Consider the following 53,803-nt stretch of genomic DNA (forward strand, 5'->3'; position numbering starts at 1 on the left):
GATCGCTTCCCGGTGTCGCTGCCCGAGACCGTGCTGGGCCTGCCCGTCGCCTCGTTCTGGATCCTCACCCTGTTCCTGTACGCCGGCATCGCGTCGATGCTGCCCGTGTGGGTCCTGCTCCAGCCGCGCGACTACATCAACGGCGTCCAGCTGTTCATCGGGCTGGGCATCCTCTACGCGTCCGTGCTGATCGCGACGCCCACCGTCGTGGCCCCCGCGTTCAACTCCGCGGTGCCCGAGGGCACCCCGTCCATCGTGCCGCTGCTGTTCGTGACCATCGCCTGCGGCGCCATCTCCGGCTTCCACGGCACCGTCGCCTCGGGCACCACGGCCAAGCAGCTGAACAAGGACACCGACGCCCGCTTCGTCGGCTACTTCGGCGCCATCGGCGAGGGCCTCCTCGCCCTCGGCGCGATCATCGCCACCACCGCCGGCTTCCAGACCCTCGCGGACTGGGAGGCGATCTACTCGGCGTTCAACGCGGGCGGCATCGGCGCCTTCGTCCAGGGCGGCGCGTCGATCGTCAACGCGGGCCTGGGCATCCCGGCCGGCCTCGCGGCCACCATCCTCGCGACCATGGCGGTGCTGTTCGCCGCGACCACCATGGACACCGGCGTGCGCCTCCAGCGCTTCGTGGTCCAGGAGGCCGGCGACCTGCTCGGGTTCAAGATCGGCAAGGTGGTCGCCACGGTCATCGCGCTCGCGGTGGCGCTGGGCCTGTCCTTCGGCGCCTCGGGCGACGGCTCGGGCGGCATGATCATCTGGCCGCTGTTCGGCACCACCAACCAGCTGCTGGCCGGCCTCACCCTGTCGGTGATCACGGTCATCCTGCTGAAGAAGGGCCGCCCCGTCTGGCCGGTCCTGGTGCCGCTCGTGTTCCTGCTCACCATGTCCACGTACGCGCTCATCGTGCAGCTCGGCACGTTCTTCACGGCGCAGAACTGGCTGCTGTTCACCCTCGACCTCGTGATCCTCGTCGCGGCCCTGTGGGTCATCGTCGAGGCCGTCGCGGCCATGGCTGGCGCGTACCGCGCCCGCAAGGCCGGCGAGATCGACCCCGACGAGGAGCCCGTCCTCGACCCGGTGCATGGCGCCTGACGTCTCCCGCCTACGGTCAGGGTGGCGTTCGCTGAACGCCACCCTGACCAGCGCGTACGCCCTGCCCTACCGCACCACCCTCGCGCGCGCCCAGCGCGACGAAGACGACCTGTTCCGCCTCCTCGTCGCGTCCGAGGCGCTCGGCATCCCCAGCCCCGCCGCGTACGAGTCCGCGGAGCTCCTCCCGCTCCTGCTCGAGGACATGCATGCGTGGCACACGCGCATGGGGCTCGAGCGCTCCCCCATGGATCACCTCTCATGCTGCTAGACCTGGCCCGCGAGCGCCGCGTCATCGTCGTCGGCGGGAAGGGCGGCGTGGGCAAGACCGCCGTCAGCTCCGCGCTCGCCCTGGCCCGCGCCCGGGAGGGCGCGCGCGTCCTGCTCGTCTCCTCCGACCCGGCCCACAACCTCGGGCACCTCTGGCTCGCCGACATCGGCGACCGCGGCGCCCAGATCGAGGCCGGGCTCACGGCCATCGAGATCGACCCGGCCGCGACGACCGAGCGGCACCTGTCCCGCGTGGGCGCGACGCTCCGCCGGATGATGCCCGAGCACCTCCACGGCCAGGTGGAACGCCACCTGGACCTGGTGCGCCAGGCCCCGGGCACCCACGAGTCCGCGATCCTCGAGCGCCTCACCGAGGTGGTCCTCGACGACGCCTACGACCTCGTCGTGCTCGACACGGCACCCTCCGGCCACACCACCCGGCTGCTGTCCCTCCCCGAGACCATGACGGCGTGGACCGATGCGCTGCTCGAGCGCCGCGACGCCTCCGCTCGGCTGGGGGCCGCGGCGCAGGCGCTCGACCCCGCGGCCGCGTTGGCGCGCGAGTCGGGCCGGGCGGGCCGGTCCGAACCCGATCCGCAGGACGGTCGCGCCGCGCGCGATCGCGAGCTGCGCGACCTGCTGGTCGCCCGCGCCTCCCGCCTGGCCCGGCTGCGCGACCGGCTCACGGATGCCCGCCACACGTCCTTCGTCGCGGTCCTCGCCGCCGAGCGCCTGCCCGTGCTCGAGACCATCGAACTGGCCGAGCAGCTCTCCGCCACGGGAGTCGACCTCGCCGCGCTCGTGGTGAACCGACGCTCCCCGGCCGATGCGGGGGACCTCCTGGCCGCGAAGCGCGCCTCGGAGGAGGCGCACCTGGGCACCCTCCGGGAGCGCCTGCCGGGACTGCCCGTCACCCAGGTGCCCCTGCTGGGAGGCGACGTGGTCGGCGCGGAGGGTCTCGAGCGCATCGGCCGCCACCTCGGGGCGGGCGTGTAGCGCGTCCCGCCCCCATCACGCCGCCCCTCAGATCACCCCTCCACCGGGTTTCTACGCCTCTCCACACAGGTCCCGGCGTGTCGGCGGCGTGTCGCGCCGATATCAGCAATTTCGCGCCCGGATTCGGGGTGGCTGTGTGGACAGGTGACGTCGAGTGTCCGCGGGAGCGGGGCCCGACTAAAATCGCCGGGTGGCTCATCTTCTTGGCGCCGAGGCGCTGCACCTCGACTTCGGCACCGGCACCGTCCTGGGCTCCATCTCCGTCGGGCTCGACGACGGCGACCGCATCGGCATCGTCGGCGCGAACGGCGCGGGCAAGTCGAGCCTCATGAAGATCCTCGCCGGGCGGCTGACGCCCCACGACGGCCGCGTGACCATCGCGCGGGGCACGCGCATCGGCGTCCTCGACCAGTCCGACCACGTCGACACGGCGCTCACCGTCGCGCAGGCGATCGTGGGTGACCTCGACGAGCACGAGTGGGCCGCCGACCCCCGTATCCGCGACATCATGTCCGGCCTGGTCCCGGACCTGCCCGCGGAGGCGATCGTGGGCGACCTGTCCGGAGGCCAGCAGCGCCGCGTCGCGCTCGCGCACGTGCTCGTGGGCGACCACGACGCGATCTTCCTCGACGAGCCGACCAACCACCTCGACGTCGAGGGAGTCACCTGGCTCGCCGAGCACCTCAAGCGCCGCTGGCCCGCCAAGCAGGGCGCGCTGCTCGTCGTGACCCACGACCGCTGGTTCCTCGACGAGGTCACCACCCGCACGTGGGAGGTCCACGACGGCGAGGTCGACATGTACGAGGGCGGATACGCCGCGTACGTGCTCCAGCGCGTCGAGCGCGACCGGATCGCGGCGGCCACCGAGAGCAAGAGGCAGAACCTCATGCGCAAGGAGCTGGCCTGGCTGCGCCGCGGCGCGCCGGCCCGCACCTCGAAGCCCAAGTTCCGCATCGACGCGGCCAACGCGCTCATCGCGGACGTGCCGCCCATCCGCGACTCCGTGAAGCTCCACCGCATGGCCGCCGCCCGCCTGGGCAAGGACGTGGTCGAGCTGGTCCGGGTGGGTGTGACGTACGGCGAGCACGAGGTGCTGCGCGACCTGGACTGGAACATCGGGCCGGGCGACCGCATCGGCCTGCTGGGCGAGAACGGCGCCGGCAAGTCGACGCTCCTGCGCCTGGTGACGGGCGAGCAGGAGCCCACGTCCGGCCGGGTCAAGACCGGCATCACGGTGCGCGTCGCGCAGCTGAGCCAGCAGCTCGCGGAGCTCGAGGAGCATGCCGACGAGCGCGTCTCCGCGGTCGTCAAGAACTTCTCCTCGATCACGCTCTCCGACGGCCAGGAGATGACGCCGGGGCAGCTGCTCGAGCGCATGGGCTTCACGTCCGCCCAGCTCAAGACCCCCGTGGGGCGCCTGTCCGGCGGGCAGCGGCGCCGCCTGCAGCTGCTCGTGGTGCTGCTGAGCGAGCCGAACGTGCTGGTCCTGGACGAGCCCACCAACGACCTCGACACGGATATGCTCGCCGCGCTCGAGGACCTGCTGGATGCGTGGCCGGGCACGCTGATCGTGGTCAGCCACGACCGCTACCTCATGGAGCGCATCACGGACACCCAGTTCGCGGTGATGGACGGAGGCCTGCGCCACCTGCCCGGCGGCGTCGACGAGTACGTCGAGATCTCGCGGGCCCGGCGCGCGGCCCGGGCCGGGATCGGCACGTTCGGCGCCGGGGCGGTTTCGAGCGCGGGCGCCACCACGGGCGCCGGAACTAGCGACGATGCCGCGGCCACCGTCCGTGCCGCATTCCCTGGCGCGATGGAGGCACCGGCCGCCGCGCCCGCGCTGTCCGGCGCCGAGCGGCGCGAGGCCGAGAAGGAGCTCAAGGCGGTCGAGCGCCGCATGGCCAAGCTCACCGAGCTGACCGAGGGCACGCACAACGAGATGGTCATGCACGACCAGTCGGACTTCGCCGGCCTCGCCACCTTCATGAAGACGCTCAAGGAGTACGAGGCCGAGACCGACGAGCTCGAGGAGCGCTGGCTGGACCTGTCCGAACGCCTCGGCTGAGCGGCGCCGCCCCTAGACAGGGCTCAACGACAACCACCGACCCCTCACGCGCATGGACCTGCCGAAAGCGACCACCACCTACCCGCAACGCGGTGGTGCGCCGCAACGGCGCAGGCGCCCCTGCCAAGCAGCGGACCGAGGCCAGGCGGAGACCCGCTGAATCAGCCCGCCTGGTACGGGCTCACCACCAGGTCGACGCGCTGGAACTCCTTGAGGTCCGAGTAGCCGGTGGTGGCCATCGACCGACGCAGCGCGCCCATGAGGTTCGACGTGCCGTCCGCGTGCGTGCCGGGCCCGAAGAGCACCTCCTGCAGCGGCCCCACCGAGCCCACCTGGACGCGCTCGCCGCGCGGCAGCTCGTGGTGGTAGGCCTCGGCACCCCAGTGGACGCCGCGACCCGGGGCCTCCTGCGCGCGCGCGAGCGCCGCGCCCAGCATGATCGCGTCCGCACCGCAGGCGAACGCCTTGACGATGTCGCCCGAGCGGCCCAGGCCGCCGTCGGCGATGACGTGCACGTACCGGCCGCCCGACTCGTCGAGGTAGTCGCGGCGCGCGGCCGCCACGTCCGACACCGCGGTCGCCATCGGCGCGTGGATCCCCAGCGTGGTGCGCGTCGTCTGCGCCGCGCCGCCGCCGAAGCCCACGAGCACGCCCGCCGCGCCCGTGCGCATGAGGTGCAGGGCCGCCTGGTAGGTCGACGCACCGCCCACGATCACGGGGACGTCGAGGTCGTAGATGAACTTCTTGAGGTTGAGCGGCTCGGCGCCGTCGGAGACGTGCTCGGCGCTCACGGTGGTGCCGCGGATCACGAACAGGTCCACGCCCGCCTTGAGCACCGTCTCGTAGAACTCCTGGGTGCGCTGCGGGGACAGCGCGCCGGCGACCACCACGCCCGCGGCGCGGATCTCCTGCAGTCGCGCCGTGATGAGCTCCGCCTTGATGGGCTCGCGGTAGATCTCCTGCATGCGCGCGGTCGCGACCGCGGGCTCCAGGCCCGCGATCTCCTCGAACAGCGCCGTCGGGTCCTCGTAGCGGGTCCACAGGCCCTCGAGGTCGAGCACGCCCAGGCCGCCGGCCTCGCCGAGCGCGATCGCCGTCGCCGGGCTCATCACCGAGTCCATGGGCGCGCCGATCACGGGGATGTCGAAACGGAATGCGTCGATCTGCCACGCGAGGCTCACGACCTTCGGGTCGCGCGTGCGCCGCGAGGGCACCACCGCGATGTCGTCGAAGGAGTAGGCCCGGCGGCCGCGCTTGTTGCGGCCGATCTCGATCTCGTTGCTCACGGGCCAACCCTATCCCCCACCCCCGACATCGACCGGGGACGATGCGCCGGGGCCTCCGTGCATCGGCCCACCTGGTCGGGGATGTCGGAGGCGCGTGCGAGGGTAGGACCATGAGCTGGCTCGACGAGACCATGGTGGGCTTCGACACGGAGACGACCGGCGTGCGCACGGCGCACGACCGCATCGTCACGGCGGCGATCATCACGCGCCGGGGCAAGGAGGTGAGCACGCGCACGTGGCTCATCGACCCGGGCGTGGAGATCCCCGAGGCGGCCGCGGCGGTGCACGGCATCACCACGGAGCACGCCCGCGCGCACGGCGCCGCACCGGCGCAGGCGCTCGAGGAGATCGCCGCCGTGCTCGCCGCGACCCTCGCCGAGGGCAGCCCCCTCGTCGCGTTCAACGCTCAGTTCGACATCACCATCCTCGAGACCGAGCTCGCGCGCCACGGGCTGCCGTCGCTCGCCTCGCGCCTGCCCGCCCGGGAAATCCGCCCCGTCATCGACCCGCTGGTCCTGGACCGCAAGCTCGACCGCTACCGCAAGGGCAAGCGCAAGCTCATCGACCTGTGCACGCTGTACGCGGTGCCGGTCGTGGCCGACGACCTGCACGCCGCGGACGCGGACGTCCTCGCCACGCTCGAACTGGTCCACGCCCTCGCGGCCGCCTATCCGGTCATGACCCAGACGCCGCTGGATTCGATCCACGACCTGCAGGTCGCGGCCTACCGAGACTGGGCCGTGAAATTCGGCGCCTGGCTGAAGTCCAAAGGCACCACCGACGACCTGCCCGACCCGCGCTGGCCGCTCGCGCTCGCCCAGGCACCGGGCGGCTCCGACGACGCCCCCGACGCCCAGGGCACCCTGCTCGGCTGAGCCCGTCGGGCGTGCCGGTCCGCAGCAACCCGCACCCCCGATAGGGTCGAGGCCAGAATCGACTCGGAGGTCACGATGACGTGGTCCACCCCGCCGGGCTCCGGCCCGCTCGCCGACGCGCACGCCCAGCTCTCCGCCGCGGTCGCCCACCTGGGCTACACCGACGGCATCCACCAGATGCTCGCCACCCCGCGCCGCGAGATGCTCGTGAGCGTCCCGCTGCGCCGGGACGACGGCTCCATCGCCGTGTACTCGGGCTTCCGCGTCCAGCACAACTTCTCGCGCGGGCCCGCGAAGGGCGGCCTGCGCTACTCGACCGCGGTCGACCTCGACGAGGTGCGCGCGCTCGCCATGTGGATGACCTGGAAGTGCGCGCTGGTCGACGTGCCCTACGGAGGCGCCAAGGGCGGCGTGGCGATCGACCCGCGCGCGCACTCCCACGCGGAGCTCGAGCGCGTCACGCGGCGGTACACCTCGGAGATCCTGCCCATCATCGGGCCGGAGATGGACATCCCCGCACCCGACTTCGGCACCAGCGAGCGGGAGATGGCGTGGATCATGGACACGTACTCCGCGTCCGTGGGCCACACGGTGCCCGGCTGCGTCACCGGCAAGCCCGTGAGCCTGGGTGGCTCGTACGGCCGTGCCGGCGCCACCTCCCGCGGCGTCGCACACATCGCGGCGCTCGCGATGGCGTCGCGCGGCATCGACCCCAAGGCCGCCAGCGCGGCCATCCAGGGCTTCGGCAAGGTGGGCCTGGGCGCGGCGCGCTACCTGGCCGGCATGGGCGTGACCATCCGCGCCGTCAGCGACGTCGACGGCGCGGTCTTCGCCCACGAGGGCCTCGACATCGCGCGGCTCGTGGCCCACGTCGAGCGCACGGGTAGCGTGGTCGGGTTTGACGGCGGCGACCCGTTCGAGCCGCGCGGGGTCCTCACCTGCGACGTCGACGTGGTGGTGCCGGCCGCGGTCGAGGGCGTCCTCACCGCCGACAACGCGGGCGACGTGCGGGCGTCGATCGTGGTCGAGGGCGCCAACGGCCCCACCACGGAGGCGGCCGATGCGATCCTCGCCCAGAGCGGGGTCCTGGTGGTTCCGGACATCCTCGCCAACGCGGGCGGCGTGGTGGTCTCCTACTTCGAGTGGGCTCAGGCCAACCAGGCGTACCAGTGGAGCGAGCGGGACGTGAACGACCGGCTCGAGGAGCGCATGGAGCGCGCGTGGCGGGACGTGAGCGAGTACGCCGCGGTGCACGAGCTCAGCCTGCGCGCCGCCGCCACGGCCCTCGCGGTGCGCCGGGTCTCGGAGGCGCACCAGCTCCGCGGGCTCTACCCCTGACGGACGGAACGCCCGCCCGAACGGTCAGGAGAGCACGTCACCCCATGAGGTAGCGCGCCAGCATGCCCACGCTCATCACCACGATGAGCACGCGCAGCACGATGGGCTTGACCCGGAACAGCACGTGCGAGCCCGCGTAGGCGCCGACGAGCTGCCCCGCGATCATCACCGCGCCTACCGCCCACACCATCTTCCCCGCGAGCGCGAACACCAGCAGCGAGGCCACGTTGGTGGCGAAGTTCAGCGTCTTGGCCGCGGCGGTCGAGCGCACCAGGTCGTAGTTGCGCAGCGTCACGCCGGCCACCGCGAACAGCGAGCCCGTGCCCGGCCCGAAGGCCCCGTCGTACGCGCCGATCGCCGGCACCACGGAGGCCTCGTACGGCGCCGCGGTGAGCCGCTCGTGCCCCGGCGGCTCGTGCGCCTTGGGCACGAAGGCGAAGTACGCGGCGATGCACGCGAGCACCACGGGGATGATGACGCGCAGGTCGTCGGCGTGCACGAACTGGATGAGAACCGACCCGGCCGCCGACCCCAGGAAGGCCCAGAGCATCGGCCACCGTGCATCGGCCCATCTCACCCGGCGGCGCCGCAGGACCTGCCACGTCGCCATGCCCGTGCCGAACGACCCCTGCAGCTTGTTGGTGCCCAGCGCGGCGAGCGGCGGGACGCCCGCGAGCAGCAGGGCGGGCAGCGTGAGCAGCCCTCCCCCGCCGGCGAGCGTGTCGAGGAACCCGGCGACCAGCGCGACGACCGCGAGCAGCGCGAGCGCGTGCCAGGTGAGTTCCAACGACTATCCGCGGCCGGAGTAGTTGGGCGCCTCGACGGTGATCTGGACGTCGTGGGGGTGGGACTCCTTGAGGCCCGCGGGCGTGATGCGGACGAACTTGCCCTTTGCTTGCAGCTCGGGGATCGATCGGGCGCCCACGTAGAACATCGACTGGCCCAGGCCGCCCACCAGCTGGCGGACCACGGAGGACAGCGGGCCCTTGTAGGGCACGCGCCCCTCGATGCCCTCGGGGATGAGGTCGTCGTCGCTGGGCGCGTCGGCCTGGAAGTAGCGGTCCTTGGAGTAGGAGACGCGGCCGCGCGAGGCCATGGCGCCCATCGAGCCCATGCCGCGGTAGGTCTTGAACTGCTTGCCGTTGACCAGCACCAGGTCGCCGGGGGTCTCGGCGCAGCCGGCGAACAGCGAGCCGAGCATGACGGACGATGCGCCGGCCACCATGGCCTTGGCGATGTCGCCGGAGTACTGGAGGCCGCCGTCGGCGATGACGGGCACGCCGGCGGGGCCGGCGGCCTTCCACGCCTCGTGGACGGCGGTGACCTGGGGCACGCCCACGCCCGCGACCACGCGGGTGGTGCAGATGGAGCCAGGCCCCACGCCCACCTTGACGGCGTCGACGCCAGCGTCGACGAGCGCCTGTGCGCCCTCGCGGGTGGCGACGTTGCCGCCGATCACCTGCACGTGCGCCGTCGCCGGGTCGGACTTGAGGCGCTGGATCATCTCGATCATCTTGCGCGCGTGGCCGTGGGCGGTGTCGACCACGAGCGCGTCGACCTCGGCGTCGACCAGGGCGGTCGCGCGCTCCCAGGCGTCGCCGTAGAAGCCCACCGCGGCGGCGACGCGCAGGCGCGCCTCCGCGTCCTTGGAGGCCTGCGGGTACTTCTCGGTCTTGACGAAGTCCTTGACGGTGATGAGGCCGGTGAGGCGGCCGTCCGCGTCGACGAGCGGAAGCTTCTCGATGCGGTGCTTGGCGAGCAGCTCGGCGGCCTCGGCGTTGGAGACGCCCTCGCGGGCGGTCACCAGGGGCATCGGCGTCATCTGGTCGCGCACCAGGCGGGTCGCGAACTCGGACGGGGCGACGAAGCGCAGGTCGCGGTTGGTGATGATGCCCAGCAGGCGGTTGTCCTCGTCGACCACGGGCAGGCCGGACACGCGGTACTTGCCGCACAGCGCGTCGAGCTCGGCGAGCGTGACGTCCGGGCCCACCGTGACGGGGTCCGTGATCATGCCCGACTCGGAGCGCTTGACGATCTCGACCTGATGCGCCTGGTCCTCGATCGAGAGGTTGCGGTGGAGCACGCCCAGGCCGCCCAGGCGGGCGAGCGCGATGGCCATCCGCGCCTCGGTCACAGTGTCCATCGCGGCGCTGAGGAGCGGGACGGCGACGGAGATGCCGCGCGTCAGTTGCGTGGTGGTATCGACCTCGGACGGGATGACGTCGCTCTCACCGGGGAGCAGCAGAACGTCGTCGTAGGTGAGTCCGGTGAAGCCGAAGGGATCGCTGTCATGGGCCGCCATGGGGTCATCCTAAGCCGCGGATGCAGTGGTCAAAGACCAGGACAATTAGGACTACCCTAGACATCGCTGACGGTGTTATGAATGTCAGTAGGGGGAGGTCGAGGCCCTGGGCCGTGGCCCGCTGGGGTCCCGATTGAGAGTAGTCCGCAACAAATGTGGCGCGACCGGCAGCGTGGCCGGGAGCGCCGCCCGACCCCCGCCACGAAGGAGGCCACCGATGGAATCGGTCGCGAAACTGCCCGCGCCCACGCAGGACCAGTGGGAATGGCAATACGAGGGCGCCTGCCGCGGCGCCGACCCGGACCTCTTCTTCCACCCGGAGGGCGAGCGTGGCGCCGCGAGGCGCCGCCGGGCCGAGAACGCGAAGGAGTTCTGCGCCCACTGCCCCGTGCTCGACCTCTGCCGCGAGCGCTCGCTCATGGCGCGCGAGCCGTTCGGCGTGTGGGGCGGCCTCAGCGAGGACGAGCGCCACGCGATGCTCGCGGGGAGGCTGCGCAAGGCCAGCTAGGCCCCGCACCACCAGGGACGATGCACGGGCCGGCCCTCGCATCGTCCCGCCGCACGGCCCGGACGACAGAACGCCTCGGACAGCAGAACGGGCCCCGAGGCGAAACGCCTCGGGGCCCGTCCGTGGAGTCTGGCAGTTAGCCGACGACCGCGAGCAGGTCGCGCGCGGAGAGGATCAGGTACTCCTCGCCGGCGTACTTGACCTCGGTGCCGCCGTACTTGCTGTAGATGACCCGGTCGCCTTCCTTGACGTCGACCGGGACGCGGTTGCCGTTGTCGTCGATACGACCCGGGCCGACCGCGACGACCTCGCCCTCCTGGGGCTTCTCCTTCGCGGTGTCCGGGATCACGAGACCGGACGCGGTCGTCGTCTCGGCGGCAGCGGCCTTGATCACGACCTTGTCCTCAAGAGGCTTGATGGAGACCGACACAGCGGACCTCACCTTCCATCGTCGAAAGCGAATACACGATTGAGCGGCCCGGTGGCCCACCTGCCGTCGCGGGGGTCAAGCGGATCGGAACCGCACTCTTGCGAGCACGAACAACTTAGCACTCTGGGCGCGAGAGTGCTAACAGCGGGAGTTGAACGCTCGGCACGAACCCCAACGTGACCAACATCACCCGGACATACCTCGCATACAGGACAGCACCTCTACCCAAGACAGAAGTCCTGCGTCACACTACGAGAACGCCGGTGAGGGTCGGCGTCTGAGGGGACGAGGACGGCATCGTGAGAGTCGGAATCAGCAGGATGAGCGCACCCCGGTGGCCCGCGCTCGTCGCAGCCATGGCCACCGCGATCCTGCTGGCCGCCCTGCCGACCGCCGCGCATGCGGACGATGTCAGCGACGCCGGTTCCGAGGCCTTCGCCCAGGTGGCCGGCTGCGCCGCGCAGTCCGACACGGTGCTCGCGGCGATCGTCGTCGACGCCTCGGGAAGCCTGCGCTACACCGACCCCGACGATCAGCGCGTGGGCGCGATCGAGACGGCGATCGACTCGCTGGTGTCCCTCGCGGCGGCCGACGAGAACGCCACGGTCGAGGCTTCGCTGGCAACGTTCGCCGCCTCCTACGAGCAGCATGTGGGCTGGGGCGACGTCGCCGGCGACCACGCCGATGCGCTGCGCAGCGAGGCCCGCCAGACCCTGCCCCAGCGCGAGGACGGCGCCTACACCGACTACCGCGCGGCGCTGCAGGACGCCCAGTCGTCACTCAACGACCGCGCGGCCCAGCTCGACGGCAGCACCTGCAAGCTCATGCTCTGGTTCACGGACGGCGGCCTCGACGTCCAGGACGCCGCCGGAGACGGCACCGCCACGGAGGACGCCTTCCAGTCGATGTGCACCCCCAACGGGATCGTCGACGGCGTGCGTGCCGATGGGATCGCGGTGATCGCGCTCGCGCTGTTCACCCAGGACGGCGAGGGCTCCGTGACGGAGCAGGACCGGCTGCGACTGCAGGCGATCGCCGAGGGCACGGGCGGCGCCGAGACGTGCGGCACCGCGCCGATCCCCGCCGGGGCCGCCATCGGCGCCTACCTCGCGGCGTCGAACGTCGACGCGCTGCGCGCGACCTTCGCGCAGGCCGGCGCGCTCATCGAACAGGGCTCGCTGGGCACCACGATCGACTGCACGGGCGACGCATGCACAGACGAGTCGTTCGACTTCCCCGTCGACCGGGGCGTCTCCCGCGTCCGCCTGGTGCTCGACCAGGACCTGGGCGACTCGGCCACACTGACCGGGCCGTCCGGCGACGCCGCCGCCCTCGCCGCGGGCGAGGCCGCGCTCGGCACCGCGGCGATCACCGTGGCCCGGAACGAGGGTCTGACCACCGTCGACATCGCCCTCCCGCAGGATGACGAGGCCGTGGGCGAATGGAGCCTGGCGCTGGGCGCCGGCGTCGCGCCGTCGCAGGTGAGCGCCTTCTACTTCTGGGACGCGACGGTCGCGATCGTCGGACCCGAGACGGGTCTGCTGGTCGGCGAGCCCAGCATCGTGTCGGTCGCCTTCCTGTCGAAGGGCCTGCCGATCGACACGTCCGTGTACGGGTCTCTTGACGTCGCCGCCACCCTCGACGGCGAGCCACTCGCGCTGACGCCGACCGAGAGCGGCGCCTACGAGGCGACCATCACCCCCACCGGCGACGAGGTGCCGGCGACGCTCGCGCTCCATGTCGAGGCCACGGCCACGACCGCGAGCGGGACCGCCCTGGCGGCCGTCTACGGCCACGCCGACCTCCCTACGGCGATCCCGAGCGGGTTCCCCACGGTGGAGACGGCAACCCTGGACTTCCCCGCGCTCACCGGCACGCGCGAGTCCACCGCGACGCTCACGATCCGTGGCGCCGACGCCGGTGCGACGTCCGCGTGCGTCGCACCCGTAGCCGCCGACCAGGCGCCGCAGGGCGCCGGCGCCGTCACCGTGGCGGCTGACCCGGAGTGCCTCGACCTCGGCCCCGGCGAGCAGGGCACCATCGCGCTCACCCTGCGGTCCGCGGCCGTCGCGGACGGACTTGCCGCCGGCACGTTCGTGGTCGAGCTCCGCGGCGCCGGTACCGACGAGGTGCGCACCACGCCGGTCGCCTTCTCCGCCACCTTCGCCCAGGCCTCGACGGGAGCGGGCGGAGTGGGCGTCCTGGCCGCCCTCGGCGTCCTCGCCCTGCTCGGCGCGGCCCTCGGAGGGTGGATCCTGGTGCGACGGCGCCGGCCCGGCGCGCCCGACGTCCCGGCAGAGCCGGCCGACGGGGATCCGGTGGACGGCGACACGGTCCCAGGCGGCGAGCGCCCGGCCAAGGACAAGCGGAAGCGCCGCCCGCGGCACGCCCCCGCCGCGCTGCCGCTGCCCGCGACCCCGGGCGGCCCGGCCAGCGGCGACGTCTTCGAGCCCGAGGACGACAGCCCCGTCCGGCAGGACCAGTTCTTCTCCTACCCGTTCACGGGCCCCCGCGACGAGGATCCAGTGCAGCCGCTCCGGCCCGCGAGCGCCCGGCGCGCGCCCACCGCGGCGTGGCCGGCCGACCAGGTGCCGGACCACGGGCCCTCACCGGCGCGGCGGTCGACCGATGCGGAGGGGCCTGCCGAGCAGGCGCAACCCACGAAGGGCGCGGCGCGCCCCACCGACGAACCGATCGAGCCCGCCGAGGACGCACCCCTCCCGACGGACGACGACCCGGTGCCGGCCCGCGACTGACCCCGGGCGGCGCAGGCCGCGCGTCGCCCCGCGCACCCGACTCGCCCCGCGCACCTGAGAGGATGCGCGCATGGACCTCGACACCGCGCGCCTCACGGTGAGCGACGCGTGCCTCGCCCTGGCCGAGCGCCTGCGCGATCTCCCTCCGAGCGAGGAGCTGCGCACCGGCGAGCGCCTGCGCCGGGAGGGCCACGACGGCGCGCTCGTCGCGGCGGCCATGACCCTCGCCTCGCTGCGCGCCCAGGCACGGACCCGGCTGGGGCCCCGGGCCGACGCGCTGGCCCTGTCCCGCGCCGGCCTCGAGCAGGCGACGCGCGCCCGGGTGGCCGCGCTCCACGCGGACCGGTTCGAGGAGGCGGGCAGCCGCCTGGTCGCGGACCTCACGTGCGGGCTCGGGCTCGACGCGCTCGCGCTCGCCGAACGCGGCATCGGCGTGGTGGCCTTCGAGCTCGACCCCGGCACCGCCGTGCTCGCCGCCCACAACCTCGCGCCGTATCCGCACGCGACGGTGGAGAACGCGGACTCGCTCGCGGCGCTCGCGCGCCACGAGGTCGACGCCGTCTTCGCCGACCCCGCGCGCCGCACGGCCCGCGGCCGCCGGCACGACCCCGCCGACTACTCCCCTCCCCTCGACGCCGTGCTCGACCTGCGCCACGGCGTGGCCGCGCTCGGCGTCAAGGCGGGCCCGGGCCTTCCGCACGAGGCCGTCCCGCCGGGCATGGAGGCCCAGTGGGTCTCGGTGGATGGCGACGTGGTCGAGGTGGGGCTGTGGGCCGGTGCGGCCGCGCGGCGGGAGGGCCACGCCGCGCTCGTGCTGCGCGGCGACGAGGCCCACGAGATCGCCGGCGACACGCACCGCGCCGACGCGGGCGACCTGGGCGAGTACCTGCTCGAGCCCGACGGCGCCGTCATCCGTGCGGGCCTCGTGGGGGTCCTGGCCGACCACATTGGCGCCCGCCTCGTGGACCCCCAGATCGCGTATCTGACCACGGACTCCCCCGCCGCGACACCGTTCGCGCGCGCCTACCGCGTCCTCGATCGCCTCCCGCTCGATGTGAAGGTGCTCAAGCGCGACCTGCGGGCCCGGGGCGTGGGCCGCGTGGAGATCAAGAAGCGCGGCGTCGACCTCACGCCCGAACAGCTGCGCCCACGCCTCGCGCTCAAGGGCGACGCCGCCGCGACGCTCGTGCTCACGCGGCTCGACGGCCGCCACGCGGCGCTTCTGGTCGAGCCCGTCTAGCAGGCGGGCCAGGGCAGGTCGAGGTCGACCGGCCAGTCGCCGCCCGGGGGCACCGCGCCGGTGAGGACGTCGGCGAGCCCCTCGAGGGCCGATGCGGTGCGCCCGTACAGCGCCACATAGGCTCCGGCGTCGGAACGGTCCAGGTGCCACGGGTCGCCCAGGACGACCACCACGTCCGCCGTCGCGGCGGTCGTGCCGGAGGCGATGAGGCGCACCGATGCGCCGCCGCCGAGCGCGACCCCGCGCGCCTCGAGCGCCGCCTCGAGGGTCGCCCGCTGCGCGTCGGTGCCCCCGGTCACGGTCGCCGCCTCCCCCACGAGCGGCGCCGAGCAGTCCGCGGTCGCGACGGTGGCGCCAGCTGCCGCGAGAGCGCGCGCGTAGTCGCCGGCGAACAGGTCCGCGAGCGCGTCCCCCTCGAGCACGGCAGGGTCGCCCGGCTCGATGCCCCCGGCCCAGCGCATGAGCGCGATGGTCCGCGCGGCGGCCTCGTCGAGGCGGGCGCGGTCCAGGCGCCCGGACTCGACGGCCTCCACGATGCCCTCGATCGCGCCGTTGACGGAGGCGGGCATGAGCAGCGTGTCCGCGCCGGCCGCGAGCGCCATCACGGCCGCCTCGCCGGCGCCGTGGTGGTTGGCGATCGCGCCCATGTTGAGCGCGTCCGTCACCACCACGCCGTCGAATCCCAGCTCCTCGCGCAGGTGCGCGTACGCCGCGGGCTCGAGGGTCGCCGGCTCCGCGCCCCACTCGGGAATCGCGATGTGACCCATCATCACCACCGGCGCGCCCGCGTCGATCGCCGTCGCGAAGGGCGCGACGTCGGTGTCGAGGATCTCCTCGACCGACCGCTCCTGCACGGGGAGGTCGTGGTGCGAGTCGGTGGTGACGGAGCCGTGCCCGGGGAAGTGCTTGATGACCGGGACGACGCCGCCGTGCGCGAAGCCCGTCGACGCCGCGACCACGGTCTCGCCCACGGCTGTCGGATCCGATCCCGCCGACCGCGTACGGATGATGGGGTCCGCGAGTCCGATGGTCACGTCCGCCACCGGCGCGAAGTCGACGTTGATGCCCAGCGCGTGCAGGTCACGGCCCAGGCCCGCGTACGCGGCGGTCACCGCGTCCTTGTCGCGCGCGGCGCCGGCCGCCATGAACGCCGGCATGGGCCGGACGACCCCGGCCAGGCGCGACACCGGACCGCCCTCCTCGTCCGTGGCGATCCACACGGGCCAGTCGCGGTCGTCGGCGCTCGCAACCGCGGTAGTCAGCGCACTCACTCCTTGGGCGTCGGTGACCGCGCCGCCCATGAGGATGACGCCGCCCAGGTGGTGGTCCGCGACGAGCGCGCGCGCCGCCTCCGGGTCGGGCGCGCTCACCGCCGCGACGATCACCTGACCCGCGGCCTCGGACAGCGTGAGCCCGCGCGCGGCCTCGAGCGCCACGCCCCACTCTTCGGCGGTCGGGTGGAAGCCGATGCGCGGGCCGGCCACGGTGGGCACCTCTCCCGGGACGCGCGCGGCCACGGTGGGGGCGACGATCGCGGGCTGAGTTCGCGAGTTCTCACCGGCGACGGGCGCGCCTTCAGAGCCCGCGGCACCCGACTCGCCGTGAACCCGATCGCCGTCACCGCCAGCGGTGCACCCCGCGAGCGCGGCCGCGCCGAACGCCAGGCCCGCCGCGATCCGGGAGAGCCGGGCGCGGTTCCCCGCGCGGCGCATCAGACCGTGATGGTCGACAGCGGCATCGAGGAGTCCACGCCGATGTGCAGCGTGCTCGGCTTGACGCCACGCTCGACCACGGCGGAGCCGAGCGCCGCGATCATCGCCCCGTTGTCGGTGCAGTAGCGCAGCGGCGGGATGCGCACGTCGATGCCCGCGGCCTCGCCGCGTGCCTGCGCGAGCTCGCGCAGCTGGCTGTTCGCGGAGAAGCCGCCGCCGATGACGAGCGTGTCGACGTCGTGCTCGCGGCACGCGTTGAGGGTCTTGGTGACCAGGACGTCGGCGACGGCCGCCGCGAAGCTGGCCGCCACATCGTTCACCGGCACCTCCTGGCCCGCGTCGCGGCGGGCCTCGACCCAGCGCGCGACCGCGGTCTTGAGGCCGGAGAAGGAGAAGTCGTAGGCGTGGTTGACCATGTCCTTGGGGCGGCTGAGGCCGCGCGGGAACGGGATCGCCTCCGGGTCGCCCTCGCGCGCGAGCCGGTCGACGTGCGGGCCGCCGGGGTACGGCAGGCCCAGCAGGCGGCCCACCTTGTCGAAGGCCTCGCCCGCCGCGTCGTCGAGGGTGTGGCCCAGCTCGGTGACGTCGGTCGCGATGTCGTTCACCAGCAGCAGCGAGGTGTGGCCGCCCGAGACCACCAGCGCCATGGTGCGGTCGGGGAAGCGGCCGTGGACCAGCTGGTCGACGGCGGCGTGCCCGATCACGTGGTTGACGCCGTAGAGCGGGCGGCCGAGCCCGAGCGCGAGCGCCTTCGCGGCCGCGACGCCCACGGTGAGCGAGCCCACCAGGCCCGGGCCCGCGGCGACCGCGACGGCATCCACATCGGACAGAGTGCGGCCGGCGCGCGTCAGCGCCGCGTCGAGCGTGGGCAGGACCGCGTCGAGGTGGGCTCGCGAGGCCACCTCCGGCACGATGCCGCCGAAGCGGGCGTGCTCGTCCATCGACGAGGCGACGACGTCCGCGAGCAGCTCGCCGTCGTCGACGAGCGCCACGCCCGTCTCATCGCAGGTGCTCTCGAGTCCCAATACCAAAGCCACGCGACCACTGTAGTCGTGCAGCGTCCCGTGCTCAGAAGTCCAGGCATGCTCAGCGGTCCAGGCATGCTCAGCGGTCCAGGCATGCTCAAAGGCCCAGGAGTCCTCGCAGGCCCGCGTCCACGCGTTCCATCAGGTGCTCCGGGATCCTGCCGACCTCGTCGTCGAGGGCGCGCCGGTCGACGGCGACCAGTGCCGTGACGTTGACGCACGAGTCCTTGGAGAGCCCCGCGGCGGCCGCGGGAAGGAACACGTTGCCGGGCAGGTCCGCCAGCGCCGTGTTCGTGGTGATGCCCGCCACCGCGACCGTGCCGAGTCGGGAGCGGTTGTAGGCGTCCGCCTGCACCACGACCACCGGCCGGCGGCGCGCGGGCGCGCTTCCGGAGACGGGGCCCAGGTCCGCCCAATGGACGCCGCCACGGGCGACGCGTGCAGGCGTGCTCACCAGTCCTCGCGGTCGAACAGCGCGCGCCCGGCGTCGGCGACGAACCTCGTCGACTCGTCCTGGGCGATCGCCACCCGTTCGAGCACGCTGTCGATGCGCGCGGTCACGCCCGCGTCGTCGAGTTCGCGCAGATACCGCCGGGCGGCCGTCGCGAAGAACTCCGAGCGGCTCACCCCGAGCTCGGCGGCGCGTCGCGTGACCTGGTCGAAGATGGGGTCGGGCACGGAGATCGCGGTCTTCACCCCTCGAGTATCACCCGGTCATACCGCGGCGGCAAGGCCTGTGGATGGCCTCCCCGGGCCCAACGGCGGACGGTGCGCCGCGGCGCATGCGCCATCCTGGATCCCATGACGCAGACCAACCCCGCCCCCGCCTTCACCCTCGACGACGCGGCGCGCCGAGCCCTGTTCCTCGACGCCCGCTCCGCGATCGCCTTTGCGGACCGGCCCGTGGACCCGGAGGTCGTGTCGCGCGTGTGGGACCTGGCGAAGTGGGGCCCGACCAGCCAGAACACGCAGCCGCTGCGGCTGGTGGTGGCCGCATCGCAGGAGGCCCGCTCCGCCGTCATCGCCGCCGCGATGCCGGGCAACCGGCCCAAGCTCGAGCGGGCGCCGCTGCTCGTGGTCGCCGCGCACGACGATCGCTTCCACGACCACCACGAGCTCACCTCGCCGGGCTTCCCGGAGATCCACGGCCGCTTCGAGTCCGACCCGGCCGGACGCGGCGCGATCGCGCACGGCGGCGCGATGCTGCAACTGGGCTACGTCATCGTGGCCCTGCGCGGCGAGGGCCTCGCCGTGCGCCCCTATGGCGGCATCGACCGGGCCGCGCTGACCGATGCACTGCTCCCCGAGCACTGGCGTGCCGAGGTGGTGCTGGGCATCGGCCACCCGGCGCCCGACCACGGTGCGGGCGAGCGCAAGGGCCGCATCCCCGCGGACACCGCGGTCGTCACCCGCTAGCGCCACCCGCCGACGTCACCCGACGACGGCATCCCCAGCGGCGTCCCCGAGCGGCACCCGCATGACGAGCGCATCGACGCCCTCGGGCTGGTAGTACTTCCGGCGCACGCGCACGTCCTCGAAGCCGTGGGCGCGGTACAGCGCGAGCGCCGCCTCGTTGGTCACCGCCACCTCGAGCCACGCATCCGGGGCACCCTGGGCGCGCGCCTCCGCGAGGAACTCGAGCAGCAGCGTCCTCGCGATCCCGCGCCGCCGCGCGGCGGGCACAACCGCCAGGTTCATGAGGTGGAAGGCGTCGCCGTCGTAGCCGTACACCGCGTAGGCCACCAGCGCACCCTCGAACTCGGCCCCCCGGTACCGCGTGGAGCCGTAGCGGAAGTCCTCGCGGATGAGCGACTCGGACCACGCGGAGGGGCCGAACAGGTCGCGCTCGACCTGGGCCATCCAGGGCAGGTCCGCCCGGGTCAGGTCGCGCAGCACCACCGGCGCAGGCACCGGCTCACGCCCCGGGGACGCCGTGCACGTCGGGCCGGCGCAGGTACAGCGGCTCGGTGCACAGCGCCTCGCCGGCCTCGCGCAGCCGCGCCGCCACGGCCACCAGCAGCGCGGGGTCGGGATCGCCCTCGACCGCACCGGGAAACTCGTCCGCGTACAGCAGCGCGCCGCGACCCACGACCGCACCCATGGCGGGCACGTCCCCGGGCTTGGCGACCTCGGGGCCCGCCACACGGACGCCGTCGCGATAGGTGGCCCAGTAGACCTCCCGGCGCCGCGCATCGGCCGCCACCGTGGCCTCGCCGGCCCAGGCCGCGCCGATCGCGTCGAGCGAGCACACGCCGTCGACCGGCACGCCCCACACCCGGCCCAGCGTGCGCGCCGTCACGAGCCCCACCCGCAGCCCCGTGAACGGCGCGGGCCCGGTGCCCACGACGATGCGCTCGATGTCCCCGCCGGACGCGCCGGCCTGGTCGAGCACCTCGCGCACGAGCCCGGACAGCAGCTCGGCGTGACCGCGCGGGTGGAACTCCGAGCGGCGCGCGAGCACCTGGCCGCGGTAGACGAGCGCGACCGAGATCGCGGAGGAGGTGTCGAGGGCGAGAATCACGGCCCTAGCCTACGAGGGACACGCCGGACCAGCGCTCCCCGAACAGGGTGAAGGCCACCGTGCGGTCCCCCTCGTCGGGGCGCTCCATGTCCACCTGGCCGCCCCGGGTGCGCGCGATGACGACGTGCACGCGGTCCTCGGACAGCTGCTCGGCGCGGTCCTCGCCCCACTCGACCACGGTGACCGCGTCGTCCACGGTCGCGTCGAGGTCGAGGTCGTCGAGCTCGGCGAGCGAGTTCAGCCGATAGGCGTCGACGTGGATGAGAGCCGGCCCGCCCACCTCGGACGGGTGGGTGCGCGCGATGATGAAGGTGGGGCTCGCGATGGGCCCGCGCACGCCCAGGGCGTCGCCCAGGCCCTGCGTGAACGTGGTCTTGCCGGCGCCCAGGTCGCCCGTGAGCAGCACGACGTCGCCGGCGCGCAGGTGGGGCGCGAGCACGTCGCGCGCGAGCGCGCGCATCTGGGCGGCGTCGGACGCCGTGAACGTCGCGGTCATGCGGGGCGCTTCTCCTTCAGTCCGCCGAATCGGCACACGATCTCATAGGCGATGGTGCCCAGCCAGTCCGCCCACTCGCGCGCGCTGGGGCCGTCGGCGCCCACGAGCACCACCTCGTCCCCGGCGCGCTCGGTCGCGTCGGGGCCCAGGTCGAGCACCACCTGGTCCATGCACACGCGGCCGGCGATGCGGTGACGCCGGCCGCCCACGGCCACCTCCGCCGTGTTGCCCGCCGAGCGGAAGATCCCGTCCGCGTAGCCGGCCGAGACGAGCCCCAGCCGGGTGTCCCGCGGCGTCACGTAGTCGTGCCCGTAGCTCACGCCGGCGCGCGCGGGCGCGTCCTTCACCAGCGCGAGCGCCGCCGTGACCCGCATCGCCGGCTCGAGGCCGAACGCCGCGCCCGACGGGTCCTCCACCGGCGGCAGGCCGTACACCGCGATGCCGGGCCGGACCAGGTCGAAGTGCAGGTCGGGCCGGGTGAGGGTGGCCGCCGAGTTCGCGAGGTGGCGCACCTCGAGCGCGATCCCCCGCGCCTCGATACGGGCGAGCCCGGCGCGGAACACCTCCGCCTGGGCGTCGATGGTCGGATGCCCCGGCGCGTCCGCCCAGGCCAGGTGCGACCACGCGCCTACGACGCGCACCGCATCGTCCGCCGCCGCCGCGGCGTCCAGCAGCGCGTCGAGGCCCTCGGGCCGCACGCCCTCGCGCGACAGCCCCGTGTCGAGGCACAGGTGGACGCGCGCGACGCGGCCCGCCTCGCGGGCCCCCTCAGCGATGCGTGCGAGCACCTCGGGGGACGATGCGCTGACATCCACGTCCGCGGCCACCAGTTCCCGTGCGGGCACGGCGGGCCCGTACAGCCAGGTGAGCACCCGTCCCGTGTCGCCAGCGGCGCGCAGCGCGAGCGCCTCGTCGGGCTGGGCGACGCCCAGCCACGCGGCGCCGCCCTCGCGGGCGGCGCGCGCCGCGGGCACGAGCCCGTGGCCGTACGCGTCCGCCTTGACCACCGCCATGAGCGCGGAGCCGGAGGCGCACGCCCGCAGTCGGTCCACGTTGCGCGTGATGGCCGCGTAGTCGACCGTGACCGTGAGCCGCATCAGTCCTCCCCGATGACCACCGCGGAGGCGATCCCCGCGTCGTGCGACAGGGACACGTGGAAGCGCGTGATCCCCAACTCCTGCGCGCGGGCGGCGATCGCGCCGCGCACCTCGATGCGCGGCGCTCCCCCGTCGACGCGGTGCACCTCGCAGTCCTGCCAGCTCAGCCCCGCGGGGGCGCCCAGCGCCTTGGCGAGCGCCTCCTTCGCGGCCCACCGCGCGGCCAGGCTCGCGGGTCCCAGCTCGCGCTCGGCGGGCGTGAAGACCCGGTCGAGGAAACCGGGCGAGCGCTCGAGCGTCTGCTCGAAGCGCGCGATCTCCACGACGTCGATGCCCAGGCCCAGGATGGCCACGGCTACTCCACCGTGACGGACTTCGCGAGGTTGCGCGGCTGGTCGACGTCGTAGCCCTTGGCCGCGGCGAGCTCGAGGGCGAAGATCTGCAGCGGCACCACCTGGAGCAGCGGCGTCATGAGCACGGGCGCGTTGGGCACGTAGAACACCTGCTCGGCGTGGTTGGCCGCCTCCGTGTCGCCCTCCTCCGCGATGACGAAGGTGCGGGCGCCGCGGGCGCGGACCTCCTGCACGTTGGAGATGACCTTGGCGTGCAGGGACTCGCGGCCGCGCGGGCTGGGCAGCACGATGAACACCGGCTGGCCGGGCTCGACCAGCGCGATGGGTCCGTGCTTGAGCTCTCCCGCGGCGAAGCCCTCGGCGTGGATGTAGGCGAGCTCCTTGAGCTTGAGCGCGCCCTCGAGCGCGACCGGGAAGCCCACGTGGCGGCCCAGGAACAGCACCGTGCGCTCGTCCGCCATCGAGCGGGCGACCTCGCGGATGCCCTCCGAGGTGTCGATGACGCGCTGGATCTTCGCCGGGATCTCGTCGAGCTGGCTCAGCAGCGCCTCGATCTCGTCGGGGAACTTGTTGCCGCGCAGCTCCGCGAGGTAGATGCCCAGCAGGAACGTCGCGGTGATCTGGGCCAGGAACGCCTTGGTCGAGGCGACCGCGATCTCCGGGCCGGCGCGCGTGTACAGCACCGCGTCGGCCTCGCGGGCGATGGTCGAGCCCTGCGCGTTGACGATCGCGATCACGGGCGCGCCCTGCCGCTGCGCGTGGCGCACCGCCATGATCGTGTCCATCGTCTCGCCCGACTGGGAGATGGCGACCACGAGCGTGCGGACGTTGACCACCGGGTCGCGGTAGCGGAACTCGTGGGCGAGCTCGACCTCGACCGGGATGCGGCACCAGTGCTCGATCGCGTACCGGCCCACCAGGCCCGCGTACGAGGCCGTGCCGCACGCGACGATGATGATCTTGTCCACCGACGCCAGCAGGGCCTCGTGCACCAGGCCCTCGTCCAGGTGGAGCTTGCCGTGCTCGTCGATGCGGCCGCGCAGCGTGTCCGCGACCGCCTCGGGCTGGTCGTGGATCTCCTTCTCCATGAAGGTGGCGAAGCCGCCCTTCTGCGCCGCGGACGCGTCCCAGTCCACCGTGTAGGGCTCGCGCTCGACCACATGGCCCGAGCGATCCGTGATCGTGACGCCCTCGGGCGTGATCTCCACGACCTCGTCCTGCTCGAGCTCGAGCGCGGTGCGGGTGTGCTCGATGAACGCGACCACATCCGAGCCCAAGAAGTTCTCCCCCTCGCCCAGGCCCACCACCAGGGGGCTGTTGCGGCGCGCGCCCACCACCGTGCGCGGCTCGCGGGCGTCGACCGCCAGCAGCGTGAACGCGCCCTCCAGTCGGCGCGTGATGGTGCGCATCGCCTCCGCGAGGCTCGCGCCCGTCTCCACCTCCCGCGCGAGCAGGTGGCCGGTCGCCTCGGTGTCCGTCTCGGAGAGGAACTCGATGCCCTCGGCCTCGAGCTCGGCGCGCAGCGCGGAGAAGTTCTCGATGATCCCGTTGTGGATGATCGCGATGCGGCCGCCCGCGGCGAGGTGCGGGTGCGCGTTCGCGTCCGTGGGGGCGCCGTGCGTCGCCCACCGGGTGTGGCCGATCGCGGCGGTGCCGTGGTCGATGGGCCGCTCCGCGAGCTCCTTGGCCAGGTTGACCAGCTTGCCGGCCTTCTTGCGCATGGCGACCGCCGCATCGTCCGCCGTGACGACCGCGATGCCCGCCGAGTCGTAGCCGCGGTACTCGAGCCGCGCGAGGCCTCCCATGACGACGCCCTCGGCGCGCGCTCCGGGCGCACCCCCGCCCACGTATCCGACGATTCCACACATGGGGGCGAGTCTACGGGCGCGCCCCGGCGCGGAATGCGGGACACGGGGGACGATGCGCCACAATGGTCGCGTGAACGAGGCACGTCGATCCGACGAGGGCACCCCGTACGTCACCCTCACCCGCGACGAGTGGGCCGCGCTGGCGGACGCGACGCCGCTCCCCCTCACCGAGGAGGACATCGCGAAGGTCCGCGGCCTCGGAGACCCGGTGGACCTCGCCGAGGTGGACCGCATCTACCGCCCGCTGTCGCGCCTGCTCGACCTGTACTCGGGCGCGACCGGACAGCTCCACCGCGCGACGAGCGAGTTCCTGGGCGAGCGCGCGTCGCGCACGCCGTTCATCATCGGCGTCGCCGGCTCCGTGGCCGTCGGCAAGTCCACCACCGCGCGCCTGCTGCGCGAGCTCATGGCCCGCTGGCCCAGCTCCCCCCACGTCGAACTGGTGACCACGGACGGGTTCCTCCACCCCAACGCGGTGCTCGAGGAGCGGGGCCTCATGGCCCGCAAGGGCTTCCCCGAGTCGTACGACCGGCGCGCGCTGCGCGAGTTCGTGCTCCAGGTGAAGTCCGGCGCCGAGGAGGTCCGGGCGCCCGTGTACTCGCACCAGGTCTACGACATCGTGCCCGACGAGCAGGTGGTCGTGCGCCAGCCGGACATCCTCATCGTCGAGGGTCTCAACGTCCTGCAGACCACCGCGGGCCGCGAACCCGGCAGCCAGCAGCTGCACATCTCCGACTTCTTCGACGTCTCCATCTACGTCGACGCCCGGCAGGCGGACATCCGCCGGTGGTACATCGACCGCTTCCTCGCACTGCGGTCCACGGCCTTCGCGCGCGACGACTCGTACTTCCGCTCCTACTCGACCCTGACGGACGATCAGGCCACGGCGGTCGCCGCCCAGATCTGGGACGCCGTCAACGCGCCCAACCTCGCGACCAACATCGCACCGACGCGCGGGCGCGCCACCATCATCCTCACCAAGGGCGCCCGCCACACGATCGAGTCGGTGCGGCTGCGCAAGCTCTGAGCGGGCGGGTCACTCCGCCTCGGCGGCGTCCCCGCCCGCGCGCCGCTCGCGACGCGTGGGCTTGGGCTGGAGCTCGCCCCGCGCGATGCGCTCCTCGATCTGGTCGGCGAGGTCCGGGAGCTCGGGCTCGCCGAACCCCATGTGCTGGAGGATCTTGTCGACGAGCATGCCCAGCAGCACGCCGCCGGTGATGCCCACCGCGATGGACACGAGCAGGTTCTCGAAGATGGACCCGGCCCAGATGCCGAGAGCGGTCCCGTACGTGGCCCAGATGATGACGGCCACGCCGTCGACGATCATGAACCACTGGCGCGGGTAGCGCAGCGCCCCGGCCGTGAGGTTGACCGCGACGCGGCCCATGGGGATGAAGCGGGCCGCGATGATGAACGCCGTGCCGCGCCGCTCGAGCGTCGTCTCCGCCCAGTCGAGGGTCTTGCGCACCCGGGCGCGCGCGAAGAAGGGGTGCCGCCGCACGTCGAAGCGGGAGCCCACCCAGTAGGCGAGCTGGTCGCCGCACCAGGCGCCGGCGGCGGCGAAGATGAACGTCAGCCACACCCACGGGGTCCCGGTCTGGGCCCACGCGGTCGCCGAGGCGATGACCACGGACTCGCTGGGGACCAGCGGGAAGATGCCGTCGATGAGCGACAGCAGAAAGATCCCGGGGTAGATCCAGAACGACTCGGTGAGGGTGAGGATCCACCCCTCGAGCGCATCGATCCAGTCGAAGAGGAGGTGCCAGAGGTCGTTCAGGGCGCCGTTCACACGCCCCAGTCTCTCAGGCGCGACCGGGGACCGCGATGGGGGAGGTCCCCCATCCGGCGCCGACGGGCGTCGGCCGCCACGCGCGCGGCCTCAGCGGGACGGACGCGCCGCGCCCTCCAGCACCGCGCTGCCGTCCCCGCCACGACCCCCGGAGGCCACGCCCGCGGGCTCCCGCGCATCGTCCCCCGCAACGGGCAGGTCACCCGCTGCGTCGAGCGCCGGCTCCCCGAAGCCCAGGCGGTGCAGCACCTTGTCGGTCACCAGCCCCAGCAGCACTCCGCCCAGCGCACCGACGCCGATCGACACGACCACGTGGTCGAACAGCGACCCGGCGCCGACGCCGAGGACGGTCCAGTACCCGGCCCAGATCGCCGTGGCCACCGCGTCGATGATCATGAATCGGCGCGTCGGGTAGCGCAAGGCCCCGGCCATCGCGCTCACGGCGAGCCGCCCCATGGGGATGAAGCGGGCCGCGATGATGAACGCCGTGCCACGGCGCTCGAGCTGGGACTCCGCCCACACGAGGCTGCGCGCGACGCGCTCGCGCGCGAAGAACGGGTGACGGCGCACGTCGAGGCGCGCGCCGGCGAGGTAGATCAGCATGTCGCCGCACCACGCGCCGAACGCCGCGAGCAGGCAGATGAGCCACACCCATGGGGTACCCGTCTGCGCCCACGCCGTCGCGGTCGCGATCACCACCGACTCGCTGGGGACCACCGGGAAGAAGCCGTCGATCGCCGCGACCGCCCAGACGCCGGGGTAGATCCACCACGACTCGGTGAGCGAGAGGATCCACGCCTCGAAGGCGTCGATCCCGCCGAAGACGATGTGCCAGAGGTCGTTGAGCGCTTCGGTCACGTGCCCAGTGTCTCAGCCGGGCGCGGCCGGCGACATGGGGAAGGTCCCCCATCGGGACCGGACACCACGGATGGGTTCCGGACGGAGGAACCCGCTCAGAGGCTCAGGCGCTCCCGGACCACGTCCGCGAGGACGTCGGCGTGGTGCTGGGCGTCCGCGGCCGTGGCGGCCTCGACCATCACGCGCACGAGCGGCTCCGTGCCGGACGGGCGCAGCAGCACCCGGCCGTCGTCGCCGAGAGTCTTCCGCGTCGCCGCGACCGCCTCCTGCAGCACCGGGTCGGAGTGGACGCGGGTGCGGTCGGCGTTCTTCACGTTGACCAGCACCTGCGGCAGGATCTCGATGTCCTTGCACTGCTCACGCAGGGGTCCGGACGTCGCGACCCGCGCGGCCACGAGCAGCGCGGTGAGGATGCCGTCGCCCGTGGTCGCGTGCTCGGACACGATGACGTGGCCCGACTGCTCGCCGCCCAGGGAGAAGCCGCCCTCGCGCATCGCCTCGAGCACGTAGCGGTCTCCCACGGACGCCTCGACGATGTCGATGCCGGCGCGGCGCATGGCCTGGTGCAGGCCCAGGTTGCTCATCACGGTGGCGACCAAGGTGGAACGGTAGAGCGAGCCCGCGTCGTTCATGGCGATCGCCAGCAGGCCCATGATCAGGTCGCCGTTCACCACGGCGCCGGTGTGGTCGACGGCCAGGCAGCGGTCGGCGTCGCCGTCGAGGGCGACGCCCAGGTCCGCGCCGTGCTCGATGACGGCGGTCTGCAGCCCGCTCAGGTGAGTCGAGCCCACCCCGTCGTTGATGTTGAGCCCGTCGGGGGACGCGTTGATCACGGTCACGCGGGCGCCGGCGCGCTCGAGCGCGACCGGACCCACCGCGGACGCGGCGCCGTGCGCGGCGTCGACCACCAGGTGGACGCCGTCGAGCGGCGCCTCGGTGCCGGCGAAGGAGCGCACGGCGTCGACCACGTGGGTCACGTAGCGCTCGGCGAGCTCCGGTGAGGGGACGATGCGCCCCACGGCCGCGCCGGTGGGACGCTCCCACGGCTCGGCGAGACGGCCCTCGATGGCGGCCTCGACGGCGTCGTCGAGCTTGTGGCCACCGCGGGCGAAGAACTTGATGCCGTTGTCCGGCATGGGGTTGTGCGACGCCGAGATGACGACGCCCAGGTCCGCCCCGGTCGCTCCCGTGAGGAAGGCGACCGCGGGGGTGGGGACCACGCCCGCGTCGAGCACGTCGACGCCGGCAGACGCGAGACCGGCCGCGACAGCCGCGCCCAGGAACTCGCCTGAGACGCGGGTGTCGCGGCCGATGACGGCACGGGGCCGGTGCCCGGTGAACTCGCCCCGCTCCCCCAGGACGTGAGCCGCGGCGACCGCAAGGTCGACCGCCAGCTCCGCCGTGAGGTCGCGGTTGGCGAGGCCCCGGACACCGTCCGTGCCGAAGAGTCGCGCCATGCGCTGGATCAGCGCTTGGAGTACTGAGGAGCGCGGCGGGCCTTCTTGAGACCGGCCTTCTTGCGCTCGACCGCACGCGCGTCGCGGGACAGGAAGCCCGCCTTCTTCAGCGTCGGGCGGTTGTTGTCCTCGTCGATCTCGTTCAGCGCGCGCGAGACGCCCAGGCGCAGCGCACCGGCCTGGCCCGAGGGGCCGCCGCCGGCGATGCGGGCGTGCACGTCGAACTTGCCCTCGATGTCCAGGAGCGCGAACGGCGAGTTCACGAGCTGCTGGTGCACCTTGTTGGGGAAGTAGTCCTCGAGCTCACGGCCGTTGATGGTCCACTTGCCGGAGCCGGGGACCAGGCGCACGCGGGCGACGGCCTCCTTGCGACGGCCCAGACCCGCGCCCGGCGCGAGGTTGGTGACACCCTTGCCGCGCTCGGCCTGGGTCTCGGAGGTGTACTCGGTGGGGGTCTCGTTGTCGACCTCGGTCACATCGGTCACTTTTTCATCAATCCTTCGAAGTCAGCCGCGGATTACTGCGCGACCTGGGAGATCTCGAACGCCTGCGGCTGCTGCGCGGCGTGGGGGTGCTCGGCACCCGCGTACACCTTGAGGTGCTTGAGCTGGGCGGCACCGAGCTTCGTCTTGGGCAGCATGCCCTTGACGGCGTTCTCGATCACGCGGCGGGGGTTCTTCTCAAGAAGCTCGCCGATCGGCACGGCCGACAGACCGCCCGGGTAGCCCGAGTGGCGGTAGACCATCTTGTCGGTGAGCTTGGCGCCCGAGAGGGCGACCTTCTCAGCGTTGATGACGATGACGAAGTCACCGCAGTCGACGTGGGGCGCGAACGTCGCCTTGTGCTTGCCGCGAAGCAGCGAAGCGGCCTGGGAGGCCAGACGACCGAGGACCACGTCAGTAGCGTCGATGACGTACCAGTTCTTGGTGACGTCACCCGGCTTGGGAGAATACGTACGCACTGTGAAGCCTTACTTCTAACTCGTGTGGGTGGACGATGCACGGGGCATCGCGAAGCGTTTCGGTCGGCGGGTCCTGCGGCGGCGAGTGGGAGGCACCTCCACGAGGGAACGCACAACGACGCACCATGATACGCGAGCGCGCGCTGGCTGGTCAATCCGAACCGGAAAGTCCCGGCGGGTCGGTCACGGAAGGGTGCGCCGGCCTCGGGTAGCCTCGGCGCGCTCGGCCAGCAGCGCATCCTCCGGATACGTGACCTCCTCGAGCGTGAGGCCCTGCGGCGGGGCCACCGCGACCGCCTGCGAGCGCTCGGTCCCGGCGGCGACGTGCGCGAACCAGTCGAGGTCACGCCGCCCCTCCCCCACCGCCACGAGGGCGCCGACGAGCGAGCGCACCATCGAGTGGCAGAACGCGTCCGCGCGCACGGTGGCCACCACGAGGCCGGTGTCCGGGCCGGACGTCGCGCGCACCCAGGACAGCTCCTTGAGCTCGCGGATGGTCGTGGCGCCCTCGCGCGGCCGGCAGAAGGGCGCGAAGTCGCGCAGTCCCATCAGGGTGGACGATGCGGCGTTGAGGGCGTCGACGTCGAGCGGGCGGCTGGAGCGGGCGACGTGACGACGCCGCAGCACGTCGGGCACGCCATCGTCGAGACGGTAGGCGTAGCGGCGCTCGGTGGCCGAGAACCGCGCGTCGAAGCCGGGCGGGGCGACACGGACGGCGCGGATCACCACGTCGTCCGGGAGCAGCCCGTCCAGCCGCGTGTACAGGCCCTGGGCGGGCGTGCGGTCGGAGCGGCCCGGCATGCGCGCCCACGCGTCGGCGTCGATGTCGACGTGGGCGACCTGGCCGCGCGCGTGGACGCCGGCGTCGGTGCGGCCGGCGACGGTGACGCGGGACGGCCGCTCCTGGCGGAGGATCCGGGTGAGGGCGCCCTCGAGCACGCCCTGGACGGTGCGCAGCTCGGGCTGGACGGCCCAGCCGGAGAAGTCGGTGCCGTCGTAGGAAAGGTCGAGGCGGGCCCTCACGACAGGATGGTGCTCTGTCATGCGGACCCGCCTCGGGATGCCTGGCGGCGTTACTTGGACTCGGCCTCGTCGGCGGCCGCGGTCTCGGCGGCCTCCTCAGCGGCGGCCTCGGGGGCCTCGTCGGCGGCGACCTCGACGGTCTCCTCGACGACGGGCGCCTCCTCGGCCGGGGCGGCCTTGGCGGCGGCCTTCGCGGCCTCCTTGACGACGGCCTTCTTGGCGGGGGCGCCGGCCTCGACCAGCTCGATCACCGCGAGGGGCGCGTTGTCGCCCTTGCGGTTGCCGACCTTGGTGATGCGGGTGTAGCCGCCGTCACGCTCGGCGAAGCCGGGCGCGATCTCCGTGAACAGGGTGTGCACGACGCCCTTGTCCGAGAGGATGCCCAGCACCTTGCGGCGCGAGGCGAGGTCGCCGCGCTTGGCGAAGGTGACAAGGCGCTCGGCGTAGGGACGCAGGCGCTTGGCCTTGGTCACCGTGGTGGTGATGCGGCCGTGCTCGAACAGGCTCTGCGCGAGGTTGGCGAGCATCTGGCGCTCGTGAGCGGGGCCGCCTCCCAGGCGGGCACCCTTGGTGGGGGTAGGCATGAGTGAAGTTTCTCCTTGTTACTGCTCGTCGGTGCCCGAGAAGTACACGCCCGCGGAGCCGCCGTCGTACTCGACGGCGCCGTCCTTGAGCGAGAAGCCCAGCTCGGCGAGCTTCTCCTTGACCTCGGTGATCGACTTCTGGCCGAAGTTGCGGATGTCCATGAGGTCCGCCTCGGAGCGCGCGGTGAGCTCACCCACGGTGTGGATGCCCTCGCGCTTGAGGCAGTTGTAGGACCGCTGGGTGAGGTTCAGCTCCTCGATCGGCTGGTTGTAGTCCTCCTCGAGCGACTCGTCGGTGTCCGACGGGCCGATCTCGATGCCCTCGGCGTCCTCGTTGAGGCCGCGCGCGAGCGAGAAGAGCTCGACGAGCGTGGAGCCGGCGGACGCGAGCGCGTCGCGCGGCGAGATGGACGACTTGGTCTCCACGTCGATGATCAGCTCGTCGAAGTCCGTGCGCTGCGCGACACGGGTGGCCTCGACCTTGTAGGTCACCTTGAGGACCGGCGAGTAGATCGAGTCGACGGGGATCTGACCGATCTCGGCGTCGTAGCTCTTGTTGAGCGAGGCGGGCACGTAGCCGCGGCCGCGCTCGACGGTGAGCTCCACCTCGAACTTCGCCTTCGCGTTGAGCGTGGCGATGTGGAGGTCGGGGTTGTGGATCTCGACGCCCGCGGGCGGGGCGATGTCGGCACCGGTGACGGCGCCGGCACCCGACTTGCGCAGGTACATCACGACCGGCTCGTCGTGCTCCGACGACACCACCAGGTTCTTGAGGTTGAGGAGGATCTCGGTGACGTCCTCCTTCACCCCCTCGATGGTGGTGAACTCGTGCAGCACGCCCTCGAAGCGCACCGAGGTGATGGCCGCGCCCGGGATGGACGACAGCAGGGTGCGACGGAGCGAGTTGCCGAGCGTGTAGCCGAAGCCGGGCTCGAGCGGCTTGAGCGAGAACTGCGAACGGTTCTCGGCGATGACCTTCTCGGTCAGCGTGGGACGCTGTGCGATCAGCACGTTTGTTTCCTTTCCGAGCATCCGCTATCTGATGCTCGCAAAACCCTGCCGGGGTCGGTCCGGAAGGGGCCAGAAGCTGAAGGGGGACGGTGCACGGGCCGATGCTGTGCATCGGCCCGCGACCGACGGTTGCGCCTGAGCGCGGGCGTGCTAGTTGCGGCGACGCTTGGGCGGGCGGCAGCCGTTGTGCGCCTGCGGGGTGACGTCCTTGATGGAGGTCACCTCGAGGCCGGCGGCCGTCAGCGAGCGGATCGCGGTGTCGCGGCCCGAGCCCGGGCCCTTGACGAACACGTCCACCTTGCTCATGCCGGCGTCCTGGGCACGGCGCGCGGCGGCCTCGGCGGCCATCTGCGCGGCGTAGGGGGTCGACTTGCGCGAACCCTTGAAGCCCACCTGGCCGGAGGACGACCACGACACCACGGCGCCCGAGGGGTCCGTGATCGAGATGATCGTGTTATTGAAGGTCGACTTGATGTGCGCCTGACCGTGCGCGACGGTCTTCTTGATCTTCTTGCGCGGCTTGCGAGTCGGAGCGGCCATGGCTTACTTCTTCTTTCCGGCGACGGTCTTCTTGGGGCCCTTGCGCGTGCGCGCGTTGGTCTTCGTGCGCTGACCGCGCACGGGCATCCCGCGGCGGTGACGCAGACCCTGGTAGTTGCCGATCTCGACCTTGCGGCGGATGTCGGCGGTCACCTCGCGGCGCAGGTCGCCCTCGACGGTGAAGTTGGCCTCGATGTAGTCGCGGATCGCGACGAGCTGGTCATCGGTGGCGTCCTTGACGCGCAGGTCCACGCTGATGCCGGTGGCGGCGAGGATCTCCTGGGCGCGGGTACGGCCGATGCCGTAGATGTAGGTGAGTGCGATCTCCATGCGCTTGTCGCGCGGGATGTCGACTCCAACGATGCGTGCCATTGCTGGTTTTACTCCATCAGTAGTCGGAGGTCTGACGCTCGACCGCCCCGCCTAGTGTCGCGGGCCCCGGCCTCCGAGCCGGGGGTTTGATGCATATGGTCGAACGAGGATCGATATGGGGTGTGTCTAGCCCTGACGCTGCTTGTGGCGCAGGTTGTCGCAGATGACCATCACGCGGCCATTGCGTCGGATGACCTTGCACTTGTCGCAGATCGGCTTGACGCTGGGCTTAACCTTCATGGTTCTTTCCTTCGCCGTCGCGCGGCCCAGGGGCCGTCGACGACGTTGTTCACTTGTAGCGGTAGACGATGCGGCCGCGAGACAGGTCGTAGGGGCTCAACTCCACCACCACACGGTCCTCGGGGAGGATCCTGATGTAGTGCTGGCGCATCTTCCCTGAGATGTGCGCGAGGACGAGGTGACCGTTGGTCAGCTCGACGCGGAACGACGCGTTGGGCAGCGCCTCCACGACGACGCCCTCGACCTCGATGACTCCGTCTTTCTTGGCCATGAACTCCGCTAACGTTGGTGGACGGGGGTACGCGGGCGCGCAAAAACGCCCAACGGAAAACTATACGCCATCGGCGAAGCGCTCACAACCGCCAGACCTGGTGCCGCCTGCCTGCCGGTCAGGCCTCCCCGCGGCGCTCTGCCGCGCCGGCGGTCAGGGCCGCGGTCAGCGGGGCAGGACCGGACGCGCCATGGTGCGCGCCACCGGTCGCGGCGCATACATGCGTGCGACCCGACCCGTAGCCGGAGACGCGTCGGCCTCGACGGGGCGGGCAGGGCGGGGTCCGTCCTCGAGCTCGGCCGCCGGCGTGCGTGCCGCCTCCTGCGCCGCTCCCCCGGCGAGCGCGCGCCGCGCGATCCGCGCCACATCCTCGCGCCGGTGCTCGGCGAGGAGGCGCAGCACCTCCGCCGGCGCCGTGGCCGACCTCGCCAGCGCCTTGAGCACGGCAACGTCCCGGTCCCGGGCCAGGTGACCGGCGATCGAGCCGGCGAGCATGGGGTTCGCGGCGAGCGAGACCCTCACCCCGGGACGACGATCGTGGAGCAGGGCTCCCTGGACGCCCAGCGGGCAGTCGTGGCGCGCCGCGATCGCCTCGCGCACGTCCGGTGACCGGTGGGTCGACAGCTCGATGAGCCGCGAACGGCCCAGGCGCGCGGCGCGCGCCTCCATCACGATCGCGCGCAGCGCATCGTCCCTCGTCCCACCCGAGACGGGGACTCCGGAAGCGGCCAGCATCGCCCGCGACCAGCCGTCGTCACCCACGCCGGCCTCCTCTCCTGTGCAGGAGAGCGTAGGACACTGATATGTCGAGAACCTGAGGTGCGGGTAGCGAGAAGGTGAATTCTTGGCCGGTCCGGGCCGAACGAGGCTCCACGACGCGTCTACGAGGCCTCGGACGGGGGCCGGAACCCCCTCACGGGGGCGGTGCGCGTCGGCCGTGGCCGCGCGGGCGGATCCTGTGCCGCGGCGTGGCCCGCCGCCCCGGCCCCTGCTGGGGCTTCGGCTCTGACTCCGACGGATGCCAGCGCCTCGGACTCCCCCGGCGAAGCGGGATGCTCCCGCTCCGGCGCGCGGTCCGCCTGCCCCTCCGGCGTTCCCGCCACCCGGTCCCGCAGTTCCGGCGCCACGGCGGCACGGCCGGCCTTCCCCGCCGGAACCGCCTGCCGCGCCTCGAGCGCCTCCACTGCGGCGGCCTTGACCGGCCGCTTGCGGTGCATGGCCAGCCCGTCGATCACCGCCAGGGGCGCGGCCGGATTGCCGCACAGCGCCACCAGCACATCCTGGCTCCGGTCGCGGGCGAGGTGCTCGCAGACGGACCCGAGCAGCCGGGTGTTCCCCGCCAGCGCGGCGCGCACCTCGGGGTGGTGGTCGTTGACCAGGCGCACCATGAGCCCGAACGGGCAGTCCTCGCGGCGCGCGATGGCGGCGCGCACCAGGTGGTTGCGCGAGTCGCCCAGCTCCGTGAGGCGCTCCTTCGTCACGCCGGCCCGCCCGGCCTCCTCGATCTCGGGGCTCGCCCCGGGTGCGTAGCTGAATCCTCGCGCCATCGTCGCCCTCCCTCGGGGGGCGGCACGCGGGGTTCGGGCGCCGCACCTGACGGGCGCCGCCGTGGCGCCCGCTTGGCAGGCTACGGGCCGGTGCTTGCGTCCACGTGGCGCTGGGGTAACGGACTCGTGAACCGCTGTGCAATGCATCACACCAGGTAGGAGCCTGACTCGAGCGAGGTCACGGGGTGCCGAGCCGATTGCGCACGGTGCCTGGCAGGCTGAGGGCAGCGCGCCTGGTCGGGTCGCGGCTCAGGGAGCGACGGGCGTGACCCCATGGCGGGCAAGTCCCGCCGCGCCGCCGTCGGTCGCGGTGAGCACCCAGATGCCGTCCTCGTGCACCGCGATGGAGTGCTCCCAATGTGCCGCGCGGGAGCCGTCGAGGGACACGACCGTCCACTCGTCGTCCAGCACCGCGGACTCGGACGTGCCGCGGACGAACATGGGCTCGATCGCGACGCACAGGCCCGGGCGCACCTTGGCGCCCCGGCCGCGCACGCGGTAGTTGGGGACGTCGGGCTCCTGGTGCATCGCGGTGCCGATGCCGTGTCCCACGTAGCCCTCGATCGGGTGCAGGCGGTGACGGTCGGCGACCGACTCGATGGCTGCGGACACCTCGGCGATGCGGGAGGCCTTGGCCAGGGCCGCGATGCCGGCCCACAGACCCTGTCGCGTCGCGTCGACGAGCGCGACGTCCGCGGCCTCGCGCGGCTCGCCCACGATGAAGGAGATCGCGGAGTCGCCGTGCCAGCCGTCCACGATCGCGCCGCAGTCGACGGAGACCACGTCCCCCTCGGCGAGGACGCGGTCGCCCGGGATGCCGTGGACCACTTCCTCGTTGACCGAGATGCAGGTGGTGGCCGGGAAGCCGTGGTACCCGAGGAAGTTGGAGGTCGCCCCCGCCTCGGCGATGACCGCGGCGGCGGCCGCGTCCATCTGAGCGGTGGTCGCGCCGGCCACGCCCGCCGCCTTGGCGGCGGCGAGCGCGCGCTCGACGATCACCCCGGCGCTCGCCATCACGCGCATCTGCGCGCGGGTCTTGAGCTCGATCGAGCGGCGCATCTAGCGGTCGATGGCGGCCACGAGGCGCGCGGTGACCTCGTCGATCTCGCCCAGGCCGTCGACCTGCGCGAGCAGGCCCTTGTCCGCGTAGTACGCGGCCACGGGCGCGGTCTGCTCGGCGTAGACCTCGAGGCGCTTGCGGATCACCGGCTCGGTGTCGTCGGCGCGGCCCTCGATCTCGGCCCGCTTGAGCAGGCGCTCGGTCACCACGTCGACGTCCGCCGTCAGCTCGACCGCGACGTCCAGGGCCACGCCAAGCTCGGCGAGCATCGTGTCGAGGACGGCCGCCTGCTCGGGGTTGCGCGGGTAGCCGTCGAGCAGGAAGCCGGCCCGCACATCGTCCTGGGCGAGGCGGTCGCGCACCATGGCGTTGGTGACCTCGTCGGGCACCAGCTGGCCCGCGTCCATGAACTCCTTGGCACGGCGGCCCAGCTCGGTGCCGCCGCCCACGTTCGCGCGGAAGATGTCGCCGGTGGAGATGGCGGGGACGCCGTAGCGCTCGACCAGGCGAGCGGCCTGGGTGCCCTTGCCGGCACCGGGAGGACCAAGGAGGACTGCACGCATTACTTGAGGAACCCTTCGTAGTGACGCTGCTCGAGCTGGGACTGGATCCGCTTGACGGTGTCGAGACCGACGCCCACGAGGATCAGGATCGAGGTGCCGCCGAACGGGATCGACGCGGACAGGCCGAGGGCGACGAACAGGAGCGTCGGCGCCAGCGCCACGATCGCGAGGTACAGCGAGCCGGCCGCGGTGATGCGGGACAGCACGTAGTCGAGGAACTCGGCGGTCGGGGTGCCCGGGCGGATGCCGGGGATGAAGCCGCCGTACTTCTTCATGTTGTCCGCGACCTCGGTCGGGTTGAAGGTGATCGCCGTGTAGAAGTACGCGAAGAACACGATCAGCAGGATGTAGAGCGCGATGTGCAGCGGGGCGCTGGGGCTCACCAGATTGTTGTTGAGCCAGATCACCCAGTCGGACTGGTTGGTGCCCTGGAACTGCGAGATCACCTGCGGGATGGTGAGCAGCGAGGAGGCGAAGATCACCGGGATGATGCCGGCCATGTTGATCTTCAACGGGATGTAGGTGGACGAGCCACCCAGCATCTTGCGGCCCACCATGCGCTTGGCGTACTGGACGGGGATGCGGCGCTGCGACTGCTCGACGAACACGACCGCGACGATGACGACGAGCAGCATGAGCGCGACGAGGATCGTGTTGCGGATGCCGTCGGACGACGACCAGATCGTGGACACCGCGCCCGGGAACGATGCGGCCACGGAGGTGAAGATCAGCAGCGACATGCCGTTGCCGACGCCCCGCTCCGTGATGCGCTCACCGAGCCACATGATGAGGACGGTGCCCGCGGTCATGGTGAGCACCATGCCGGCGATGACCATCCACGAGTCGTTCGGGATCACGGGCACGGAGCAGCCCGGGAAGAAGATGCCGTTGCGCGCCATGGTGATGTACGACGCGGACTGGATGGCCGCGAAGCCCACCGTGATGTAGCGCGTGTACTGCGTGAGCTTGGCCTGCCCCTCGGCGCCCTCCTTGTGGAGCGTCTCGAAGCGCGGGATGAGGACCCTGAGCAGCTGCACCATGATCGACGCCGTGATGTACGGCATGATGCCCAGCGCGAAGACCGACAGCTGCAGCAGTGCGCCGCCGGAGAACAGGTTCAGGATCTGGAACGCCGAGTTGGTGCTCGTCTGGTTGAGACACTGCTGGACGTTCGAAAAGTCGACACCCGGAGTGGGGATCGAGACCCCGAGTCGGTAGATGGCGATGATGCCGATAGTGAAGAGGAGCTTCCTCCGCAGATCGGGCGTGCGGAACGCGTTGACGAAGCCACTCAGCATGGATCCTCCATAGCGGGTGTGATGGAACGAGAGACGCCACCGGGCCCGTCCATTGCGGACGGGCCCGGCGGAATCTTAACCCTCGTTGACCGAGCCGCCCGCGGCCTCGATCTTGGTCTTGGCCGACTGGGACACCTTGTCGGCGTCCACGACGGTGACCTTGACGGCGATGTCGCCGTCGCCGAGCACCTTGACCGGCTGGTTCTTGCGCACAGCGCCCTTGGCGACAAGGTCGGCCTTGGTCACGTCGCCGCCTTCGGGGAACAGGTCCCCGATCTGGCCGACGTTGACGACCTGGTACTGGACCTTGAAGGGGCTCTTGAAGCCGCGCAGCTTCGGAAGGCGCATGTGGAGCGGCGTCTGGCCGCCCTCGAAGCGCTCGGGCACCTGGTAGCGGGCGCCCGTACCCTTGGTACCGCGACCGGCCGTCTTGCCCTTCGACGCCTCACCACGACCCACACGGGTCTTGCGGGTGTGCGCGCCGGGGGCCGGACGGAGGTGGTGCACCTTGAGGGTCGCGGCCTTGTCGGCCTGCTCCTCGACGGGCGCCTTCTCCTCAGCAGCCTTCTTGGCGGCCGGCTTCTTGGCCGGAGCCTTCTTGGCGGCCGGCTTCTTGGCGGGGGTCTCCTCGACGGTCTCCGCCGTCTTGTTGTCCTCGGCCATCAGTCAACCTCCTCCACGGCGACCAGGTGGTCGACCGCCTTGACCATCCCGCGAATCTCGGGACGGTCCTCCTTGACGACGATGTCGCCGATGCGCTTGAGGCCGAGCGACCGCATGGTCTCGCGGTGCGCCGGCTTCACGCCGATCGTCGACTTCTTCTGAACGACCTTGAGTCGTGCCATTACGAGTTCACCCCCGCAGCCTGCGCGCGGAGCATCGCGGCCGGGGCCACGTCCTCCACGGCCTTGCCACGACGGGCGGCCACGGCCTCGGGGCGCTCGAGGCGCTTGAGGGCGTCGACCGTCGCGTGGACGATGTTGATCGCGTTGGACGAGCCGAGCGACTTGCTCAGCACGTCGTGGATGCCGGCGCACTCGAGCACCGCGCGCACCGGACCACCGGCGATCACACCGGTACCCGGGGACGCGGGGCGCAGGAACACGACACCCGCGGCGGCCTCACCCTGCACGGCGTGCGGGATGGTGCCCTGGATGCGCGGCACGCGGAAGAAGGAGCGCTTGGCCTCCTCGACTCCCTTGGAGATGGCGGCCGGCACCTCCTTCGCCTTGCCGTAGCCGATGCCGACGTTGCCCTCGCCGTCGCCCACGACCACCAGGGCGGTGAAGCTGAAGCGGCGACCGCCCTTCACGACCTTGGCGACGCGGTTGATGGTGACGACGCGCTCGACGAACTTGTTCTCCGGCTCGTTGTCGCGACGGTTGCCCCCGCGACGGCCGCTGTTGTTGTCAGCCATAATTCCTCGTTCCTGGCCCGCCCTTAGAGGGCGAGGCCCGCCTCTCGGGCGCCGTCGGCCACGGCGGCGACGCGGCCGTGGTACTTGTTGCCGCCGCGGTCGAACACGACCGCGTCGATGCCGGCAGCCTTGGCACGCTCGGCGACGAGCTCGCCGACCTTGGTGGCCTTGGCGGTCTTGTCGCCGTCGAGCGCACGCACGTCGGCCTCGAGGGTCGACGCCGACGCGAGCGTCTTGCCCACGGTGTCGTCGACGATCTGCGCGACCATGTGGCGGCTCGAGCGGGTCACGACGAGGCGGGGACGGGCGGTGGTGCCGGAGATCTTCTTGCGCAGGCGGAAGTGGCGGCGCTTGCGCGCGATGGCCTTGCCCTTGCCCTTGATTGCGATACCCATGTCTTACTTACCCGTCTTTCCTGCCTTGCGGCGGACCTGCTCGCCGGCGTAGCGGACACCCTTGCCCTTGTACGGCTCGGGCTTGCGAATCTTGCGGATGTTCGCCGCAACCTCGCCCACCTGCTGCTTGCTGATGCCGGCAACGGTGAACCTGGTGGGGCTCTCGACCGTGAAGGTGATGCCCTCGGGCGGGGTCACGACCACCGGGTGCGAGAAGCCGAGCGCGAACTCGAGGTCCTTGCCCTTCAGCGCGACGCGGTAACCGGTACCGACGATCTCGAGCTTCTTCTCGTAGCCCTGGGTCACGCCCTGGACCATGTTCGCGATCAGGGTGCGGGTGAGGCCGTGCAGCGACTTCGAGAGGCGCTCGTCGTTCGGACGCGCGACCTCGAGGCCCTCGTCGCCCTGGGCGACGGTGATCGGCGAGGCGACGGTGTGGGTCAGCGAGCCCTTGGGGCCCTTGACCGTGACGTCGGCGCCGTCGATAGAGATGTCCACTCCGGAGGGAACCGGAACGGGGAGCTTGCCAATGCGAGACATTGCTTCAGTCTTCCTTTCCGGTTACCAGACGAACGCGACGACCTCGCCGCCGACGCCCTTCTTCTCGGCCTCGCGGTCGGTCAGCAGACCGGAGGAGGTGGACAGGATGGCCACGCCGAGGCCGCCCAGGACCTTGGGGAGGTTGGTGGACTTCGCGTAGACGCGGAGACCGGGCTTCGACACACGGCGCACACCGGCGAGCGAGCGCTCGCGGTTCGGGCCGTACTTCAGCGTGAGGGTGAGGGTCTTGCCCACCTCGGCGTCCTCGACGGACGAGCCGGAGATGTAGCCCTCGGACTCCAGGATCGTGGCGATGTTCGCCTTGAGCTTGGAGTGCGGCATCGACACGGACTCGTGGTAGGCCGCGTTCGCGTTACGCAGACGCGTCAGCATGTCTGCGATGGGGTCAGTCATCGTCATGAGTGTTGAACTCTTCCTCGCCGTGGTTTCCCGAGAGGGGACCTGTGGCGTAGTGGTTTACCAGCTGCTCTTGGTGATCCCGGGCAGCTCACCGCGGTGAGCCATCTCGCGGAAGCACACGCGGCAGAGGCCGAACTTGCGGTACACCGAGTGCGGACGACCGCACTTCTGGCACCGGGTGTAGGCGCGGACGGCGAACTTCTGCTTGCCGGCGGCCTTGTTCTTCAGCGCAGTCTTGGCCATGTCCTACTTCTCCTTGAAGGGGAAGCCCAGCTGCTTGAGCAGCGAGCGGCCCTCGTCGTCGGTCGTGGCGGTGGTCACTACGGTGATGTCCATGCCACGGACGCGGTCGATCTTGTCCTGGTTGATCTCGTGGAACATCGACTGCTCGGTGAGACCGAAGGTGTAGTTGCCGTTGCCGTCGAACTGCTTGGGGCTGAGGCCGCGGAAGTCGCGGATGCGGGGCAGCGCGATGGAGAGCAGGCGGTCCAGGAACTCCCACATGCGGTCGCCGCGCAGCGTGACGTGCGCGCCGATCGGCTGACCCTCGCGCAGCTTGAACTGCGCGATGGACTTGCGGGCCTTGGTGACCTGCGGCTTCTGGCCGGTGATCGCGGTGAGGTCCGCGATCGCGCCCTCGATGAGCTTCGAGTCCTTCGCGGCGTCGCCCACACCCATGTTGACGACGACCTTGGTGAGGCCGGCGACCTGGTTGATGTTCTCGTGGCCGAACTCCTCGCGGAGCTTCGCGATGATCTCGTTGCGGTACTTGTCCTTGAGACGCGGCGTGGTGGTCGCGGCAGTCATCAGACGTCCTTACCCGAGCGCTTGGCGACACGCACGCGCACCTGGCGCTTGCGTCCGTCACGCTCGACCTCGTCCGTGCGGTAGCCCACACGGGTGCCCTTCTTGGTCTCCGGGTCCACGAGCATCACGTTCGAGATGTGAAGCGGGGCCTCGACGGTGACGAGGCCGCCCTCCGCGTTGTCGCGGCGGGTGCCCGGCTTGATGTGCTTGGTCACGCGCTGGATGCCCTCGACCACGACGCGCTCGCGCTCCGGGTCGACGGACAGCACGCGGCCCTGCTGACCGCGGTCACGGCCGGCGATGACGACCACGAGGTCGCCCTTCTTGATCTTCGCCATCAGATGACCTCCGGTGCCAGCGAGATGATCTTCATGAACTTCTTGTCGCGCAGCTCGCGGCCCACGGGGCCGAAGATGCGGGTGCCGCGCGGGTCACCGTCGAGGTTCTTGAGGATCACCGCGGCGTTCTCGTCGAAACGGATGTACGAGCCGTCGGGACGGCGGCGCTCCTTGGTGGTGCGCACGACGACCGCCTTGACGACGTCGCCCTTCTTGACGTTGCCGCCGGGGATCGCGTCCTTGACGGAGGCGACGATGACGTCGCCGATGCCGGCGTAGCGACGCTGCGAGCCACCGAGCACGCGGATGCAGAGGACTTCCTTCGCACCCGTGTTGTCGGCGACGCGCAGTCGCGACTCCTGCTGAATCATGTGTGTCTCCTGTCGTCTGGTTCTCGCTCCGCGGAGCGAGCCTGGTCGAACCTAGTTACTTGGCCTTCTCGACGATCTCGACCAGGCGCCACCGCTTGGAAGCGGACAGCGGCCGGGTCTCCATGACCACGACGAGGTCGCCGATGCCGGCGGTGTTGGCCTCGTCGTGGGCCTTGATCTTGCTGGTACGGCGCATGACCTTGCCGTAGAGCGGGTGCTTGACGCGGTCCTCGATCTCCACGGTGATGGTCTTGTCCATCTTGTCCGACGTCACGTAGCCGCGGCGCGTCTTGCGGTAGGCGCGGTGCTCCTCGGTCGCCGTCGTGTGCTTCTTGGTCGACATTGTCCTGTTCCTTATGCCTTCGCGGAGGGAGCGGTGCGGATGCCGAGCTCGCGCTCACGCAGGATCGTGTAGATCCGCGCGATGTCGCGCTTGACGGCCTTGAGACGCCCGTGGTTCTCGAGCTGACCGGTGGCCGACTGGAAGCGCAGGTTGAACAGCTCCTCCTTGGCCTTCTTCAGCTCCTCGAGGAGGCGCTCGTTCTCCATGCCGTCCAGCTCGGAGGGCATGAGGTCCTTGGTACCGATGGCCATCAGATGTCACCACCCTCACGGGAAACGAAACGGGTCTTCATGGGGAGCTTGTGCTGCGCGCGGCGCATGGCCTCGCGGGCGAGCTCCTCGGGAACGCCGGCCAGCTCGAACATGACGCGGCCGGGCTTGATGTTGGCGACCCACCACTCGGGCGAGCCCTTACCGGAGCCCATGCGGACCTCGGCGGGCTTCTTGGTGAGCGGACGGTCGGGGTAGATGTTGATCCACACCTTTCCGCCACGCTTGATGTGACGGGTCATCGCGATACGCGCCGCCTCGATCTGGCGGTTGGTGACGTAGGCGGGCTCGAGAGCCTGGATGCCGAAGTCGCCGAACGAGACGGTGGTGCCGCCCTTGGCAGCGCCCGAACGCTTCGGGTGGTGCTGCTTGCGGTGCTTCACTCGACGGGGGATGAGCATGTCTTAGCCTTCCTTCCCAGCGTCGGCCTTGGCCTCGGCGGCGGGAGCCTCGGCCGCAGGGGCCTCGGTCTGGCGGGGGGCGGAGTCACGGCGGGGACCGCGGTCGCCGCGGTCGCCACGACCACGGCCACGCTGCGGACGGGGGGCCTTCGCCTGCTCGGCGGCCCACTCCTTCTCCGTCATGTCGCCCTTGTAGATCCACACCTTCACGCCGATCTGGCCGAAGGTGGTGCGGGCCTCGAAGAAGCCGTAGTCGATGTTCGCGCGGAGGGTGTGCAGCGGCACGCGGCCCTCACGGTAGAACTCCGAACGCGACATCTCGGCGCCGCCGAGACGGCCCGCGCACTGCACACGGATGCCCTTGGCACCGGCGCGGAGCGCGGACTGCATGCCCTTGCGCATGGCACGGCGGAACGAGACTCGCGAGGCGAGCTGCTCGGCGATGCCCTGGGCGACGAGCTGGGCGTCGACCTCGGCGTTCTTGACCTCGAGGATGTTGAGCTGGACCTGCTTGCCGGTCAGCTTCTCGAGGTTGGCGCGAAGCTTGTCCGCCTCGGCGCCGCGGCGGCCGATGACGATGCCCGGGCGCGCGGTGTGGAGGTCGACGCGCACACGCTCACGGGTGCGCTCGATCTCCACCTTCGACACGCCGGCACGCTCGAGGCCCTGCGACATGAGCTTGCGGATCTTGACGTCCTCGTCCACGTAGTCGCGGTAGCGCTCGCCCTTCTTGGTCGAGTCGGCGAACCAGCGCGAACGGTGGTCGGTCGTGATGCCCAGGCGGTAGCCGTGGGGGTTGACCTTCTGTCCCATTTTTTGGCTCCCTTACTTGGCAGCGACCGGGGTCGCGACGATGACGGTGATGTGGCAGGAGCGCTTGAGGATGCGGTTGGCACGACCCTGAGCGCGCGGCTGAATGCGCTTCATGGTCGGACCCTCATCCACAAAGATCTCCTTGATGACGAGCTCGCGCTCGTCGAAACGCTCGCCGGCCTGCTCGGCCTTGACACGCGCGTTCGCGACGGCGGACTCGATGAGCTTGCGCACGTCGGTGGCGACGGCCTGCGGCTGGAACTTGAGCGAGGCCGCAGCCTCCTGGGCGTTCTGACCACGGACCAGGTTCACGACGCGGCGAGCCTTCTGGGCGGTCACGCGGATGTACCGCGTCTGCGCCTTGGCTTCCATACTTCTGACTCCTCTTACCTACGCTCGGGCGCCTTAGCGGCGGCCCTTGCGGTCGTCCTTGACGTGGCCCTTGAACGTGCGCGTCGGGGCGAACTCGCCCAGCTTGTGCCCAACCATCGACTCGGTGACGAACACCGGGACGTGCTTGCGGCCGTCGTGCACGGCAAAGGTGTGACCCAGGAAGTCGGGCGTGATGACCGACCGACGCGACCAGGTCTTGATGACGTTCTTGGTACCGGCTTCGTTCTGGGCGTCCACCTTCTTGAGGAGGTGGCCGTCGATGAAGGGGCCCTTCTTGAGGCTACGCGGCATTTCTCAGGCTCCCTATCGCTTGTTCTTGCCGGTCTTGCGGCGACGCACGATGAGCTTGTCGCTTTCCTTGTTGGGCTGGCGGGTGCGGCCCTCGGGCTTGCCCCACGGCGACACCGGGTGGCGACCACCGGAGGTCTTGCCCTCACCACCACCGTGCGGGTGGTCCACCGGGTTCATGACGACACCACGGACGGTCGGGCGCTTGCCCTTCCAGCGCATGCGGCCGGCCTTGCCCCAGTTGATGTTGGACTGCTCGGCGTTGCCCACCTCGCCGACGGTCGCGCGGCAGCGCGCGTCGACGTTGCGGATCTCGCCCGAGGGCATGCGCAGCTGCGCATACGGGCCGTCCTTCGCCACGAGCTGCACCGAGGCGCCCGCGGAGCGGGCGATCTTGGCGCCGCCGCCCGGCTTGAGCTCGATCGCGTGAACGACCGTACCCACCGGGATGTTGCGCAGCGGGAGGTTGTTGCCGGGCTTGATGTCGGCACCGGCGCCGGCCTCCACCGCGTCGCCCTGACCGAGCTTCTCGGGGGCGATGATGTAGCGCTTCTCGCCGTCCGCGTAGTGCAGGAGGGCGATGCGCGCCGTGCGGTTGGGGTCGTACTCGATGTGTGCGACGGTCGCGGGGACGCCGTCCTTGTCGTGACGACGGAAGTCGATCACGCGGTAGGCGCGCTTGTGACCGCCACCCTGGTGACGGGTGGTGATACGACCGGTGTTGTTGCGGCCGCCCTTCTTGTGCAGCGGGCGGACGAGCGACTTCTCGGGCTCCGAGCGGGTCACCTCGACGAAGTCGGCGACGGACGAGCCGCGGCGGCCCGGCGTCGTCGGCTTGTGCTTGCGAATAGCCATTGCTTACCTGTCCTTCTAGCCGACCCGGCCGGAGAAGATGTCGATCGCCTCGTCACCCACGAGGGTGACGATGGCGCGCTTGACGTCCTTGCGCTTGCCCAGGCCGAAGCGCGTGCGACGCGCCTTGCCCTTGCGGTTGATCGTGTTGACCGAGGCGACCTTCACGTCGAAGATCTGCTCGACGGCGATCTTGATCTCGGTCTTGTTCGAGCGCGGGTCCACCTCGAAGGTGTACTTGCCCTCGTCCATCAGACCGTAGGTCTTCTCCGACACGATGGGTCGGATGATGATGTCGCGGGGGTCCTTGTTCAGAGCGGTCACGTCAGTTCTCCTCCGCCTCGGACTCGGTCGCGACGGCCTTCGCGGACTTGCCGGTGGCCGGGCCCGCGACGAACGCGTCGAAGGCGCCCTGGGTGAAGATCGTGTCGTCGTTCACGAGCACGTCGTAGGTGTTGAGCTGGTCGACCGCGAGGAGGTGGACCGTCGCGGCGTTGCGCAGCGACATCCAGGTCGCGTCGTCACCGCGCTCGACGACCACGAGGGCCGTGCGGCCCGCGGTCAGCGCGGCGACCGACTCGAGGGCGGCCTTGGTCGACGGCACGTCGCCCGAGACCAGCGAGTCGACCACGTGCACGCGGCCGGCGCGGGCACGGTCGGACAGGGCGCCACGCAGCGCGGCGGCCTTCATCTTCTTGTTGGTGCGCTGGGCGTAGTCGCGCGGCTGCGGGCCGTGGACGGTGCCACCGCCGGCGAACTGCGGCGCGCGGGTCGAACCCTGGCGGGCGCGACCGGTGCCCTTCTGCTTGTAGGGCTTGCGGCCACCGCCGCGGACCTCGCCGCGGGTCTTGGTGGCGTGCGTGCCCTGGCGTGCCGCGGCGAGCTGCGCGACGACGACCTGGTGGATCAGCGGGACGTTCGTGTCGACGTCGAAGATCTCGGCGGGAAGCTCGGTCTTGGTGTGAGCCATGGTGATCACGCGCCCTTCACAGCGGAGCGGATGAGGACGACGCCACCCTTGTTGCCGGGGACCGCGCCCTTGACGAGCACGAGGCCCTTCTCGGCATCCACCGAGTGGACGAGGAGGTTCTGGACGGTCTTGCGGGCGTTGCCCATGCGGCCGGCCATCTTGATGCCGCGGAAGACGCGGGCGGGGTAGGACGCGCCGCCGATGGAGCCCGGCTTGCGGTGGTTGCGGTGCGCACCGTGCGAGGCGCCCACACCGGCGAAGCCGTGGCGCTTCATGACACCGGCGGTGCCCTTGCCCTTGGTGGTACCGGTCACGTCGACGAGCTGGCCGGCCTCGAACACCTCGGCGGTGATCTCCTGGCCGAGCGAGAACTCGGACGCGTTCGCGGTGCGAACCTCGGCGACGTGGCGGCGCGGCGTGACGCCGGCGGCCTCGAAGTGGCCCTTCAGCGGGTCGGTGACGCGGCGGGGGTCGACGGTGCCGAACGCGAGCTGGACAGCCTCGTAGCCGTCGGTCTCAGCGTTGCGCACCTGGGTCACGACGTTGGTGTCGACCTGGAGCACCGTGACGGGCACGATGCGCCCCTCGGCGTCCCACACCTGCGTCATGCCCAGCTTCGTACCGAGCAGCGCGGTGACCGCGCGCTGGGCATTGGAAGTCGTAGTCATGGTGGTGGAAATCCTTACTTAGGGAAGTTCAGAGCTTGATCTCGATGTTGACGTCCGCGGGCAGGTCGAGACGCATGAGCGAGTCGACGGCCTTGGGCGTCGGGTCCACGATGTCGATGAGGCGCTTGTGGGTGCGCATCTCGAAGTGCTCGCGGGAGTCCTTGTACTTGTGGGGCGAACGGATCACACAGAACACGTTCTTCTCGGTCGGCAGCGGGACGGGGCCCACCACAGACGCGCCAGCACGCGTGACCGTCTCGACGATCTTGCGGGCCGAGGAGTCGATGACCTCGTGGTCATAGCTCTTCAGCCGAATGCGGATCTTCTGTCCCGCCATGGCGTGGGTCTGCCTCTCTCGTAAAACATTCGGTCATCACCCCCGACCCCCGCGCTCGGGCGTGTCGCGTATTCGCGACACACGAGTGCGGCAGGCATTTCTGCCGACGTCGTGGGTGAAGGTGTGGTCGCCCGCAATGGGCAACCTGAATATTGTGCCAGACAGTGGGCGATGGTGGCAAGTCGAAGGCCATGCCTCGCGACCGGACCGCCGGCAACGTCCCCAGGATAGCCCCCCGGGCCTCCCTTCCCGCGCACCGGACGATGCACGGCGCGCCTCACGACGCGCCCCAGGGGGCCGCCTCTCCCCCGCCGCCCACGTCGACCCGCGCGCTCGCCCCGGCGACCATGCGACGAGGCGACCGGGGCGGCCTCCCGGCCGTCGCATCGTCCCCCGGCACGCACGAAGGCCCCCCGCCTGGCGGCGAGGGGCCTTCGTGAAGCGAGTCGAGAAGACTTACTTGATGATCTTGGTGACGGTGCCCGAACCGACGGTGCGGCCACCCTCGCGGATCGCGAAGCCCTGACCCTCCTCGAGGGCGATCGGCTGGATGAGCTCGACCGACATCTCGGTGGTGTCACCCGGCATGACCATCTCGGTGCCCTCGGGCAGCGTGATGACGCCGGTCACATCCGTGGTGCGGATGTAGAACTGCGGACGGTAGTTCGTGTAGAAGGGGTTGTGGCGGCCACCCTCATCCTTGTTGAGGATGTAGACCTTGCCCTCGAAGTTGGTGTGCGGCGTGGTGGTGCCGGGGGCGACCACGACCTGGCCGCGCTCGACGTCCTCACGCTTGGTGCCACGGAGCAGCAGGCCGCAGTTCTCGCCGGCCCACGCCTCGTCCATCTGCTTGTGGAACATCTCGATACCGGTGACGGTGGTCTTCTGCGGCTCGCGGATGCCGAGGATCTCGACCTCCGAGTTGATCTTGAGCTTGCCGCGCTCGACCTTGCCGGTGACGACGGTGCCACGACCGGTGATGGTGAAGACGTCCTCGACGGGCATGAGGAACGGCTTGTCCATGTCGCGCTCCGGCTCCGGAACGTTCTCGTCGACGGCGGCCATCAGGTCCTGGACCGACTTGACCCACTTCTCGTCGCCCTCGAGCGCCTTGAGCGCCGAGACCTGGATGACGGGGGCGTTGTCGCCGTCGAAGCCCTGCGAGGACAGGAGCTCGCGGACCTCGAACTCGACGAGCTCGAGGATCTCCTCGTCGTCGACCATGTCGGACTTGTTCAGCGCGACGAGCAGGTAGGGCACACCCACCTGGCGGGCGAGCAGCACGTGCTCACGCGTCTGGGCCATCGGGCCGTCGGTCGCCGCGACCACGAGGATCGCGCCGTCCATCTGGGCCGCACCGGTGATCATGTTCTTGATGTAGTCGGCGTGACCAGGGGCGTCGACGTGCGCGTAGTGGCGGGTCGCGGTCTCGTACTCGATGTGCGCGATGTTGATCGTGATACCGCGCTCGCGCTCCTCGGGAGCCTTGTCGATGTCCTCGAACGGCGTGAACGGGTTGAGGTCGGGGTACTGGTCGTGCAGCACCTTCGAGATCGCAGCGGTCAGCGTCGTCTTACCGTGGTCGACGTGACCGATGGTGCCGATGTTCACGTGCGGCTTGTTCCGCTCGAACTTGGCCTTAGCCATGATGGCTCTCCTCCTGAATGGGTTGTGAGACTCGGGTAGAGGATCCGACTGCCGATGGCTCAGCCATCGCGGGGCGTATCCCTACTGGTCGTATTATTTCCTACTGCAACCGGTGGGACTTACTCGCCCCGGGTCTTAGCAATGATCTCCTCGGCCACGTTGCGAGGAACCTCGGCGTAGCTGTCGAAGGTCATCGAGTACACGGCACGGCCCTGCGTCTTGGAACGCAGGTCGCCCACGTAGCCGAACATCTCCGACAGCGGGACCAGGGAGTCGATGACCTTGACGCCGGCGGCGTCGGACATCTGACGGATCTGGCCACGGCGGGAGTTGAGGTCGCCGATGACGTCGCCCATGTAGTCCTCGGGCGTACGCACCTCGACGGCCATCATCGGCTCGAGAATGACCGGGTTGGCCTTCTTCGCGGCCTCCTTGAAGGCCATCGAGCCGGCGATCTTGAACGCCATCTCCGACGAGTCGACGTCGTGGTACTGACCGTCGACCAGGGTCGCCTTGACGCCCACGACCGGGTAGCCGGCGAGGATGCCGATGTTCATGGCGTCCTGGATACCGGCGTCCACCGACGGGATGTACTCGCGCGGCACGCGGCCACCGGTGACGGCGTTGTCGAACTCGTACATGACGTCGCCCTCGGCCTCGAGCGGCTCGATGGTGATCTGCACCTTCGCGAACTGGCCGGAGCCACCGGTCTGCTTCTTGTGCGTGTAGTCGTACTTCTCGACCTTGCCGCGGATGGTCTCGCGGTAGGCGACCTGCGGCTTGCCGACGTTGGCGTCGACCTTGAACTCGCGCTTCATGCGGTCGACGATGATGTCGAGGTGCAGCTCGCCCATGCCGGAGATGACGGTCTGGCCGGTGTCCTCGTCCAGCTTGACGCGGAAGGTCGGGTCCTCCTCGGCCAGCTTCTGGATCGCGACCGACATCTTCTCCTGGTCGCCCTTGGTCTTGGGCTCGACCGCGACGTGGATGACGGGCTCGGGGAAGGTCATCGACTCGAGGACCACGGGCGACGAGGGGTCGCACAGCGTGTCACCGGTGGTGGTGTCCTTGAGGCCGATCACGGCGTAGATGTGGCCCGCGGCGACGCCGTCGACCGGGTTCTCCTTGTTGGCGTGCATCTGGAAGACCTTGCCGATGCGCTCCTTCTTGCCCTTGGTCGCGTTGATGACCTGGGCGCCGGAGTCCACCTTGCCGGAGTACACGCGGATGTAGGTGAGGCGGCCGAAGAAGGGGTGCGTCATGATCTTGAACGCGAGCGCGGAGAAGGGCTCGTCGGCGTCGGCGTGACGCTCGATGACGACCTCCTCGTCACCGGGCTCGTGGCCCTCGATCGCCGGCATGTCCAGCGGCGACGGGAGGTAGTCCACGACCGCGTCGAGCATGGGCTGCACGCCGCGGTTCTTGAACGCGGAGCCGCACAGCACCGGGTAGCACTCGGAGCCGAGCACCATCTTGCGGATGCCGGACTTGATCTCCTCGATCGAGAGGTCGCCCTCCTCGAGGTACTTCTCCATGAGCTCCTCGGAGGACTCGGCGACGGTCTCGAGCAGCTCGGCCCGGTACTCCTCCGCCTTGTCCGCGAGGTCCGCGGGGATCTCCTGGGTCTCGTACTGCGCGCCCATGGTCACGTCGCCCTTGGCGTCGCCGGGCCACACGAGGGCCTTCATCTGAACCAGGTCGACCACACCGAGGAAGTCGGACTCGGCGCCGATGGGGAGCTGGATGACCAGCGGGCGAGCGCCCAGGCGCGACTTGATGGTGTCGACGGTGAAGTAGAAGTCCGCACCGAGCTTGTCCATCTTGTTGACGAAGCAGATGCGCGGGACGTTGTACTTGTCCGCCTGACGCCACACGGTCTCCGACTGGGGCTCCACGCCCTCCTTGCCGTCGAACACCGCGACCGCACCGTCGAGGACGCGCAGGTTGCGCTCGACCTCGACGGTGAAGTCCACGTGGCCGGGGGTGTCGATGATGTTGAGCTGGGTGTCGCCCCAGAAGCACGTCGTCGCGGCGGACGTGATCGTGATGCCGCGCTCCTGCTCCTGAGCCATCCAGTCCATCGTCGCGGCGCCGTCGTGCACCTCGCCGATCTTGTAGGTGATACCCGTGTAGAACAGGATCCGCTCGGTCGTCGTCGTCTTGCCGGCATCGATGTGAGCCATGATGCCGAAGTTGCGGACCTTGTTGAGGTCCGTCAGCACGTCCTGTGCCACGAGGTATCTCCTAGTTGTCGATCGTTGGGGTCGAGAGGCCTGCGACTACCAGCGGTAGTGCGCGAACGCCTTGTTCGACTCGGCCATCTTGTGCATGTCCTCGCGACGCTTCACAGCGGCGCCGAGACCGTTCGAGGCGTCGAGGATCTCGTTCATGAGACGCTCGGTCATGGTCTTCTCGCGACGCTGGCGCGAGAAGTCGACGAGCCAGCGCAGCGCGAGCGTGGTCGCACGCACGGGGCGGACGTCGACGGGGACCTGGTAGGTCGCGCCACCGACGCGGCGGCTGCGGACCTCGAGGGCCGGGCGGATGTTCTCGAGCGCGCGCTTGAGCACGACGACCGGGTCCTGGCCCGACTTCTCGCGGACGCCCTCGAGGGCGCCGTACACGATGGCCTCGGCGGTCGACTTCTTGCCGTCCAGCAGCACCTTGTTGATGAGCTGGGTGACGACCGGCGCGCCGTAGACGGGGTCGTTGATGATCGGGCGGCGGGGGGCGGGTCCCTTGCGAGGCATTACTTCTTCTTCTCCATCTTCGCGCCGTAACGGCTGCGAGCCTGCTGGCGGCCCTTGACACCCTGGGTGTCGAGCGAGCCGCGAACGATCTTGTAACGGACACCCGGAAGGTCCTTCACACGGCCACCGCGCACGAGCACGATCGAGTGCTCCTGCAGGTTGTGGCCCTCACCCGGGATGTACGCGGTGACCTCGATACCGGTCGACAGACGGACACGGGCGACCTTGCGAAGCGCCGAGTTCGGCTTCTTCGGGGTGGTCGTGTAGACGCGCGTGCAGACGCCGCGGCGCTGGGGGCTCGACTGAAGAGCCGGGGTCTTGGTCTTCGAGGCCTTGGGGTGGCGGCCCTTCCTGACCAGCTGCTGAATCGTAGGCACTACTTCTCCGTGTCTGTATCGGTACTGCTGTCAAAAGTTCTTTTGTCGTGTCGGCCGACCCCCGCGCCCGGGCGTGTCGTTCGAGCGGGATGTCGCGCCGAGGCGCGACTCGGGGGCCCGGTGACGCGGGCACAAGCATCAAAGATACCCGTGCTCCGCGTCACCGTCAAAAGCGGAAGGTCCCGCCTTTTCGGACCCCGTCGTGTCAATCGCGGATGTCGAACTCCTCGAGCGGAACGGCCTCGCCGCTCCCCTCGCCGAAGTACTGGCCGTCCCACTCCTCGTACCCGAAGGTCGGGAAGAGGTTGGCCTTGGCCTCCTCGGTCGGCTCGATCGAGGCCGTCCGGAACTGGGCAAGGCCCGTACCAGCGGGGATGAGCTTTCCGATGATGACGTTCTCCTTGAGGCCGAGCAGCGGGTCCGACTTGCCGGACATCGCCGCCTCCGTGAGAACGCGGGTGGTCTCCTGGAAGGAGGCCGCCGAGAGCCACGACTCGGTCGCGAGCGAGGCCTTGGTGATACCCATGAGCTCGGGACGGGCCGAGCCGGGCTTGCCGCCGGCCATGACGGTCGCGCGGTTCGCCTTCTCGAAGCGGGCGCGCTCGGCGAGCTCGCCCGGGAGGAGGTTCGTGTCGCCCGAGTCCAGCACGGTCACGCGGCGCAGCATCTGGCGCACGATGACCTCGATGTGCTTGTCGTGGATCTCCACGCCCTGCGAGCGGTACACGTTCTGGACCTCGTCCACCAGGTGCTTCTGCGTCTGGCGGGGGCCCAGGATGCGGAGGACGTTCTTGGGGTCCACCGCACCGGCGACCAGCTGCTGGCCCACCTCGACGTGCTCGCCGTCCTGCACCAGCAGGCGGGCGCGCTTGGTGACGGGGTACTCGATGACCTCGTCGCCGTTGTCGGGGGTGATGACCAGGCGGCGGGTGGCCTCCGAGTCGTCCACCTTGAGCTTGCCGGCGACCTCGGAGATCGGGGCCTCACCCTTGGGGGTGCGGGCCTCGAAGAGCTCCTGGACACGCGGCAGACCCTGGGTGATGTCGTCCGCAGAGGCGACACCACCGGTGTGGAACGTACGCATGGTCAGCTGGGTGCCGGGCTCACCGATCGACTGGGCCGCGATGATGCCCACGGCCTCGCCGATGTCGACGAGCTCGCGGGTCGCGAGCGAGCGGCCGTAGCACTTGGCGCAGGTGCCGACGGGCGACTCGCAGGTCAGGACCGAACGGACCTTGACCTCCTCCACGCCGTCCGCGATGAGCGCGTCGATGAGCACGTCGCCCGCGTCCGAGCCGGCCGCGGCGAGCACCTCGCCGCCCTGGCCGACCACGTCCGTGGCGAGCGCACGCGCGAACACCGAGGTGGCCACGCGCTCGTGCGGCACGCGGTTGCCCGCGGCGTCGATCTCGACGATCGGCATGGTCAGGCCCCGCTCGGTGCCGCAGTCCTCCTCGCGGACGATGACGTCCTGCGACACGTCCACCAGACGACGCGTGAGGTAGCCCGAGTCCGCGGTACGCAGCGCGGTGTCCGCGAGGCCCTTGCGGGCACCGTGGGTCGCGATGAAGTACTCGAGGACGGACAGACCCTCGCG

Annotated in this window: 68 protein-coding genes (2 of these 68 cut by a window edge); 11 read left to right on the forward strand and 57 right to left on the reverse strand. The window is 71.0% G+C overall.

The window, feature by feature from the left end; genetic code table 11:
• The 4 genes from AOM03_RS09045 to AOM03_RS09060 form a co-directional block, all read left to right on the forward strand.
• A protein-coding gene (locus AOM03_RS09045) for a carbon starvation CstA family protein (RefSeq protein ID WP_062380801.1) crosses the window boundary here: on the forward strand, positions 1-1,098 show its 3' portion. Its footprint begins 612 nt before the window's first position; only the last 1,098 of its 1,710 coding nucleotides appear in the window; its start codon lies beyond the left edge, outside the window; it ends in the stop codon at positions 1,096-1,098.
• Complete coding sequence (locus tag AOM03_RS09050) at positions 1,088-1,366, forward strand: cory-CC-star protein (RefSeq protein WP_062380522.1); 279 nt, start codon at positions 1,088-1,090, stop codon at positions 1,364-1,366. Before AOM03_RS09045 ends, AOM03_RS09050 begins: the two co-directional genes overlap by 11 nt.
• Positions 1,357-2,361: an ArsA family ATPase gene (locus AOM03_RS09055; protein ID WP_062380524.1), complete on the forward strand. Its 1,005-nt coding sequence runs from the start codon at positions 1,357-1,359 to the stop codon at positions 2,359-2,361. The genes AOM03_RS09050 and AOM03_RS09055 overlap by 10 nt, the downstream gene beginning before the upstream one ends.
• 190 nt (positions 2,362-2,551) lie before the next feature.
• Positions 2,552-4,429 carry an ABC-F family ATP-binding cassette domain-containing protein gene (locus AOM03_RS09060; RefSeq protein ID WP_062380526.1) on the forward strand — a complete coding sequence of 626 codons (1,878 nt, stop codon included), beginning with the start codon at positions 2,552-2,554 and terminating at the stop codon, positions 4,427-4,429.
• Between the two features lie 161 nt (positions 4,430-4,590).
• On the opposite strand, the gene AOM03_RS09065 is transcribed toward AOM03_RS09060, so the two are convergent.
• Complete coding sequence (locus AOM03_RS09065) at positions 4,591-5,715, reverse strand: GuaB3 family IMP dehydrogenase-related protein (RefSeq protein ID WP_062380528.1); 1,125 nt, start codon at positions 5,713-5,715, stop codon at positions 4,591-4,593.
• A 110-nt stretch (positions 5,716-5,825) separates the two neighbouring features.
• Here AOM03_RS09065 and AOM03_RS09070 point away from each other — a divergent pair, with 110 nt between their 5' ends.
• Together AOM03_RS09070 and AOM03_RS09075 are read left to right on the forward strand one after the other, a co-directional pair.
• The gene (locus AOM03_RS09070; RefSeq protein WP_062380530.1) at positions 5,826-6,590 is read left to right on the forward strand and encodes an exonuclease domain-containing protein; all 765 of its coding nucleotides are present in this window, start codon (positions 5,826-5,828) and stop codon (positions 6,588-6,590) included.
• Between the two features lie 75 nt (positions 6,591-6,665).
• On the forward strand, positions 6,666-7,928 hold the full coding sequence (locus tag AOM03_RS09075) for a Glu/Leu/Phe/Val family dehydrogenase (protein WP_062380532.1): 1,263 nt from the start codon (positions 6,666-6,668) through the stop codon (positions 7,926-7,928).
• Between the two features lie 37 nt (positions 7,929-7,965).
• On the opposite strand, the gene AOM03_RS09080 is transcribed toward AOM03_RS09075, so the two are convergent.
• Entirely contained in the window at positions 7,966-8,715 is a 750-nt protein-coding gene (locus tag AOM03_RS09080) for a TSUP family transporter (protein ID WP_062380534.1), read from the reverse strand.
• A 3-nt stretch (positions 8,716-8,718) separates the two neighbouring features.
• Complete coding sequence (guaB, locus tag AOM03_RS09085; protein WP_062380536.1) at positions 8,719-10,230, reverse strand: IMP dehydrogenase; 1,512 nt, start codon at positions 10,228-10,230, stop codon at positions 8,719-8,721.
• A 217-nt stretch (positions 10,231-10,447) separates the two neighbouring features.
• On the opposite strand from guaB, the gene AOM03_RS09090 reads away from it, so the two are divergent.
• Positions 10,448-10,738: a WhiB family transcriptional regulator gene (locus AOM03_RS09090; RefSeq protein WP_062380538.1), complete on the forward strand. Its 291-nt coding sequence runs from the start codon at positions 10,448-10,450 to the stop codon at positions 10,736-10,738.
• Positions 10,739-10,874: 136 nt separating this feature from the next.
• On the opposite strand, the gene groES is transcribed toward AOM03_RS09090, so the two are convergent.
• Positions 10,875-11,168 (reverse strand): co-chaperone GroES, encoded by a 294-nt coding sequence (gene groES, locus AOM03_RS09095; protein WP_062380540.1) that lies wholly within the window; start codon positions 11,166-11,168, stop codon positions 10,875-10,877.
• 320 nt (positions 11,169-11,488) lie between these two features.
• Here groES and AOM03_RS09100 point away from each other — a divergent pair, with 320 nt between their 5' ends.
• On the forward strand, positions 11,489-13,924 hold the full coding sequence (locus AOM03_RS09100; RefSeq protein ID WP_082092290.1) for a vWA domain-containing protein: 2,436 nt from the start codon (positions 11,489-11,491) through the stop codon (positions 13,922-13,924).
• 70 nt (positions 13,925-13,994) lie between these two features.
• A complete protein-coding gene (locus AOM03_RS09105; protein WP_062380544.1) occupies positions 13,995-15,164 on the forward strand; it encodes a THUMP-like domain-containing protein in 1,170 nt (389 codons plus the stop codon).
• Here the strand turns inward: AOM03_RS09105 and AOM03_RS09110 are convergent.
• The 4 genes from AOM03_RS09110 to AOM03_RS09125 all read right to left on the reverse strand — a co-directional run bounded on the left by AOM03_RS09110 (position 15,161) and on the right by AOM03_RS09125 (position 18,597).
• Positions 15,161-16,876, reverse strand: coding sequence for a glycoside hydrolase family 3 N-terminal domain-containing protein (locus AOM03_RS09110; protein ID WP_062380546.1), 1,716 nt, complete (start codon positions 16,874-16,876; stop codon positions 15,161-15,163). The genes AOM03_RS09105 and AOM03_RS09110 overlap by 4 nt on opposite strands.
• On the reverse strand, positions 16,876-17,913 hold the full coding sequence (gene tsaD / locus AOM03_RS09115) for a tRNA (adenosine(37)-N6)-threonylcarbamoyltransferase complex transferase subunit TsaD (protein WP_156157692.1): 1,038 nt from the start codon (positions 17,911-17,913) through the stop codon (positions 16,876-16,878). The genes AOM03_RS09110 and tsaD overlap by 1 nt, the downstream gene beginning before the upstream one ends.
• Positions 17,914-17,998: 85 nt before the next feature.
• A complete protein-coding gene (locus AOM03_RS09120; protein ID WP_062380551.1) occupies positions 17,999-18,355 on the reverse strand; it encodes a type II toxin-antitoxin system PemK/MazF family toxin in 357 nt (118 codons plus the stop codon).
• Positions 18,352-18,597 (reverse strand): ribbon-helix-helix domain-containing protein, encoded by a 246-nt coding sequence (locus AOM03_RS09125; RefSeq protein ID WP_062380554.1) that lies wholly within the window; start codon positions 18,595-18,597, stop codon positions 18,352-18,354. The genes AOM03_RS09120 and AOM03_RS09125 overlap by 4 nt, the downstream gene beginning before the upstream one ends.
• 105 nt (positions 18,598-18,702) lie before the next feature.
• Between AOM03_RS09125 and AOM03_RS09130 the strand changes: the two genes are divergently transcribed.
• Positions 18,703-19,317, forward strand: a complete 615-nt coding sequence (locus tag AOM03_RS09130) for a malonic semialdehyde reductase (protein WP_062380556.1) — start codon at positions 18,703-18,705, stop codon at positions 19,315-19,317.
• Between the two features lie 15 nt (positions 19,318-19,332).
• Here the strand turns inward: AOM03_RS09130 and rimI are convergent, their stop codons facing one another.
• From rimI to glmS, 6 genes are read right to left on the reverse strand one after another with little or no spacing between them, the layout of a single operon-like run.
• Positions 19,333-19,812 (reverse strand): ribosomal protein S18-alanine N-acetyltransferase, encoded by a 480-nt coding sequence (gene rimI / locus AOM03_RS09135; RefSeq protein ID WP_156157693.1) that lies wholly within the window; start codon positions 19,810-19,812, stop codon positions 19,333-19,335.
• A 4-nt stretch (positions 19,813-19,816) separates the two neighbouring features.
• Positions 19,817-20,422, reverse strand: coding sequence for a tRNA (adenosine(37)-N6)-threonylcarbamoyltransferase complex dimerization subunit type 1 TsaB (gene tsaB, locus AOM03_RS09140; protein WP_062380560.1), 606 nt, complete (start codon positions 20,420-20,422; stop codon positions 19,817-19,819).
• Positions 20,423-20,426: 4 nt separating this feature from the next.
• Positions 20,427-20,918, reverse strand: coding sequence for a tRNA (adenosine(37)-N6)-threonylcarbamoyltransferase complex ATPase subunit type 1 TsaE (gene tsaE, locus AOM03_RS09145; protein ID WP_062380562.1), 492 nt, complete (start codon positions 20,916-20,918; stop codon positions 20,427-20,429).
• Positions 20,915-22,015 carry an alanine racemase gene (gene alr, locus AOM03_RS09150; protein ID WP_062380564.1) on the reverse strand — a complete coding sequence of 367 codons (1,101 nt, stop codon included), beginning with the start codon at positions 22,013-22,015 and terminating at the stop codon, positions 20,915-20,917. Before alr ends, tsaE begins: the two co-directional genes overlap by 4 nt.
• Positions 22,015-22,368: a holo-ACP synthase gene (locus AOM03_RS09155; RefSeq protein WP_062380566.1), complete on the reverse strand. Its 354-nt coding sequence runs from the start codon at positions 22,366-22,368 to the stop codon at positions 22,015-22,017. The genes alr and AOM03_RS09155 overlap by 1 nt, the downstream gene beginning before the upstream one ends.
• A 2-nt stretch (positions 22,369-22,370) precedes the next feature.
• Positions 22,371-24,236: a glutamine--fructose-6-phosphate transaminase (isomerizing) gene (gene glmS, locus AOM03_RS09160; protein WP_062380568.1), complete on the reverse strand. Its 1,866-nt coding sequence runs from the start codon at positions 24,234-24,236 to the stop codon at positions 22,371-22,373.
• A gap of 52 nt (positions 24,237-24,288) precedes the next feature.
• On the opposite strand from glmS, the gene coaA reads away from it, so the two are divergent.
• On the forward strand, positions 24,289-25,263 hold the full coding sequence (gene coaA / locus AOM03_RS09165; protein ID WP_062380570.1) for a type I pantothenate kinase: 975 nt from the start codon (positions 24,289-24,291) through the stop codon (positions 25,261-25,263).
• Positions 25,264-25,272: 9 nt separating this feature from the next.
• On the opposite strand, the gene AOM03_RS09170 is transcribed toward coaA, so the two are convergent.
• The 43 genes from AOM03_RS09170 to AOM03_RS09380 form a co-directional block, all read right to left on the reverse strand.
• On the reverse strand, positions 25,273-26,025 hold the full coding sequence (locus AOM03_RS09170) for a DedA family protein (protein WP_062380573.1): 753 nt from the start codon (positions 26,023-26,025) through the stop codon (positions 25,273-25,275).
• A 90-nt stretch (positions 26,026-26,115) separates the two neighbouring features.
• Positions 26,116-26,883: a DedA family protein gene (locus AOM03_RS09175; protein ID WP_062380575.1), complete on the reverse strand. Its 768-nt coding sequence runs from the start codon at positions 26,881-26,883 to the stop codon at positions 26,116-26,118.
• A 95-nt stretch (positions 26,884-26,978) separates the two neighbouring features.
• The gene (glmM, locus tag AOM03_RS09180) at positions 26,979-28,340 is read right to left on the reverse strand and encodes a phosphoglucosamine mutase (protein WP_062380577.1); all 1,362 of its coding nucleotides are present in this window, start codon (positions 28,338-28,340) and stop codon (positions 26,979-26,981) included.
• 8 nt (positions 28,341-28,348) lie between these two features.
• On the reverse strand, positions 28,349-28,825 hold the full coding sequence (gene rpsI, locus AOM03_RS09185; protein ID WP_062380579.1) for a 30S ribosomal protein S9: 477 nt from the start codon (positions 28,823-28,825) through the stop codon (positions 28,349-28,351).
• A gap of 32 nt (positions 28,826-28,857) precedes the next feature.
• On the reverse strand, positions 28,858-29,301 hold the full coding sequence (rplM, locus tag AOM03_RS09190; protein ID WP_062380581.1) for a 50S ribosomal protein L13: 444 nt from the start codon (positions 29,299-29,301) through the stop codon (positions 28,858-28,860).
• Positions 29,302-29,484: 183 nt separating this feature from the next.
• Positions 29,485-30,345: a tRNA pseudouridine(38-40) synthase TruA gene (gene truA, locus AOM03_RS09195; RefSeq protein WP_062380583.1), complete on the reverse strand. Its 861-nt coding sequence runs from the start codon at positions 30,343-30,345 to the stop codon at positions 29,485-29,487.
• 29 nt (positions 30,346-30,374) lie between these two features.
• Positions 30,375-30,908 carry a 50S ribosomal protein L17 gene (gene rplQ / locus AOM03_RS09200; RefSeq protein WP_062380585.1) on the reverse strand — a complete coding sequence of 178 codons (534 nt, stop codon included), beginning with the start codon at positions 30,906-30,908 and terminating at the stop codon, positions 30,375-30,377.
• An 18-nt stretch (positions 30,909-30,926) separates the two neighbouring features.
• Positions 30,927-31,919 (reverse strand): DNA-directed RNA polymerase subunit alpha, encoded by a 993-nt coding sequence (locus AOM03_RS09205; protein WP_062380587.1) that lies wholly within the window; start codon positions 31,917-31,919, stop codon positions 30,927-30,929.
• 150 nt (positions 31,920-32,069) lie between these two features.
• A complete protein-coding gene (gene rpsK / locus AOM03_RS09210) occupies positions 32,070-32,459 on the reverse strand; it encodes a 30S ribosomal protein S11 (RefSeq protein ID WP_061963598.1) in 390 nt (129 codons plus the stop codon).
• Positions 32,460-32,462: 3 nt separating this feature from the next.
• On the reverse strand, positions 32,463-32,831 hold the full coding sequence (gene rpsM, locus AOM03_RS09215; RefSeq protein ID WP_062380589.1) for a 30S ribosomal protein S13: 369 nt from the start codon (positions 32,829-32,831) through the stop codon (positions 32,463-32,465).
• Positions 32,832-32,957: 126 nt separating this feature from the next.
• Positions 32,958-33,071 (reverse strand): 50S ribosomal protein L36, encoded by a 114-nt coding sequence (gene rpmJ, locus AOM03_RS09220; protein ID WP_061960951.1) that lies wholly within the window; start codon positions 33,069-33,071, stop codon positions 32,958-32,960.
• Between the two features lie 49 nt (positions 33,072-33,120).
• Complete coding sequence (gene infA / locus AOM03_RS09225) at positions 33,121-33,342, reverse strand: translation initiation factor IF-1 (protein WP_042213122.1); 222 nt, start codon at positions 33,340-33,342, stop codon at positions 33,121-33,123.
• 165 nt (positions 33,343-33,507) lie between these two features.
• The gene (locus AOM03_RS09230) at positions 33,508-34,104 is read right to left on the reverse strand and encodes a hypothetical protein (protein WP_062380591.1); all 597 of its coding nucleotides are present in this window, start codon (positions 34,102-34,104) and stop codon (positions 33,508-33,510) included.
• Positions 34,105-34,223: 119 nt separating this feature from the next.
• Entirely contained in the window at positions 34,224-34,889 is a 666-nt protein-coding gene (locus AOM03_RS09235; protein ID WP_062380593.1) for a hypothetical protein, read from the reverse strand.
• A 249-nt stretch (positions 34,890-35,138) separates the two neighbouring features.
• Positions 35,139-35,948 carry a type I methionyl aminopeptidase gene (gene map / locus AOM03_RS09240; protein WP_062380595.1) on the reverse strand — a complete coding sequence of 270 codons (810 nt, stop codon included), beginning with the start codon at positions 35,946-35,948 and terminating at the stop codon, positions 35,139-35,141.
• The gene (locus AOM03_RS09245) at positions 35,949-36,512 is read right to left on the reverse strand and encodes an adenylate kinase (protein WP_062380597.1); all 564 of its coding nucleotides are present in this window, start codon (positions 36,510-36,512) and stop codon (positions 35,949-35,951) included.
• Positions 36,512-37,810, reverse strand: a complete 1,299-nt coding sequence (gene secY / locus AOM03_RS09250) for a preprotein translocase subunit SecY (protein WP_062380599.1) — start codon at positions 37,808-37,810, stop codon at positions 36,512-36,514. Before secY ends, AOM03_RS09245 begins: the two co-directional genes overlap by 1 nt.
• Positions 37,811-37,885: 75 nt before the next feature.
• Complete coding sequence (rplO, locus tag AOM03_RS09255; RefSeq protein WP_082092292.1) at positions 37,886-38,473, reverse strand: 50S ribosomal protein L15; 588 nt, start codon at positions 38,471-38,473, stop codon at positions 37,886-37,888.
• The gene (rpmD, locus tag AOM03_RS09260) at positions 38,473-38,655 is read right to left on the reverse strand and encodes a 50S ribosomal protein L30 (RefSeq protein ID WP_062380602.1); all 183 of its coding nucleotides are present in this window, start codon (positions 38,653-38,655) and stop codon (positions 38,473-38,475) included. Before rpmD ends, rplO begins: the two co-directional genes overlap by 1 nt.
• A complete protein-coding gene (rpsE, locus tag AOM03_RS09265) occupies positions 38,655-39,227 on the reverse strand; it encodes a 30S ribosomal protein S5 (protein WP_062380604.1) in 573 nt (190 codons plus the stop codon). Before rpsE ends, rpmD begins: the two co-directional genes overlap by 1 nt.
• 23 nt (positions 39,228-39,250) lie before the next feature.
• The gene (rplR, locus tag AOM03_RS09270; protein WP_062380606.1) at positions 39,251-39,622 is read right to left on the reverse strand and encodes a 50S ribosomal protein L18; all 372 of its coding nucleotides are present in this window, start codon (positions 39,620-39,622) and stop codon (positions 39,251-39,253) included.
• Positions 39,623-39,625: 3 nt separating this feature from the next.
• Positions 39,626-40,162, reverse strand: a complete 537-nt coding sequence (gene rplF / locus AOM03_RS09275; RefSeq protein WP_062380608.1) for a 50S ribosomal protein L6 — start codon at positions 40,160-40,162, stop codon at positions 39,626-39,628.
• A gap of 21 nt (positions 40,163-40,183) precedes the next feature.
• Positions 40,184-40,582 (reverse strand): 30S ribosomal protein S8, encoded by a 399-nt coding sequence (gene rpsH, locus AOM03_RS09280; RefSeq protein WP_062380610.1) that lies wholly within the window; start codon positions 40,580-40,582, stop codon positions 40,184-40,186.
• 57 nt (positions 40,583-40,639) lie between these two features.
• Complete coding sequence (locus AOM03_RS09285; protein WP_042213145.1) at positions 40,640-40,825, reverse strand: type Z 30S ribosomal protein S14; 186 nt, start codon at positions 40,823-40,825, stop codon at positions 40,640-40,642.
• A gap of 3 nt (positions 40,826-40,828) precedes the next feature.
• Positions 40,829-41,389, reverse strand: coding sequence for a 50S ribosomal protein L5 (gene rplE / locus AOM03_RS09290; RefSeq protein ID WP_062380612.1), 561 nt, complete (start codon positions 41,387-41,389; stop codon positions 40,829-40,831).
• Positions 41,389-41,727: a 50S ribosomal protein L24 gene (rplX, locus tag AOM03_RS09295; protein ID WP_062380620.1), complete on the reverse strand. Its 339-nt coding sequence runs from the start codon at positions 41,725-41,727 to the stop codon at positions 41,389-41,391. The genes rplE and rplX overlap by 1 nt, the downstream gene beginning before the upstream one ends.
• Positions 41,727-42,098 (reverse strand): 50S ribosomal protein L14, encoded by a 372-nt coding sequence (gene rplN, locus AOM03_RS09300; protein ID WP_062380623.1) that lies wholly within the window; start codon positions 42,096-42,098, stop codon positions 41,727-41,729. Before rplN ends, rplX begins: the two co-directional genes overlap by 1 nt.
• A gap of 55 nt (positions 42,099-42,153) precedes the next feature.
• Positions 42,154-42,441, reverse strand: a complete 288-nt coding sequence (rpsQ, locus tag AOM03_RS09305) for a 30S ribosomal protein S17 (RefSeq protein WP_042213157.1) — start codon at positions 42,439-42,441, stop codon at positions 42,154-42,156.
• An 11-nt stretch (positions 42,442-42,452) separates the two neighbouring features.
• Positions 42,453-42,692, reverse strand: coding sequence for a 50S ribosomal protein L29 (rpmC, locus tag AOM03_RS09310; RefSeq protein ID WP_062380624.1), 240 nt, complete (start codon positions 42,690-42,692; stop codon positions 42,453-42,455).
• Complete coding sequence (gene rplP, locus AOM03_RS09315; protein WP_062380626.1) at positions 42,692-43,111, reverse strand: 50S ribosomal protein L16; 420 nt, start codon at positions 43,109-43,111, stop codon at positions 42,692-42,694. Before rplP ends, rpmC begins: the two co-directional genes overlap by 1 nt.
• 3 nt (positions 43,112-43,114) lie before the next feature.
• Positions 43,115-43,924, reverse strand: a complete 810-nt coding sequence (gene rpsC / locus AOM03_RS09320; RefSeq protein ID WP_062380628.1) for a 30S ribosomal protein S3 — start codon at positions 43,922-43,924, stop codon at positions 43,115-43,117.
• Positions 43,925-43,936: 12 nt separating this feature from the next.
• Positions 43,937-44,296, reverse strand: a complete 360-nt coding sequence (gene rplV, locus AOM03_RS09325; protein ID WP_062380630.1) for a 50S ribosomal protein L22 — start codon at positions 44,294-44,296, stop codon at positions 43,937-43,939.
• 33 nt (positions 44,297-44,329) lie between these two features.
• On the reverse strand, positions 44,330-44,608 hold the full coding sequence (gene rpsS / locus AOM03_RS09330) for a 30S ribosomal protein S19 (RefSeq protein WP_062380632.1): 279 nt from the start codon (positions 44,606-44,608) through the stop codon (positions 44,330-44,332).
• A 12-nt stretch (positions 44,609-44,620) separates the two neighbouring features.
• Complete coding sequence (gene rplB / locus AOM03_RS09335; RefSeq protein WP_062380634.1) at positions 44,621-45,460, reverse strand: 50S ribosomal protein L2; 840 nt, start codon at positions 45,458-45,460, stop codon at positions 44,621-44,623.
• Between the two features lie 15 nt (positions 45,461-45,475).
• Entirely contained in the window at positions 45,476-45,781 is a 306-nt protein-coding gene (gene rplW, locus AOM03_RS09340) for a 50S ribosomal protein L23 (protein WP_062380636.1), read from the reverse strand.
• A gap of 1 nt (position 45,782) precedes the next feature.
• Positions 45,783-46,427, reverse strand: coding sequence for a 50S ribosomal protein L4 (rplD, locus tag AOM03_RS09345; protein WP_062380805.1), 645 nt, complete (start codon positions 46,425-46,427; stop codon positions 45,783-45,785).
• Between the two features lie 5 nt (positions 46,428-46,432).
• On the reverse strand, positions 46,433-47,095 hold the full coding sequence (gene rplC / locus AOM03_RS09350) for a 50S ribosomal protein L3 (protein WP_062380638.1): 663 nt from the start codon (positions 47,093-47,095) through the stop codon (positions 46,433-46,435).
• A 28-nt stretch (positions 47,096-47,123) separates the two neighbouring features.
• On the reverse strand, positions 47,124-47,432 hold the full coding sequence (gene rpsJ / locus AOM03_RS09355; protein WP_042213186.1) for a 30S ribosomal protein S10: 309 nt from the start codon (positions 47,430-47,432) through the stop codon (positions 47,124-47,126).
• Positions 47,433-47,888: 456 nt separating this feature from the next.
• A complete protein-coding gene (gene tuf, locus AOM03_RS09360) occupies positions 47,889-49,079 on the reverse strand; it encodes an elongation factor Tu (RefSeq protein ID WP_062380640.1) in 1,191 nt (396 codons plus the stop codon).
• A gap of 119 nt (positions 49,080-49,198) precedes the next feature.
• Positions 49,199-51,313, reverse strand: coding sequence for an elongation factor G (gene fusA, locus AOM03_RS09365; RefSeq protein ID WP_062380642.1), 2,115 nt, complete (start codon positions 51,311-51,313; stop codon positions 49,199-49,201).
• A gap of 45 nt (positions 51,314-51,358) precedes the next feature.
• Complete coding sequence (rpsG, locus tag AOM03_RS09370; protein WP_062380644.1) at positions 51,359-51,829, reverse strand: 30S ribosomal protein S7; 471 nt, start codon at positions 51,827-51,829, stop codon at positions 51,359-51,361.
• Entirely contained in the window at positions 51,829-52,206 is a 378-nt protein-coding gene (rpsL, locus tag AOM03_RS09375) for a 30S ribosomal protein S12 (RefSeq protein WP_062380647.1), read from the reverse strand. Before rpsL ends, rpsG begins: the two co-directional genes overlap by 1 nt.
• Before the next feature lie 205 nt (positions 52,207-52,411).
• Positions 52,412-53,803 carry the end of a DNA-directed RNA polymerase subunit beta' gene (locus tag AOM03_RS09380; RefSeq protein ID WP_062380649.1) on the reverse strand. 2,481 nt of this gene lie beyond the right edge of the window, so the window shows 1,392 of its 3,873 coding nt (coding positions 2,482-3,873); its start codon lies off the right edge, out of view; it ends in the stop codon at positions 52,412-52,414.

The organism is Demequina pelophila (assembly GCF_000971175.1).
In the GTDB taxonomy this organism is placed as follows: Bacteria; Actinomycetota; Actinomycetes; order Actinomycetales; family Demequinaceae; genus Demequina; species Demequina pelophila.

What these genes read in the sequence shown, in the direction of transcription:
- AOM03_RS09050 (WP_062380522.1), top strand. Translation starts at nt 1,088, where the DNA reads ATGGCGCCTGACGTCTCCCGCCTACGGTCAGGGTGGCGTTCGCTGAAC.
- AOM03_RS09055 (WP_062380524.1), top strand. Translation starts at nt 1,357, where the DNA reads ATGCTGCTAGACCTGGCCCGCGAGCGCCGCGTCATCGTCGTCGGCGGG.
- AOM03_RS09070 (WP_062380530.1), top strand. Translation starts at nt 5,826, where the DNA reads ATGAGCTGGCTCGACGAGACCATGGTGGGCTTCGACACGGAGACGACC.
- AOM03_RS09075 (WP_062380532.1), top strand. Translation starts at nt 6,666, where the DNA reads ATGACGTGGTCCACCCCGCCGGGCTCCGGCCCGCTCGCCGACGCGCAC.
- guaB (WP_062380536.1), bottom strand. Translation starts at nt 10,230, where the DNA reads ATGGCGGCCCATGACAGCGATCCCTTCGGCTTCACCGGACTCACCTAC.
- AOM03_RS09090 (WP_062380538.1), top strand. Translation starts at nt 10,448, where the DNA reads ATGGAATCGGTCGCGAAACTGCCCGCGCCCACGCAGGACCAGTGGGAA.
- AOM03_RS09100 (WP_082092290.1), top strand. Translation starts at nt 11,489, where the DNA reads ATGAGCGCACCCCGGTGGCCCGCGCTCGTCGCAGCCATGGCCACCGCG.
- AOM03_RS09105 (WP_062380544.1), top strand. Translation starts at nt 13,995, where the DNA reads ATGGACCTCGACACCGCGCGCCTCACGGTGAGCGACGCGTGCCTCGCC.
- AOM03_RS09110 (WP_062380546.1), bottom strand. Translation starts at nt 16,876, where the DNA reads ATGCGCCGCGCGGGGAACCGCGCCCGGCTCTCCCGGATCGCGGCGGGC.
- AOM03_RS09130 (WP_062380556.1), top strand. Translation starts at nt 18,703, where the DNA reads ATGACGCAGACCAACCCCGCCCCCGCCTTCACCCTCGACGACGCGGCG.
- tsaE (WP_062380562.1), bottom strand. Translation starts at nt 20,918, where the DNA reads ATGACCGCGACGTTCACGGCGTCCGACGCCGCCCAGATGCGCGCGCTC.
- alr (WP_062380564.1), bottom strand. Translation starts at nt 22,015, where the DNA reads ATGCGGCTCACGGTCACGGTCGACTACGCGGCCATCACGCGCAACGTG.
- glmS (WP_062380568.1), bottom strand. Translation starts at nt 24,236, where the DNA reads ATGTGTGGAATCGTCGGATACGTGGGCGGGGGTGCGCCCGGAGCGCGC.
- coaA (WP_062380570.1), top strand. Translation starts at nt 24,289, where the DNA reads ATGCGCCACAATGGTCGCGTGAACGAGGCACGTCGATCCGACGAGGGC.
- glmM (WP_062380577.1), bottom strand. Translation starts at nt 28,340, where the DNA reads ATGGCGCGACTCTTCGGCACGGACGGTGTCCGGGGCCTCGCCAACCGC.
- truA (WP_062380583.1), bottom strand. Translation starts at nt 30,345, where the DNA reads ATGACAGAGCACCATCCTGTCGTGAGGGCCCGCCTCGACCTTTCCTAC.
- rplQ (WP_062380585.1), bottom strand. Translation starts at nt 30,908, where the DNA reads ATGCCTACCCCCACCAAGGGTGCCCGCCTGGGAGGCGGCCCCGCTCAC.
- rpsK (WP_061963598.1), bottom strand. Translation starts at nt 32,459, where the DNA reads ATGGCCGCTCCGACTCGCAAGCCGCGCAAGAAGATCAAGAAGACCGTC.
- rpsM (WP_062380589.1), bottom strand. Translation starts at nt 32,831, where the DNA reads ATGGCACGCATCGTTGGAGTCGACATCCCGCGCGACAAGCGCATGGAG.
- rpmJ (WP_061960951.1), bottom strand. Translation starts at nt 33,071, where the DNA reads ATGAAGGTTAAGCCCAGCGTCAAGCCGATCTGCGACAAGTGCAAGGTC.
- infA (WP_042213122.1), bottom strand. Translation starts at nt 33,342, where the DNA reads ATGGCCAAGAAAGACGGAGTCATCGAGGTCGAGGGCGTCGTCGTGGAG.
- AOM03_RS09235 (WP_062380593.1), bottom strand. Translation starts at nt 34,889, where the DNA reads ATGGCGCGAGGATTCAGCTACGCACCCGGGGCGAGCCCCGAGATCGAG.
- map (WP_062380595.1), bottom strand. Translation starts at nt 35,948, where the DNA reads ATGCGCCGCTCGATCGAGCTCAAGACCCGCGCGCAGATGCGCGTGATG.
- AOM03_RS09245 (WP_062380597.1), bottom strand. Translation starts at nt 36,512, where the DNA reads ATGCGTGCAGTCCTCCTTGGTCCTCCCGGTGCCGGCAAGGGCACCCAG.
- secY (WP_062380599.1), bottom strand. Translation starts at nt 37,810, where the DNA reads ATGCTGAGTGGCTTCGTCAACGCGTTCCGCACGCCCGATCTGCGGAGG.
- rplO (WP_082092292.1), bottom strand. Translation starts at nt 38,473, where the DNA reads ATGGCCGAGGACAACAAGACGGCGGAGACCGTCGAGGAGACCCCCGCC.
- rpmD (WP_062380602.1), bottom strand. Translation starts at nt 38,655, where the DNA reads ATGGCACGACTCAAGGTCGTTCAGAAGAAGTCGACGATCGGCGTGAAG.
- rpsE (WP_062380604.1), bottom strand. Translation starts at nt 39,227, where the DNA reads ATGGCTGACAACAACAGCGGCCGTCGCGGGGGCAACCGTCGCGACAAC.
- rplR (WP_062380606.1), bottom strand. Translation starts at nt 39,622, where the DNA reads ATGGGTATCGCAATCAAGGGCAAGGGCAAGGCCATCGCGCGCAAGCGC.
- rplF (WP_062380608.1), bottom strand. Translation starts at nt 40,162, where the DNA reads ATGTCTCGCATTGGCAAGCTCCCCGTTCCGGTTCCCTCCGGAGTGGAC.
- rpsH (WP_062380610.1), bottom strand. Translation starts at nt 40,582, where the DNA reads ATGACGATGACTGACCCCATCGCAGACATGCTGACGCGTCTGCGTAAC.
- AOM03_RS09285 (WP_042213145.1), bottom strand. Translation starts at nt 40,825, where the DNA reads ATGGCCAAGACTGCGCTGAAGAACAAGGCCGCCGGCAAGCAGAAGTTC.
- rplE (WP_062380612.1), bottom strand. Translation starts at nt 41,389, where the DNA reads ATGACTGCCGCGACCACCACGCCGCGTCTCAAGGACAAGTACCGCAAC.
- rplX (WP_062380620.1), bottom strand. Translation starts at nt 41,727, where the DNA reads ATGGCGAAGATCAAGAAGGGCGACCTCGTGGTCGTCATCGCCGGCCGT.
- rplN (WP_062380623.1), bottom strand. Translation starts at nt 42,098, where the DNA reads ATGATTCAGCAGGAGTCGCGACTGCGCGTCGCCGACAACACGGGTGCG.
- rpsQ (WP_042213157.1), bottom strand. Translation starts at nt 42,441, where the DNA reads ATGTCGACCAAGAAGCACACGACGGCGACCGAGGAGCACCGCGCCTAC.
- rpmC (WP_062380624.1), bottom strand. Translation starts at nt 42,692, where the DNA reads ATGGCCATCGGTACCAAGGACCTCATGCCCTCCGAGCTGGACGGCATG.
- rplP (WP_062380626.1), bottom strand. Translation starts at nt 43,111, where the DNA reads ATGCTCATCCCCCGTCGAGTGAAGCACCGCAAGCAGCACCACCCGAAG.
- rpsC (WP_062380628.1), bottom strand. Translation starts at nt 43,924, where the DNA reads ATGGGACAGAAGGTCAACCCCCACGGCTACCGCCTGGGCATCACGACC.
- rplV (WP_062380630.1), bottom strand. Translation starts at nt 44,296, where the DNA reads ATGGAAGCCAAGGCGCAGACGCGGTACATCCGCGTGACCGCCCAGAAG.
- rpsS (WP_062380632.1), bottom strand. Translation starts at nt 44,608, where the DNA reads ATGCCGCGTAGCCTCAAGAAGGGCCCCTTCATCGACGGCCACCTCCTC.
- rplB (WP_062380634.1), bottom strand. Translation starts at nt 45,460, where the DNA reads ATGGCTATTCGCAAGCACAAGCCGACGACGCCGGGCCGCCGCGGCTCG.
- rplD (WP_062380805.1), bottom strand. Translation starts at nt 46,427, where the DNA reads ATGGCTCACACCAAGACCGAGCTTCCCGCCGAGATCTTCGACGTCGAC.
- rplC (WP_062380638.1), bottom strand. Translation starts at nt 47,095, where the DNA reads ATGACTACGACTTCCAATGCCCAGCGCGCGGTCACCGCGCTGCTCGGT.
- rpsJ (WP_042213186.1), bottom strand. Translation starts at nt 47,432, where the DNA reads ATGGCGGGACAGAAGATCCGCATTCGGCTGAAGAGCTATGACCACGAG.
- tuf (WP_062380640.1), bottom strand. Translation starts at nt 49,079, where the DNA reads ATGGCTAAGGCCAAGTTCGAGCGGAACAAGCCGCACGTGAACATCGGC.
- rpsG (WP_062380644.1), bottom strand. Translation starts at nt 51,829, where the DNA reads ATGCCTCGCAAGGGACCCGCCCCCCGCCGCCCGATCATCAACGACCCC.